Raw genomic sequence first — 57,505 nt, 5'->3', positions numbered from 1 at the left:
TTCAGCTTCGACCACCAGGGAGCCGAAGGGAAGCGAAATGGCCGCCCGGAGAGGCACCAGATAGGGTTTGCTGCCAACGGGTGCGAGCCAGACCTCCATGGATTTGTTGGCAGCGAGCTCCTGAATGGCTTTGCGCTTCGGCCGGTGACCTGAAACAGGCTCATAACGTACCCGGCAGACGATTACCTTGCCCTTGAAACGCCGGTCAGCCGTTTTTGTGGTCCGCGTGCTTTTGTAGCTCAGGTGCGCATCATATCGCTCCTTGCCATCGTAGATACGCAGAGTTCGGTTGCAGCTTTCCTTCTTCAGTCCGTTCGGTGCAGGTAGGATGGCGGCTGACAGGGGATCAAGGACGTTCTTCAGGTGACCTGCTGTTACCTTTATCCGCTCTTTCATTCGATCCTGAGGAGGATCGACTGCAACCTTTTTGACATCCCTGGAGCGTATTGTCATTGCGACCGAACCACTGTCATCCTCACTCTTGATGTCAAGTGAATAGGCTTCAGGCTGTAAATTGCGATCTCGCACACCGCCGCGCACTTCGGCTGAACCTCTGCCGTCGGAAACGAGTCGCCCGAATGCTGCTGTCTGTCCGTTTGCACTCAGCGAATAGCTTTCGTCGTTCACATTCAGCAGCAGGACGCCTGACCCGATGGGCAGCCCAAGCGCATAGAGCTTGTATTTCAAATAGAGATCCGCTCCTGCCGCCGGTGCGAGGCTTATCAGTTGGAGCGAAAAGAAAAATGCCAGCAAGCGCATAGAGCGGTCCAATCCGGTTCATCGTCGCGAACAAGATCCCGGAGAATTGTGGCACCAAACAGGACGCCGGAACATCTTGGCCCTGCTTGCAGTCTGGTCTGGATGCCAAAGCAACAAACTCACAATCGCCGTCGCCGACGGTACGCTTGTTTTCGCCAGTGAACACTGCAGGACGCAAAGGCAACAACAGAGCTTGAGTGCACCTGGGCTGGTTCGGTTCGGTGCACTGGCAAGGCGGGCAACCGCTTGCGCTGGAAAAAAACACACCTAGATGTCAATGACGTTCAAAAGGAGCCTGTGAGGATGCGAAAGTCGATTTTCATTGGGATGATCTCGGCTTTGATCCTGTTTTTGAGCCCCAATGTCCTGTTGGCTCAGTCCCAACTTCCAAACCTTGGCCGCGTGCTGGAGGCCGAAGTGCCAGCGCCCGCACTGAAAGGTAATCTGGTCGGGACAAACAGCATCCAGAAAGCCGCCATTTATCTGCCTCCCGGCTATGATCTTTCAGAGGACCGTCGTTACCCGGTCATCTATCTTCTGCATGGCATCTTTGATGATTACGGCGTCTGGGTTGAAAACTTTGAAGTCCCGAAGATCCTGGACCGATTGATTGCACGTGACGAGATCCCGGATCTGATCGTTGTGATGCCAAATGGCGGTAACAGATTTGGTGGAGGCTTTTACCGAAATTCACCCGTGACAGGAAACTGGGCTGACTACATCGCAGAAAACTTGGTGGACTTTGTTGACAATGAATTTCGTACCGTGGCGAATACCGCAGGCCGCGCGGTAGTGGGCCATTCCATGGGCGGTTACGGCGCACTGAACCTGGCGATAACACGGCCAGATGTTTTTTCGGTCATATGGGCGCTCAGCCCTTGTTGTCTTGTGCCCGAAGAAGATCTGAGTTTCGGCAACGATGCTTGGCGGCGTGCAGCGGCAGTTGAAAAAATCGAAGACCTTCAAGAGCTGCTTGAGGCCGGAGACTTTTATCCGATCGCTCTCCTGGGTATTGTGACTGCTTTCAGTCCCGATCTTCATGCCGCCCCGTTATACGGTGACTTTCCATTTGATATCGTTCGCGGCGAAATAGTGCTCGACGATGAGGCTCTCGACCGGTACCTGGATCAGTTCCCGGTTCGCCAGATAAGGAATGCCCGCGAAAGTCTCCGCAGCCTTCACGGGTTATGTATGAGTGTCGGGCTGGATGACCAGTTCCTTCACATCCCTTCAGGGACGCTAAAATTTTCACAGGAGCTGGGCAAAGAACGGGTTCCGCACAGGCTGGATGTTTATGACGGAGACCATCGCGAACTCGTCGGAGAACGTCTGGAAAGCACGGCATTCCCTTGGGTGGCTGAGCGACTGACGTCAACCAAATAGGGTTTAGGCGGAGCGTGGCTCTAAGGATTTACCGGCCCACAATCGTGCTGAAAGGGCCGGCATTTTCCCCACTATCGGCCTCAGGAGTAGCGATACACTGTTTTGCCCGCTACAACAGTGGTCAGAACCCGGCCTGAAAACCTTGCATCTTCAAAAGGTGAATTCTTTGAGCGGGATCTGATGGCGCCTTTTTCCAGCACCCAGGGCCGTTCCGGATCAAAAACCGTGACATCCGCCGGTGCGCCCTTGGTCAGTCGGCCTGTTTCAAGACCCAGTCTGTCGGCGGGGCGGCACGTCATCGTCTTTAAAAGCGTTTTCAGATCGACCTGCTCTGTATGATAGAGCCGCAGTGCCGCCGCAAGAAGGGTTTCCAGGCCAATCGCTCCATCTTCTGCTTCTGCCCACGGATGACGCTTCGTTTCCACGTCCTGGGGGTCGTGATTTGAACAGATGATATCGATGGTTCCATCCGCGACAGCTTCGATCATCGCCTGCCGGTCGTCTTCATCCCTGAGTGGCGGGGACATCTTGAAGAAGGTCCTGTAGTCGCCAATGTCGTTCTCGTTGTGGGTGAGATTGTTGATCGAAATGCCCGCAGTTATGTCCAAGCCCCGCTTTTTGCCTGTGCGAATGACATCAGCGCTGTCAGAAGTCGAAATCAGGTTCGCGTGATATTTGCCTTTCGACATGCCGACCAGGCGCAAATCCCGTTCCAGCATGATAATTTCCGCCTCGCGGGGAATGCCCGAAAGGCCTTTCCAGCTCGCATTGAGACCGGCATTCATAACACCGCCTGCCAGGTCGGGATCTTCGGTGTGATGGATAACAAGAGCGTCGAAATCGCGGGCATAGGTCATGATACGCCGCATGACCTGGGCGTTTTTGAGGGAAATGTGCCCGTTTGTAAAAGCAACGGCACCGGCTTCCTTGAGCAGACCGATTTCGGCCATTTCCTTGCCGTTGAGCCCCTTGGTTAGTGCAGCAAGCGGATGGACGTTGACGATCGCGGTGTCGCGGGCGCGTCTCAAGATGAAGTCGACCAGTGCCGGATCATCGATTACCGGATCCGTATCGGGCATGGTACAAATCGTGGTAACCCCACCCGCCGCTGCCGCCTGTGACGCGCTGGCAAGGGTTTCGCGATGCTCAGCGCCCGGTTCTCCGACAGAAACGCACATGTCAATCAGGCCGGGGCAGGCGATAGCGCCTTTGCAATCGATGATTTCGGCCCCGTAAGGTGTTCCTTGGTTGGCAGCTTCCGGCCCGGCAGCCAGGATTGTGCCGTCGGCAATGATGACCGAGCCCGGTGCGTCCAGCTCGCGTACTGGATCGATCACTCTGGCGTTGGAAAGAACCAGAGGTTTTGGTGTGTCGAGTGCCACGGTGTCTGTCCCCGGTTCAGTTGTTCGGTAAATTGGCGGCGAGTGCTTCAAGAACAGCCATGCGGACGGCCACACCCATTTCGACCTGTTCCCGGATCAGGCTTTGAGCGCCATCTGCAATGGAGGCATCGATTTCGACACCGCGGTTCATCGGTCCGGGATGCATAACCAGCGCGTCGTCACGCGCAAAGCCAAGCTTCTCTGCATCAAGGCCGTAGTAGCGATAGTACTCGCGAACAGAAGGAATGAAGGCCCCGTTCATGCGCTCGCGTTGAAGGCGCAGCATCATGACGATGTCAGCGCCCTTGAGGCCTTCGCGCATGTCGTTGAAAACCTCGACACCCATCTTGGCGATGCCTGAAGGCAGCAATGTCGACGGTGCGATTGCCCGGACCCGCGCGCCGAGAGCATTCAGCAAGATGATGTTTGAACGGGCGACACGCGAGTGGGCAATATCGCCGCAAATAGCAACGGTGAGCCGGGCGATTTTCCCCTTATGCCGCCGGATTGTCAGAGCGTCGAGAAGAGCCTGTGTCGGGTGTTCATGCGGGCCGTCTCCCGCATTGACAACAGAGCATCCAACTTTTCGCGCCAGCAAATGAACAGCGCCTGCAGCGTGATGGCGCACAACCAGGAGATCCGGATGCATCGCATTCAGCGTGGCCGCCGTATCGATCAGCGTTTCGCCTTTCTTCACCGAGGATTGAGAGACCGCCATGTTCATGACGTCTGCCCCAAGCCGCTTGCCAGCCAGCTCAAAAGAGCTTTGGGTGCGGGTTGAGTTCTCGAAGAAGAGATTGATCTGGGTTCGCCCCGCCAGCACATGCTTGCGTTTGTGGATCTGCCGGGAAACTTCAACAGCTTCTTCAGCTCTGTCCAGTAGGCCCAGAATTTCGTGGGGGTGAAGACCCTCTATGCCCAGCAAATGTCGATGGGGATAGGGGTTGTCTCGATGGGAGTCTTTCGCGGTCATCGAGACAACCCCTATATGGGGAATCGCACGCCTGTACAAGAAACAATTCGCATCGTGCCCGCTGTCCACATGTCAGCTAAGAATTTGAACAATTGGACAAATATTGAAAACGTTCCGGGTTCTTGTCTGACATGTCATGTGAAGATCAAGAGAGCGACAGGAATAGTCACGGTGGCGGCCAGTGTCTGCAACGTGATGATCTCCGCCATGAGTTTTGCATCGCCGCCAAGTTGCTTTGCCAGAAGGTAAGAATTGCTAGCGCATGGCACGGAACAGGCAATGATGACGACGGTCATCGCCGGACCCGAAACGCCGAACAACATGGCGCAACCAAAGCCCAGGAGCGGCATCAAGACCGGTCTTAGGAATGTTCCCATCGTCAGGGCCGGGCCGGGTCTTCTAAGCGAACTCAGATCGAGACCGGCGCCGACGCAAATAATGCCGATCGGCAGGGCTGCCCTGGAAAAGATTTCAAGCGTGTCGCTGACAACGAATGGCAGGCTCAAGCCGCTGAAGTTGAAGACAATACCTGCGCCGATGGAGATGATGAAAGGATTCGAATAGAGATCCCTGAGAACCTTGGCAGCGCTGGGAGCAGGGCCGCTTGCGTAGCGTGACAGCACTATGATGCTCATGATGTTCAATGGCAGGATCATGAACACCATTGCAACAGCCATCAGTGCAAGGCCGGTGTCGCCCAGAATATTGTCCGCGATTGCGAGCGCTATCATGACGTTCCATCGCAGAGTGCCTTGAAAAATCGACGTGAAGCGCGTCGCGGCTATGCCCCAGATGCGCTCGATGACCGGCTGAAGCAGTAGCAACACACCTGCCATGAAAAGGATCGCGGCAAGAAGTGCGAGGCCGAGATCCAGCGTTGGAAAACTAGCAAAATCTGCCTGTGAAATCGTCCGGAAGAGAACGGCTGGAAAGAGCGCATAGAAGGCAAGCTTCTCAACACCGCGCCATTGTTCACCCGTAATCAGGCCAATGCGTGCAAGAAGGTACCCGGAGGCAATAACAAGAATAACCGGCGTCAGCGCGGCAAGGGTCGTCAGCATAGTGTGATGGTCGCGAATTGGATAAGCCCGGCTCGCCCGATAGCGGGAAAGCCACTTAACAGACGGCAGGGCAGGTTGTCAGCTATCTAATCCCATAAATCCCAACCGGTCCAGAAATCCCTGAAGAATGAAGGCTGCGGCCATTTTATCGATTACTTCAGCTCTTTTTGCACGGCTGGAGTCGGCTTCCAGAAGCGTGCGCGTCACAGCGGCGGTGGAAAGGCGCTCGTCCCAATAGGTAATCGGAAGATCGGTTTTCTGCGAAAGGTTGCGTGCAAACGCGCGTGTCGCCTGCGCCCGCGGACCTTCGCTGCCATCCATGTTCAAAGGAAGGCCGAGCACGATACCAGCGACATCCTGACTGGCGCATAGGCTCAGCAGGTGCTCCGCATCGATAGTGAACTTTTTGCGCTTTATTGTCTCCATTGGCGTTGCGATGCCGCGGCCAAGGTCAGAAAGTGCAAGTCCGATGGTCTTGGTGCCGAGATCGAGGCCGATCAACCTGGTATTGGCAGGAAGCGTGGCCACAAAGTCTTCAAGTGAAAGCGCGGGATCATTTGCCATGCGGTGCCTTTAACAGGCCCAATGGCTCTGATCCAGCGTGAAAACGCTCTTCAAAGCCCAAAGTCTGGCCGGAGACGACATTGCCTCCGGTCATCCCATTGGGAACAAAATCGAGTGGTTCCATTGCGCAACAGGCTTTCAAAATCCGTTGACCTGACATTGTGCAATCACGTCAAAAGAAGTTTCATGCGAGTTAAGAGTAACGCTCCCGGTGCTCAATTGGAGTGCTCGGAATAGGAGCAGACAAAGAGGCGGCACAAATGAAATTGACGTGGTACGGCCATTCCGCATTCAAGGTCGAGGTCGATGGTGCATCCATCCTCATAGACCCTTTCCTGACAGGCAATCCTTCGTTCCCGGAAACACACTCGGTTGATCAGGTTTGTGAGGGTGTGAACCACGTTATTCTGACACATGGTCACGACGATCATATCGGAGACGCGGTCGAGATCCTCAAAAAGACCGGAGCGCTGTTGACGACAAACTTCGAGATTTGCATGTGGGCCGGCCGACAAGGTGTTGAGAACATCAACCCGATGAACAGTGGCGGAATGGTTGATACCGGCAAGTTCAAGGTGGCGCTGACGTCGGCTTTGCATTCCTCTTCCAAACAAGGCGACGGCGAAGCCATATATCTTGGAAATCCGCATGGCGTGATCATCGAAGCGCCTGATGAACCGGTTCTCTATCATATGGGCGATACGGATATCTTTTCCGACATGTCACTGATCAACGAGATTTACCAGCCGAAGATCGGTCTTGTGCCCATTGGTGACCGGTTCACCATGGGCGGTAAAGTGGCCGCAATGGCTTGTAAGAGATTTTTTGAATTCGACACCATTGTTCCCTGCCACTATGGCACCTTTCCGATTATTGATCAGACGGCAGAGACATTTGTTTCGGCTCTCGGGGCCGACTCAGGCAAGGTAAGGTGCATGGAGCCCGGTTCCGGGATAAGCATCTAACCGGTATTTGGAGACAAGTGAAAGTGAACATCTCTGTGAAGTCGCTGCTGGCATTGCCGGTATGTTTGTGTTTGTCGCTGGCACTTGTTGCAAATCCGGTTTTTGCGGCGGACAAATCCATTACACCGGACGGAAAGCCAGCCCCGTCACAGCCTCTGGCAAAGCCTGGCTCCAAGGCAGCGGTCGAGGCTGAAAGCGCCGCCAAGACACCGTATGAAAAGGTCCAGGAAGTGTTCTCCGGTGATCTCACGGTCGCAGGTGAGAAAGTCGCATTTCCGCAGGACAATCCATCAGTGAAGTCTTTGATCGTCACGATGGAACCGGGAGACGTGACAGGTTGGCATCAACACCATGCGCCTTTGTTCGCGTATATCCTGGAAGGCGAAATAACGGTGACCTACGAGGAAATCGGTAAGAAGGTCTATCGGGAAGGTGAGGGCATTCTCGAAGCTATGAATGTGACACATCGCAGTGAAAACACCGGAAGCGGGCCTGCGAAGATTCTGGCTGTCTTTTTGCTGGGCGATGATGGCAAAGCGACGGTCGATCAAGCCGCACCCGGTGCTAACGGGGCCAAGGTCGAGTGAGTGTTCGACGCCGGGTAGCTGTCATGTAGCTGCACCGCAGGTGGCAGCGATCGCGGGCGAGGTCGGACCAAGATAGAAGTAGTTTTCCAGCCCAAGCGCAAACACAGAAACGCCGATCAGACTGTGTTCCAGCCACACGGCCGCGAGAGATTTGTATTTCCGGTATGTCCGGTAAAAGGAAAGACCTGCGACAGCGGCAAGAACGACCGACACCCAGGTGCCGAAGATGATGTGTACCCAGCCGAAAAGGGCCGCAGATACCAGTAAGGCCGGCAGATAGGGGAGATTGAAGGCGTCCATCCGCCAGGAAACATACGCCCGGAAGGCAATTTCTTGAGGAAGAACGGAAACAAACCCGTAGAAGACCACAATCGATGCCATCATTAAGAGGCGCCGCGCGTGGAATACAAAATAGTCTGTCCGGATTGAGGACAAGAACGACAAGCGCAATTGCTCCAGTGCCAAGGAGCCATCTGGCAAAAATGCCAGGTAACGCCTTAACGCAGCCTGCCCAGTTGACCGCGAGATAACTCGTCTCGACGCCATTGGCTTTTAAGCGCCAGAAACAGTAACCGGCGACAAGGAATATTGTTGAGAATCTGAGGAATTGAACGCTCAGACCTGTCAGGACAATTGGACCGACGACAATCGCTAAAAGCTCAAGAACAAGCAGGGCCTTCCCAGTGCCGGGCTTGGTTCGGCTCACATTGCCGGAACTTTGGATCCCTTTCTGCAACGCAATACTGCCGTTTCAAGGCGTGTGCCACATCATCACCACTGGCAACGCGTGTCGTGTCTCACAAATGGTAGGACGACCGGCAGTTCTCTTATTTTAATCGCGCGACACGCACGTTTATCATAGACGATTGAGCAATGCCGGTGTGGGCCACGCATCAGCTGGCAAGCCGAGACGCTCCTGGACCGCCTGAACGGCGGCGCGGGTCCCGGAGCCGAGAATACCGTCGATCTTGCCGACATCAAAACCCATGTTCTGAAGTTTGGTTTGCAGCTGTTTCATCTGAGCGTCGTTCAGGCCCGGGTCCGAATTGCCCGCAGTATAACGCGGAGCACCGGCAAGCCGGGTTGCGAAATAGGCCGCTGTTGTCGTGTAGATGAAGGACTGGTTCCATTCCAGATAAATATTGTAGTTCGGATAGGCGAGAAACGCCGGACCTTTGCGACCTTGCGGCAGCAGGAGCGAAGCTGGCAGGTTGCTGGAGATTTGCCCCCAACGGGACTGGACACCGAGTGCTGCCCATTGCGCTCCGGTCTTGGTTTTTCCAAGCCCGGTCTCGGCCCAGTTGAGGTTCTGCGGCACCGCGACTTCCTGAAGCCAGGGTTCACCGCGTCTCCAGCGAAGATGCTGAATGAAGGCACCTGCTGTCAGGATTGCATCTTCCGCGCTCTGCTTCAGGCGCACATGACCGTCGCCATTTCCGTCCTTGCCGAATTTGATGATGTCTTCAGGCAGCATCTGGACCATGCCGATTTCACCTGCCCAGGCCCCGGTTGTGCGCTGTGGGTCCAGGTCGCCATGCTGGACCATTTCGATAGCAGCGATAAGTTGCGGCCGAAAGAGCTCGGGCCGCCGGCAATCATGTGCAAGCGTCGCGAGTGCGTTGACCGTATTGAAATCGCCCTGGACCGCGCCGAAATCGGTCTCCAATGCCCAAAATGCCGTGATGACCGGTGCCGGAGCGCCATATTCCTGCTCTGTACGCTGAAAGATAGCGGCATATTTCTTCATATTGGCCGCGCCGTTCTTCATGCGGTAGTTGGAGATGACCCTCTTGGAAAAGTCCAAAAATGTCATCTTGAAAACACCCTGCGCCCGATCTCGGGAAAGGACCTTTCTGTCGATCTGGGCACCTGCCAGTGTCTTGTCGGCCGCGTTGGCGGAAAGGCCCTTGGCGACGGCTTCCTGCTTCACGCCCGCCAGGAACTGACGGAAGTCTCCGCCACATTGCTGTGCGAGACCCGGTGCAGTTGTCAGGCAAAGTCCTGCAAGGGCAGCGAGGGCGAGTTTGGAAGTGAATTTGGCACGGCGGTTCATGAACAGTCCTGTCGTATTCTGGCGCAATGGAAACGGCGGAGCCTAAAAAATCCGCCCTAGTTGACTGTGCTTCGCAGGCAAGGTCAACAGGTCAAGCGTGCTGAAACGTGTCGCGCACAGGAATTCGGGTGCTTGAGCGGGTTACCGGCAGTTGCCGAAATCTGACCCTGCCATAATGGTGCCATCGGGTGAGCGCTTCAGGTGACCATTGACGGTCGCTGAGGAGCGGCAGTCGGAGCGTGGACCTGCCAAGCCGGACTGCGGGTAGCTGTCGGTATTCACGCCGGAAGTCTGCTGCTGGCACATCTGGTAGGCCATGTCATAAAGCGCTTCCCAACCACCGGGCATCGATCCGAGATTGTCCAACACGCCAAGTGCTCCGCCTGCGCGTGCACCACGACGCGCGCCGCTCGGGCCGCGCCATTCGCCTCCGACAACCGCTCCCGCCATGCCTCCGGAAACGGCGTCGCCCACGACGTCGCCGCTTCCCACATGCGCATTGGCATAGTCGGTGGCATAGACGACGCAGTCTGTCCCGTCAGCGAGTGCTGGTTGGCCGACATTCAGGCCGGACATGGCAAACACTGCGGCGGCAAATGCGAACGATTGGCGGTAAGCCATGATCCGTCTCCGTAGCTGCTTCAGGCCAGTTTAATCATCCACCGGAGCCATTCCAGTGTGTCAGGGACAGCCCATCAAGAAGACGTGCGATGTGCCCAAGAGAAGGATACGGGGCAGGGCTTAACAAGCCTCTACCTGAATAGGTGACTCATTCGCCCGAAGCTGTTCGTTCGATAAACTTCTTGCCGACAAAACCAGTCTGCCCATCGAAGTCGACGCCGCACCACCACGTGCCGCAGGTATTAAAACTGATTTCAGTACCGGCAGGAATTACAGCAAGGATCGTTCCGTCCTTGTCTTCCGATTTCCTGAGATTGACCGATGCGGTGATGGTCCCCTTGTTGGGATAGTCGGTGCCAGCGGTACCAGGGTCAGACGTCGTTTTGGGCGTCACGCTGGCTGTTTCCGTCAACTCAACAGGGGTCGTTCGTAAGGTTGGGTCACTCTGCAACGGTGTTTCGGGTTGAGGTGCAGGTTCTGCGAGAGATGGCGCGATAGTTGCCGTTGTACCGGCAGCAACCTGTTGTGCATTGTTCCCGGCGATAGCATCAACACCAATCGCTTTGTCACCCAAGTCGAGCGTCGGCTGCTCTGAACCTGAAGGCCTCGTGTCGTTTGTCTGCGGGTAAAGAGGCGCAACTTGCGGTGTGGTCAAGGTGCCTCGCTCTGCAAATGCCAGGCGTATGCGCTCCTTGGCGTTTTCAATTTGTGCAGTTGTTGCTCCGCTGGAATGAACGGGGGTTGCGCTGACAGGGGACGCAGCGTCGTCGGCGATGAGCCCTTCGATGGTCGGTTCGGCGGAGATCGCTTCTGTTGTCACCAGTCGGGCATCTTCCTCAACCGGTTTGTTGGCAGCAGCCATACCAATGGCAAAACCCGCGGATCCGATCACGGCAATCAGCAGCCCGCTGATCAGGAACATTTTGGATTTCGGATCCTGTAGGCCGGATTTTGCTTTTTGTTTTATGGCGTGAGGCAGAGGAACCACGGCCGGTTTCGGGGGCGTTGTTTCAGAACTGTCTCGCGGCCGGCGGAACACGCCGGGGATTTCCAGATCCGGTTCCTCATGGCCATCGAGCAGTTTCGGTTTCCGTGCTTCCTTGATGGCTGCTTCCTCAGAGGTTGCATGCATGTGCAAGATCTTTGCTGCAATTTTGCTGGCATCCAGCGGTTCGGGATCTTGAAGAGCAAGTGCAGCCGTATCGGTTGTATGGACGAGTTTGAGGTCTTTTTTGGGTGGTTTTGTTGTTACATTGTCCGGTCTGTAGCTGGTGCTGATATCGCAAGAGTTGGCAGGCGCGATTACGGAATACATTTGGCCCTCCCGGGTTTGCGCTACGGGTACGCTCAGAGCGGTGACATTGGTCCCGGTCGGTATTTTTTGCTGAACACTCTTGTGCCTGCCGTTCCTCAACATGTTCAAAACGACATCGGGCACTGACCACGACCTGAAGCATTAACCTTTGATAATGCGTCGGTTCACAGGCCGGATTGGGGCAGCACTGGGGAATTTCACGGAAAATGTGACGGGCTTGTGGTGAATGACGGGCAGGTTGGCCTTGTTTGCAAATGCCTAACGAGTCTCATTCACAATATGTCCGAGTCGAGCGTTCGGATGCGAAATGTGGGTCGCACCGGCGTTTAGAAAAATGGGCAAGTGAAAACTATGGCGCGCTGGTTATCTCAACTCTTCATCAAGTCGATGGGAATTGCAGTTGTATTGATCTATGCAACGAATGTTTCTGTCGCTCAAGAAGCCAAGGAACTGAAGGTCGGGCTCTTGGCAACCTTGTCAGGACCGGCAGCGATCTTCGGCGAACATATGCGGGACGGCTTCATGCTGGCAGTCGCGCAATCAAATGGAGCTCTTGGTGGTCTTGCGACGAACGTGCTGGTCGTTGACGACAAGCTCGATCCTGAACATGCGGTCAAGCAGGTCACCAAACTGATAGATGAAAATGGTATCGACGTTCTCGTTGGTGTCAATTTCTCAAGAGTGATGCTGGCGGTTCACGATCCCGTCGTGCGATCCAAGACGCTGTTCATTGGAACAAATTCCGGGCCCGCTCCCATCGCAGGCGGCAAGTGTAACCGCTTCTTTTTCTCCACTGCATCCCAGGACGACCAGGTTCACGAAACCATGGGGCGATACGCGAGTCTCAAGGGATATCAGCAGGTTGTGACAATAGCACCTGACTACGAAGCCGCGCGGGATGCGGTTACGGCATTCAGACGACACTTTAAGGGGCAGATTGCACGAGAGCTTTTCCCAAGACTCGGTCAGACCGATTTTGCCGAGGAATTCAACCAGATCGCTGAGATTGAACCGGATGCCATTTATGCCTTCATGCCGGGTGGCATGGGTGTCGAACTGGTCAAGCAGTTTCACACATCCGGACTGAAGGGCATTGTCCCATTTCTGTCATCGAACACGATCAATGCCATCACGCTTCCAATAACGTCGGAGATGGGTGAGGGGCTTTTTTCAGCATCTCATTGGGCCCCAAATCTCGACAATCCCGCAAACAAAAGGTTCGTCCGGGAGTTTTCCCGAAAGTACAAATATGCGCCGTCAGTCTATGCCGCGCAGGGGTATGATGCAGCCAAGCTTATCCACTTTGCACTCGAGCTGACAGGCGGGGTGAAAGAGCAGGAAGCTCTTATTTCGGCAATTAGCGCGGCCCCGTTCGAAAGTGTTCGCGGAGACTTCCGGTTCAATTCGAACCAGTTTCCAATTCAGGACTTTTATCTCGTCGAAGGTGTTCGCAGAACCAGCAGGCTCTATGAAATGGAAGCTATTGCGCGGGTATTTGACGATGTCGGCGACGCGTATGCCGGTTCTTGCCGCATGTAACTACGCTCAATTCGACGTTGCACTGCGTGAGTATTGAATTGGTCAGTCCAAAAAACGTCCGCTGCCATCTTGTATTCTGAACTGGCCAGTCCATATCAGTGTCATGAGCCACACTGCAAGCAAAACAACCATCGAGGAAAAACGGGCTTCAGGGCCTGGGCGTCCTCGTGCGTTTGATGAAGCGGCTGCGCTTGAAGCAGCGATGAACGTCTTCTGGCAGAATGGTTTCGAGTCAACCTCTCTTGATGATCTGACCGGCGCCATGGGGTTAAGCCGATCAAGTTTTTATGCTACATTCGGCAGCAAGCAGGATCTGTTTCTGAGGGCAATTGGATATTATTCCCGCAATGGGATACGCGGTCTTGCGGAAACGGCGAGAGCAGCTGAGGCGAGCGACGCAAATGTTGTTGATGCCATGATGAAGGCCTTGTCAGACCCCAAGGGTGGGCCGCGCGGGTGCCTTCTCATCAACTGCATAACAGAGCTTGCCCCACACGATGAGAAAGTTGCCGAACTCGGCCGGCGTCATCTTGAAAGCATTGAGGATCTGTTTGCCAAGGCACTCGATCCCGCGAATCCAGATGCCGTCCGTGACAAGGCCAGTGCCTATTCGTCGCTGGCCATAGGCACGCTGGCACTCAGAAAAGCCGGAATTCCTGCCGAACGGATCACCCGAACGATTCAACAGGCAAAAGAGGTGCTTTCACCTTAAGTCGACCTGAACTCTATTCCAACAAAACGTTTCGCGTATAATATTGGACTGATCGTTCCAATTTTATGCCAACCCGACCAAAGGACTGCAAAGGATAGTAAGATGTCGGACAGCAAGCTTTTCCAAGCCTCACAAGCAGGTGCAATTGAACTCAAGAACCGCGTGGTCATGGCACCGCTGACGCGGAACCGCGCCCGTGCCGAGGACGATGCCCCAACAGAATTGCAAGCTGAATATTATGGACAGCGAGCAGGGGCGGGCCTGATCATTACCGAGGCCTCTCAAATATCGCCGCAAGGCAAGGGTTATGCATGGACACCTGGCATTTACTCCACGGCCCAGGTTGATGGATGGAAAAAGGTAACCAGCGCGGTTCATGCCAAGGGTGGCAAGATTGTTCTTCAACTCTGGCATGTCGGCCGGATCTCGCATCCAGTCTTGCAGCCGGAAGGTGTTGATCCTGTTGCACCGAGCGCGATTGCCGCTCAATCGAAGACCTTCGACGGCGCGCAATTTGTGGACACGCCGACACCAAGAGCACTTGAAGCAAGTGAAATTCCGCAGATTGTCGAAGACTACCGCAAGGCAGCGGCAAATGCCCTTGATGCAGGCTTTGACGGGGTCGAAGTGCATGCGGCCAATGGCTATCTGATCGACCAGTTCCTGCGGGATGGGTCTAACAAGCGAGAGGACGCTTATGGCGGATCTATCGAGAACCGGTCTCGGTTCTTGAAGGAAGTCATGGATGCGGTCGTTGGTGTCTGGGGCGGCGAAAGGGTGGGGATCCGCCTTAGTCCGTTCTCAAACGCAAACGACATTTCCGACAGCGATCCGCAACAGACCTTCTCTCACGCGATACGTTTGCTGAACAAATACGACCTCGCCTACCTACATCTGGTCGAAGGCCAGACCGGCGGACCGCGCGATATCCCCGAAGGTGGCGATCTTGCTGCGCTATATGCGCTCTTCAACGGCGTCAGAATGGGCAACAACGGTTATGACCGCGCTACGGCAATCGAGGCGGTTGAGAGTGGCACGCTTGACCTCGTGGCGTTTGGCAGGCCGTTCATTTCCAACCCCGATCTGGTGGAGCGTCTCAAAGTCGACGCTGTGTTGAACCAGCTCGATCCCGATACACTCTACGGCGGCACTGAAAAGGGATACATCGATTATCCCTCCTTGAGTGAAGCGACAATTGCGGCCGAATAGGCATGAAAAGATTCAGGCTGTCTGACATCCACCCCTTCTGAGGCGGCCTGAAGCTTGGCCGGTGCGGCGTAATTGCCAGCACCGGCTTCTTTTTAGCCTGCGTGCTGCGCTGGCTCGCGCACATTGACCACAATAAGGGCGCACCATAAGCCAAGAGCAAGCTCTATTGCCAGGGCCGCAAGAAGTGACGCAGGCGGTATTCCGTCCATCGGCAAGCTGATCAGGCGCCCAACCGCATAAGACAGCAGAAGCACGGCCGACAGGATGAGAGCTGGTGTTACAGGTCTATCGTCTTTCAAGCCGGCGATTGCCAGGATGCATCCAGCGAGGATCGGCACTCCAGGAGCTCTGATTTCGCTCATCATGGCAGCGGACGGGTCAAGAGCGATATTGTTCAAACCATACAAAAATGAGGGCGCAAAGACTACGAGAATGCCGACGATACCTAATGTCAAAGCAGACAAGGATAGGGCGATTTTTGTTTGAATGCTGGCCATTCCAATTCTCCGGTCGTGGTTTGATCTGATTTCAAGGTGACGGTCTAAGCCTGGATTTTCCATGCTTGAAAGTGTTAAAAAGTCAGCAGATCGTCCAGAAATAGGCTCAGACACACATCCTTGTCCGATATCGTTACAGAAGAAAATCATCCCGCGCCTGTCAAAGTCGACAGGCATGATCCGTTGAATGAAGCGCTTCACCTGCTCAATCTCAGCGGGACATTTTATTGCGTACCGGAACTGACAGCGCCTTGGGGCATTGCAGTTCCGGAGCTTGCAAAGCGACTGGTTTTGATTGTCGTGACCGAAGGCAAGTGTGTCTTGGACCTCAAGAACGGAGACGTGCTTGAGTTGGGGCAGGGCCAATTGGCGCTGCTGCCTCATGGAGGGGCAGTTGACCTGCGTGATCACCCATGCAGTCCACTGACACCCCTTTTTGATATTCCTGCCAAAAGACACAGTCCAAATTTCGAGACCATGAGTTTTGGTGGTGGCGGTGTCATGACACGTATGACCTGCGGTGTGCTGAAGGTGGATCATGCAGCAGCCGAAAGGCTGATCGAGCTTTTGCCACCGGTGATCTTGCTGGACGAATTTGATTTGCTAGCAGGAAGGTGGGTTGAAGGTACACTTCAATATCTTGCAGAAGAGGCCCGGAACCCTCAGCCTGGCGGTGAAACGGTCCTCACGCGACTCACGGACATTTTGGTTGTTCAGGCCATTCGAAGTTGGTTGAAGCGCGCGCCGGATCAGCAAACCGGTTGGCTTGCAGCGCTCCGTGATGCGAAAGTCGGTAAAGCCCTGCAGATATTTCACAAAGAGCCTGAAGCCTCCTGGACGATAGAGCGTCTTGCCCAGCATGCCGGCATGTCCAGATCAGCATTCGCTGCGCGGTTCAAGGAACTGACCGGTGAAGGGGTGATGAATTATGTGACCCGATGGAGGATGCAGCTTGCTTGCAGCGAATTGAAAAACAGCGGCAGTTCGCTGGCCGGGATTGCCTCAGCTGTCGGGTACGAATCCGAGGCAGCATTTGCCCGTGCTTTTAAGCGTGTCGTTGGTCAGACGCCTGCTTCGTTCCGCAAACTCTGAAGCCTACTTTTCAGCAATCGATTGGTCGATTTCCTCCAGCGAAATCCCGCGTGTCTCAGGTGCATATGCCCAGGAAAACCAAAACCCGAACGCACAGCAAAGAGCGAACAGCGTGATTTTTTAGATTTTTGAACCCGGCCAAAAGACATTGCGTTTTTCTAAGCCGGATGCGTGCCATGAAGGGGATGGATCAACCACGCAATCATGTGTCGATTGCGCGCAATGATGAAATAGAATCCGTCAACCGTACCGGAGCGTACTCTTTTTTGAGGATCTGTCCTTTTACGAATTTTGAAAACCTGTCACACCTTCGGTCAACGACAAATGGGCATTAATCTGGATCCGATGTAGCGGGTTTCAGCCGCTGAGGCGGTAAAGATGCCCGCAATCAAGACGGATAAGTGACATGCCTCCCTATCGTTCAAGAACCTCAACCCATGGCCGCAACATGGCCGGCGCACGTGGCCTTTGGCGCGCTACAGGGATGAAGGACGACGATTTCGGCAAGCCGATCATCGCGATCGCCAATTCGTTCACTCAATTTGTGCCGGGTCATGTTCATTTGAAGGATCTTGGCCAGTTGGTGGCCCGTGAAGTGGAAAAGGCGGGTGGCGTTGCCAAGGAATTCAATACGATTGCAGTTGATGACGGCATCGCCATGGGGCATGACGGCATGCTCTATTCGCTTCCTTCACGAGAAGTGATTTCCGATGCCATTGAATACATGGTCAACGGTCACTGCGCGGACGCGATCGTCTGCATTTCCAATTGTGACAAGATCACACCAGGCATGTTGAATGCCGTCATGCGGCTGAACATTCCTGCTGTTTTTGTTTCTGGCGGGCCCATGGAGGCCGGCAAGGTTGTGCTCGAAAACGGGTTTGAGAAGGCGATCGACCTCATTGATGCAATGGTTGCATCGGCAGACGAAAACATGTCCGACGCGGACGTTTTGTCCATGGAACAAAATGCCTGTCCAACCTGTGGTTCGTGTTCGGGAATGTTCACCGCCAACTCCATGAATTGTCTGACGGAAGCGTTGGGATTGTCACTGCCCGGGAACGGTTCAACCCTTGCCACGCATGCAGATCGGGAACGCCTTTTTGTCGAGGCCGGACATTTGATTGTTGATCTTGCCAAAAGGTACTACGAACAGGACGACGAGAGCGTGCTTCCGCGCAACATCGCCAATTTCCAAGCCTTTGAAAACGCGATGAGTCTCGACATATCAATGGGGGGATCCACCAACACCATTCTGCACCTATTGGCGGCATCATATGAAGGTGAAATTGGCTTCACCATGGACGATATCGATCGCTTGTCCAGAAAGGTACCGGTGCTCTGCAAGGTCGCGCCGGCGGTTGAAAACATTCATATGGAAGATGTCCATCGGGCAGGGGGCATAATGGGGATCCTGGGCGAGCTCGATCGGGCAGGATTGCTGCACTCGGAGATTCCGACGGTTCACTCTTCAAGCATGAAAAAGTCGCTCGCCAGGTGGGACATCTGCCAGACGAACTCTGAAAGCGTGCATGAGTTTTACAAAGCTGCCCCAGGCGGTGTGCCGACCCAGACGGCCTTCAGCCAGGAACGCCGTTGGGACGATCTCGACCTTGATCGACAGTCAGGGGTCATTCGCGAGCTAGATCATGCCTACAGCACGGATGGCGGACTTGCCGTGCTTTACGGCAATATTGCTGAAGACGGCTGCGTTGTGAAAACAGCTGGTGTGGACGATAGCATCCTGAAATTTGTTGGCCCGGCCCGTATTTTTGAAAGCCAGGACAGCGCCGTTTCCGCAATTCTCACCAACAAGATTAAAGCCGGCGACGTCGTTTTGATCCGCTATGAAGGTCCGCGCGGTGGCCCTGGTATGCAGGAAATGCTTTATCCGACCAGCTATTTGAAGTCGAAAGGGCTTGGCAAGGAGTGTGCGCTGATCACGGATGGGCGTTTTTCAGGTGGTACATCAGGCCTCTCAATCGGTCATATGTCGCCGGAAGCTGCTGAGGGCGGGGCAATAGGCCTTGTGGAAGAAGGCGACACAATTGTCATCGACATTCCGAACCGCGTCTTGCGAGTTGACCTCACAGACGAAGAACTTGCGGGTCGTCGTGCTGTCATGAATGCCAAAGGTGAGGAAGCCTGGAAACCTCTTGAAAAGCGCAAGCGCAAGATCACTAAAGCGCTCAAGGCTTACGCCAAAATGACGACGAGCGCCGCCAAAGGCGCCATCCGAGAAGTGGATTGATACGACACATCAGCTGGAAAGAGACGGAAAACTTCCGCCTTTTTCAATTTCTGACCATTGTCTTCTGCCGTTGTGTGCCTCACATAAACGGCTAGCTTTTTCGTTTCTTACCCACCGGTTGCTTTCATGGATTCTCTGACACAATTTGCCCTTGGCGCGGTCGTTTCTACTGCTTGTCTGGGGAGCAAGGTGGGGCCGCGCAAGGCGGTGCTCATTGGAGGCGTGCTGGGTACGTTGCCGGATCTGGATGTTTTCATCCCCTTTGACGATCCAATCGACAGCTTTGTTTATCATCGCGGTTGGACGCATTCGATTTTTGTTCACGCACTTGCTGCGCCATTGATCGGGGAAGTCCTGCTGCGATTGTTCAAGGGATTGAGAGAAAATCGCTGGCTTGTTTGGGCCACTGTTTTTCTGTGCTTGTCGACCCACGCGGTCATCGATGCGATGACCGTCTACGGAACCAGAATTTTCTGGCCGCTTTACCCCGATCCTGTTGGGGTTGGTTCTGTGTTCATCATCGATCCAACATATTCGCTTCCGTTGCTCGCCATTGTGATTTGGGCGCTTTTCAAGAAGTCCTGGACAACACGTTTTCGAAACGGCGTAGCTGCAGCCCTGATCTTTTCGACGGGATATCTGGGGCTCTCGATGGTCGTCCAGAAATATGTTGAAGGCAAAGCCGGGCAGTTGTTTGCCGAAGTGGGCACTCCTCCTGACACGATTTATGCCATTGCCGCGCCGTTCAACATTCTTCTCTGGAAGGTTATCGGCCTCAGGGACGATCAATACCAAAACCTCTATGTTTCCCTTTTTGATGGGGATGGCGATCCGGAAATCTATGCGCATCCGCGTCACCCGGAACTCGTGGCCTGCCTTGAGGAAACACCCGCATTCAACAAACTGAAGTGGTTCAGCAGAGGCTTTTACAAAGCTGATCTGGTCGACGGCAAAGTTGTTGTGTCGGACCTGCGCATGGGATTGACACCGGGGTATGCCTTTCGCTTTGCCATCGCTGAGAAAATGGCTGACAAACTGGAACCGATCGAGCCGGAACGCGTTGTGGACCAGGCTCGCGTGGAAGAAGACGACTGGGCATGGCTGGGCGCGCGGCTACAAGGTGAGCCGCGTGAACGAACGGCGGAAGCCCGGCTCGTGAAGCCGATTGAAATGGCAGCGCAAAGCCTTTGCGGCCAGCATATCACTCCTGCTGGTTAGGTGGCGTCTTCAGAGAACTCCTTCGAGGTTTAATTTCTCTCGAACCGTGCATTTCAGTGTTGCACGTCAGCTCTCCGGCAGTGGGGCCAAGAGCGTTTGGCTCAGCAGGCTGTCCGGATCGTGGACTTCAGGTACTTGTGTACAATCGGGTGAGTGATCGCTGTCTGTGCCTTGATGCTCCTTCAAGGAAGCGCAAATCGGAATTGCCGCTTGTCTCGTACCTTGAGAGGCGGCGGTCATCACATCCAGGAGTGTTCCCTCGGTTTCGCCCAGAGCCAGGGACAAGTGCTTGGCGAACAGGGATATCGTGCGGTCGGCGCTATAATTGGCCATCTGACCCCGGCCGGATGATGTGACGAGGGCTTCCGGTCGATTCTCATGATCGACTGAATGTTCATCCAGCAGATCCAGATTAACTGCATAGGAATTGTTGGTGTCGAGGATCAGAACAACTTCACCGGCGCGAATGGCGTGTATCATTGCGGCAAAGGCCGGCGCGGACATCCAGACGCCTTCAGCAATGGCTTCGCTGGCTGTTTCGGGGGACTGATCAGCCCAGAGTTCCAAGACATGGCCGACGGCCGTGTCCGTGTCTGCCACCTCTGCGCTGCTCAAGGGAAGGTTCGCGTAGATGATCAGGCGGTCATCCGGGCCGAGATTGTTGGAAAGTTCGGTTGCTTTCAACTTCAGGGCCGATGCGCTTGCTCCTTCGTTGACGAGCAAATGCGTCCGCCCGGGACTTGCATCAAGCCGGGGCGCGAGTGCGGAAATAACTTTGTCCAAGCTGTTTTTGCACATTTCCGGAGACTGGGGGTTCCAGGGCGGGCATATGCCAATTCCGAGAATATGGTTTTGAACACCCTGGTTCTCCGCGTTCCCGGTTTCTTGTGCACTTGCGACGACGGTAGATCCGCTGGCCAAAACTACGGCACAGATTGGCATCAGAGATGACCGCAGGAATTGTGAAACTATCCGGCGGAAGGCCTCGAACATGTTTACTCCCTGGTGCCCGTTCTCGCAGTTACTGACGCTAGTGGCATCTTCCATTGAAGGTCAGCGCGCGACTGAATGTAAAGAGAATGACTTTAGCAGCCAACAGTGTCTGTTCCCGATTATAGCTTATGTTTTAAGGGATTAAACATTGAATTGGCTGGTCTCCTATCAATCGAAAAACGCCTTGGCCAAACTCTTCCTTTGAGCTGATGAACCTAGATGCTTCCTTGTCAGTTCAGGAGTTGCTTCAACCGCTCGATCACCTGCTGTGTGTCATCGGTCAAAGTTCCTGTGTCGGCGCGCCCGACCGCGTTCACCATCTGCATCATGTCTGGAATTGTATCTCGTCCGCCAAGCTTTACGGTTCGCATGATCAGTCTGCGGATCATGTCATCCTGATTGCTGCTCTGGCTAGCCATCCATTTGGCAAAAACATACAGCTCTTTGGAATCCGCTTCAGAGAGTTCAAATACTTTCCGTAACTGTTCCTCGATGCTCTTTTTTTCCGCCCTGGAAATGCCGCCATCGATTTCCGCAACCAATATTAGCAACGCAGCGCCCGTCACACGCGGATCGTCAACGCTTTCTGTGGGGTGTTGGTTCAGGAGTGCTTTGTATCCAAACCGATTGGCTGCCGCCTTGACGTCCTGAGGCGCTTCAAGGACTGCACCCGGGGTGTGTGTGGTTTGGCCGGTTCGAAAGATCCAATAAGCAATGATGGCGACAAGTGCGAGCGCTGCGAGCAGGATTTGCAAAGGAAACCTCTTTTATATGCAGTGGCAAGCAGCACACGGCGATTGGTCTAGAACCGCCGTGATGAGCATCAAGATGCCGCCGCGACGTCCTGCGCTTTTGCAGACACCAGCCGATTGACGACATTCTCAATAATCTTGTGCCCTGCATCCTGGTCAAGAGACATAATGGATTCAGGGTGGAACTGTACCGCCGCGATAGGTTCTTTTTGGTGCTCAACAGCCATGACCACCCCGTCTTCCGTTTCTGCTGTCACGCGTAGATCGGTAGGCAGTGTGTGGCGGTTGGCGAAAAGTGAATGGTAACGCCCGACTGTGACCGGGGCCTCCAGACCATCAAACAACAGCGAGTTGCCGGAAAAGCTGACCGGCGAAGGTTTGCCGTGCATCGGTGTTTCCAACTGCCCGAGCTCTGCACCGAAGTATTCTGAAAGTGCCTGTAGACCAAGGCAGACACCAAAGATTGGCAGGGCACGTGAACGAGCACGGCCGATGGTTGCTGCGCAGTCAAAGTCTTTCGGGTTTCCGGGGCCGGGAGAAAGAACAACCAGATCCGGTGCCACGTCATGGAAAACATGGTCCGCAACCGGGGTCCGGTAGGTAACAACGTCAGCACCTGTCTGGCGGAAATAGTTCGCCAAAGTATGTACGAAACTGTCCTCGTGGTCGACGAGCAGGATTTTCATGCCTTTGCCAGGTTTTGCTTCTTCTGGTTTTTCTGCCGATTTGGAAGCAAGGCCTGCTTCCCTGACCGCAGCGCGCATGGCTTCAGCCTTCAGTTCCGTCTCGGCTTCTTCATCTTCAGGGACACTGTCATAGAGCAGGGTCGCTCCGGCGCGGATCTGGGCCATGCCGTCCTTGATGCGTACTGTGCGCAGCGTCAGTCCGGTGTTCATATCACCGTTGAAGAGAACCGCTCCGATCGCGCCGCCATACCAGGCACGTGAGGACTTTTCGTGGTCCTCGATAAACTGCATGGCCCACCGTTTTGGTGCCCCGGTGACGGTAACAGCCCAGGTATGAGACAGGAACGCATCAAGGGCATCCATGTCTTCGCGAAGAATGCCTTCAATGTGGTCCACCGTATGGATGAGCCGCGAGTACATTTCGATCTGACGGCGACCGATCACCTTGACGGATCCAGGCACACACACTCGGCTCTTGTCGTTCCGGTCGACATCGGAACACATTGTGAGTTCCGCTTCGTCCTTTTCGGAATTCAGAAGTTTGCGGATCTGCGCCTCGTCTTCAATTGCGTTTTTCCCGCGTCTGATTGTGCCGGAGATCGGGCAGGTCTCCACGCGGCGCCCACCGGTTACACGCACGTACATTTCCGGTGATGCACCGACCAGATACTCGTTGTTGCCGAGATTGAAGAAAAAGGAATAAGGCGACGGGTTTATCTGCGCCAAACGTCTTGAAACGGCTGATGGCGGATTGGCGCAGGGTTCATAAAATGTCTGGCCGGGCACAGTTTCAAACAGGTCGCCGCGCCGGAAATAGTCCTTGGCCTTCTCAACAAGTTTCGAATACTCGCCCGGTTCGTGATCGCCGCGTCCAGGGTCTATGTTTGCCGGTGTATACTGGCGCTTTTCACCGGTACGTTCCAAGCCCTTGGTGCTGCGTCCGTTCACGACGAAATCATATTCCAGAACATAAGCCCGCTTGCCGTGGTGATCGACGATCAGGATTTCGTCAGGCAAAAACAGAACCACGTCACGCTGGTCATCGGGCCGTTGCAGTTTCAGGTCGATCGGCTCGAACTGAAAGGCAACGTCATAGCCGAAAGCGCCATACAAACCGAGCTGGTCGTCATCGCAGGCAAAGAGATTTTTCAACTCCCGAACAATCGAGAATGTCGATGGCTGGCGGGATCTTTCTTCTTCGTTGAACAAGCGATCCGGCGTTTTGACAGTCAGCTCGATCTTGGTGTCGCTGGACTCGAAAGTGTCAACGTCCGGATGAGATTTCAGAAGATCGCGAATGGCAGGAAGGATAACCATACCGCGCTCGTTGAGCGTTCGGATTTCAACTTTACGGTCGGCAGCTTCCATCACCAACGGCGGGTTGACCAGAGCCATGTCCCAACGGGTGTATCTGCCCGGATATTCATAGGACGAGGCCAGGACAGCTCCCAACTCAGAATCCAACCTGTCAATCCAGTCCGAAGTGCCTGTCTTATAGTCAGAAGAACGGGAGGTGCGCAGGATTGTGATCCCGCCTTTGGTTTCATAGGTCTGATCTGCCAGCGCCGGCATTGGTCTATTCCCGTGTTGGTGGCTGCCTGAAACTTCCGGCAGCCCATTAATGCACCAAGGCCGCCAGCGGTGTCCCGCGGCGGCCTTGGTGAAAATATGATCCGTTCAGAGCATGAGTGATCGTCGGCCGCCTATTTTGCGCCGCGCCACCACCAAGCTGCTTTCAGGTTCATCAACATGCAGACAGCCATAGCGGAAGGTGCAGAGGTTGGCAACGGCTTTGTTGGCCCGCCGGTATGATGAAAACAAGCTTGCTCTGAAACGTAGCCGTTTGCATGTGTGTATTGTCGCAATCTGACAAAGAGCTGGACCGGATCGTCAACCAGCCAGCGCCCAAATTCTTCAATTTTGCTCAACTGACAAACAGATCGGCAACAAAGCGAACCGTAACGAACACTCAATTCACGACTTTCCGCTATCCGATCTTGACGCCTTCTTGCAGATGCCGTTGTTGCGCTGCAATGTGTGGTGGGATGCGGCAATGAGGGGCACAATGGACAAGTATGATCTTATCGTGATCGGCAGCGGACCTGCTGGACGCAGGGCGGCGATCCAGGCGGCAAAATTTGGCCGCGACGTTATGGTCGTCGAACGCGGTCGCAGGGTCGGCGGCGTCTCTGTGCATACGGGCACAATTCCCTCCAAGACCTTGCGAGAAACTGTGCTCAATCTGACAGGTTGGAGGGAACGCGGCTTTTACGGTCGCTCCTACCGTGTGAAAGAGGATCTGACTGCCGATGATCTCCGGGCCAGACTTCACATCACGCTCGATCATGAAGTTGAAGTTCTGGAGCATCAGTTTGCCCGCAACAAAGTCGATACGATCGGCGGTGAGGCACGCTTCCTCGGGCCGCACACAATCGAGGTCACGGGCGAGGCCGGAGAAGTCCACACCTTTGAGGCCGAAAAATTCATCATCGCGGTAGGTACCAAGCCATTTCGACCGGACTACGTGCCCTTCGACGGTGAGTATGTGCTCGATAGCGACGAAATTCTTGAACTGAATGAGCTGCCGAGATCGATAGCAGTTATCGGTGCAGGTGTGATCGGTGTTGAATACGCGTCGATTTTCTCGGCCCTGGATGTGCATGTCACCCTTGTGGAACCCCGGGACACAATGCTCGATTTCCTGGACAAGGAACTCGTCGCCGACTTCACGCATCAGCTGCGTGACCGCGGTATTGCGTTGCGCTTTGGGGCGACTGTTCAAAAGATTGAAAAGCACGGCACTGCGGACTGTGAGATCACCTTGGAAGGTGGCCGCAGCATACGATCTAATGTCATTTTGTTTGCAGCCGGCCGGATGGGAGCGACACCGGCATTGTCTCTTGACACGTGTGGACTAGAAACCGACCACAGAGGCCGACTGAAAGTCGACCCGATGACATTTCAGACATCGGTACCGCATATCTTTGCTGCCGGCGATGTCATCGGCTTCCCGAGCCTTGCGTCAACGTCCATGGAGCAGGGGCGCATTGCCGCCTGTCACGCACTGGGCGAAACCGCCTACGATCCGCCGGAATACTTCCCCTATGGCATTTATGCTGTCCCGGAAATCTCGACAGTGGGCATGACTGAGGAAGAAATACGAGAGCGTGGCATTGCTTATGAGTGCGGGGTAGCACGGTTCAGGGAAACGTCTCGCGGGCACATCATGGGCCTGGATACCGGTATGTTGAAGTTGATCTTCTCGCTCAAGACCCGGCGATTGCTCGGTTGTCACATCGTCGGGGAAGGTGCAACCGAGCTTGTACACATTGGCCAGGCAGTGCTGAACCTGCGCGGTACTTTGGAATATTTCGTTGAAAACACTTTCAACTATCCAACCCTTGCCGAAGCCTACAAGATAGCCGCGCTGGATGCCTGGAACCGCATGCCTCCGCTTGAGGAGTAGGAGGCACCTCGAAAAGCGTGTGACCGTCGCAATTTCATCAATAGCTTTAGACCGGCTGGACAAATAAGCTGTACGTAATTGTACGACAACAACGATTCGATCCGGTCGCTCTTCATGGTCCGAACACTGCTTTTGAAAAATGCCGACATGCTCGTCACCATGGACGCAGAGCGCCGTGAAATTAGGGGCGCTGGCCTGTATGCAGAAGATGGCATTCTGAAAGCTGTCGGTCCGACCGAAGACCTTCCAGAAACAGCGGACAAGGTTATTGATGCGACCGGTCAAATCGTGTTGCCCGGTTTTGTGAATACACATCATCATCTCAACCAGACGCTGACGCGCAATCTTCCAGCGGCTCAAAACAACAATTTGTTTCCCTGGCTTCAGGCGCATTACCGGATTTGGGCGAAAACAGATCCGGAGGCTTCACGCACCAGTACGTTGGTCGGCCTGGCGGAGTTGGCTTTGTCGGGGTGCACGACTGTGTTCGACCACACCTATCTTTTTCAAAGCGGCAACAAAGTTGACTACCAGATTGAAGCAGCGAACGATCTTGGTGTGCGTTTCCATGCCAGCCGAGGGTCTATGTCGCTGGGGGAGAGCCAGGGCGGACTTCCGCCAGATGATTGCGTTGAGAATGAAGACGAAATCCTTGCCGACACGGTTCGGGTAATCGACAGGTATCATGATGCGTCACATGGTGCGATGACACGCATTGTTGTGGCTCCGTGTTCACCATTTTCCGTTTCTGAAAATCTATTGCGCGAAAGTGCCCGCCTTGCCAGAGACAAAGGCGTGATGTTGCACACTCACCTTTGTGAGACGCTGGATGAAGAGCGTTACACGCTCGAACGCTTCGGCAAACGTCCCGTGGAATGGATGGAGGGACTTGATTGGACCGGACCGGATGTCTGGTTCGCGCATGCCATTCACGTGGACGATGATGAAATACGGCTATTTGCGGCGACAGGGTGTGGAGCTGCTCATTGCCCTTGTTCCAATATGCGCCTTGCTTCCGGAATAGCGCCCGTCAAGAAGTACATGGCCGCCGGGGTCCGGGTTGGGCTTGGGGTCGACGGATCTGCAAGTAATGACGGATCCAATATGTTGATGGAAGTTCGCCAGGCCATGCTTCTGGCGCGGCTGCAGCTGGGCCTGATGCCACCGGAAGGGCCGCGCAAGCACGCTCTGTTACCGGTTGCACATCCCCTGCGTGAGAATGAGTGGATGACTGCGCGCGAAGCACTCGAACTTGCGACCATTGGTGGCGCTTCCGTTCTGGGGAGGAATGATATCGGCTCGTTGGAGGTTGGGAAATGCGCGGATTTCTTCACTCTGGATTTGAATTCCTTACATTTTGCCGGTGCTCTGCATGACCCGGTTGCAGCAGTCGTCTTCTGTGCTCCGCAGTCGGCAAAAACGACGGTTGTCAATGGTAGAGTTGTGGTGGAAGACGGTGCAATCGTCACCATGGACATGGTGCCCATCATCAATCAGCACAATCGCCTCAGCCTTGAGCTGGCATCAGACCTATGATCTGGGTCAGCGTATGAACAAGAATGATTGTTCGTCAAAGGTCGGCAGTGTTCAACAACGAATGTTTCTAATCGATCACTGACGGAAGAGCACTTTAGGTCGGTCAGCAGAGCCAGCAATTGTCCGGCAGGGAGGCCTTTGTAACTTCACCGCCTTGATCGATCCAGCTCAAGATGCCGTCTTTTACATTGGCGACCTTTGTAAAGCCGGCTTGACCACTCAGATATTCAGACAGCACCTGACTGCGCCGGCCAGTGCGGCAAATGAAAACGACTTCCTCCGAAGGTCCGGCAACCAGTTTTTGAAGCTCTGCTCCAAAAGCCGGGTTCACGTTGCCACTTGCATCGAAAAACGTCAGCAAATGACTTCCGGGAATGACGCCCGTTTGCTGCCACTCCTCTGGCCTGCGGATATCAATGACCGTGGTTCCAGCGGCCAGTTTGCCTTTCAGATCTTCATTGTTGAGATCGGAAAATTTCTTGGCTTTGACTTCAAGCAGTTCGATTTCAAATTTCAAAGTCGCATTTGGCGGAATGACACCGCCAGCACCTTGTGCGCCATAGCCCATTTCGGGTGGAATGATCAGCTCTCGCTTGCCGCCGACCTGCATACCTTCCACACCCTTTTCCCATCCAGGGATCACTCGCCGTTCGCCTAGGGTGAACGAAAAGGGGGTGCCTCGGTCGAGACTGGAATCGAACTTTGTACCGTCCATGAGCCAACCGGTGTAGTGTACCACCACCGTCTCTCCGACATTTGCTTCTTCGCCAGTTCCCTTCTCGATATCACGAATCTGAATTTCTTCCTGTGCCGTTGCTGGGAAGACCAGTAACATTGAGGTCAGAATACCGGCGAGCCATTTTACCATTTTCGTTTCCATTCATCCGGGAATTGAAGATCATGAAAGTCGGTGATTGGCGTCAGAATTGCAATTCAACGGTTCTTGAATTCAATTGTAGTTGCTCATCCAACTGACAGAACGTTTTTTTGCTCTGTGAGTTTGTGTCGCTGAAAGACAGGTCAGGGCGCTTTCTTTTCGTTTGCGGTCCGAATGAGTTTTTCAAGCAACCCCGAAAGCTGTTGCTGCTCTTGTTTCGTCAGACCATCTACAGCCTGATGTTGCATGTCGACATAGTCGGGTATCTTGCCTTTGATCAAGTTGAGGCCTTTTTCCGTCAGACAGACCGTAAGAGCGCGCCTGTCTTCCGGGTGAGGGCACCTTTCAACTAGGCCCCCCTTTTCCAACTTGTCTATTCGAGCGGTCATGCCGCCAGAGCTCATCATGGTGGTGCGGTAGAGTTCCGTTGGTGTCAGTTTGTATGGCGGGCCGGAGCGCACCAGGGTTGCCAGAACGTCAAACTCGCCGGTTTTGAGGCCAATATCTGCATAGGCGGGCGCGAGATAGTTTTGGCTCATGAGCTGCGCAGATTCGCTGAGTCTGCCAAGCAGCACCATCGGTGACAAGCGGTCTGCGACTTCAGGCATCTCCTTCTGCCATTGTTTTTGGGCACGCTCTGCCCTGTCGACCAAGAGGTCTGCAGGATCGCCAAACAAGTGAGAACTCGATTTTGACGGTGTGTCGGATTGAGACGTCATCAGAAGAACCTTGTCTGGCGGACTATTTTGATATCGGCACTCGAGTGAACAAAACTCATAGGCAGTGCGTTGGGCCGTATCGTCAGGTTGAAATTCTCCAGTGTTATCAGGGTGAAGTCAACAAACGTCAAGAATCTTGAAATCAAGTATCTTGAAATAAAGATAAAAAATGCTACTTCTTGTTCGTGCAGCAGACGTGTCTGCAGCGAGTGAACAAGAATGGAATTCCAGATGAAAAAGGTACTGAGACCTGAGCCGATCTCGGCCGAGCCAAATGTCGAAGAAAACGAATGGCCTTTTGGACGCTTGGGGATCAAAAGTCCCGAGCAACCTCTCGTGCTGCTATTGATCGTCGGAAGCTTTCTTGCAGTTTCGACAATCATTGCAAAGGCGGCACCAGAGTTTGGTTGGCATCCTTTGGCACTACTGCAATGGTCGATTCTTGGTGGAGCCATTGGTCTTTTCACGTTGACCAGAGTGTTTGCAACCGACAGGCCAGGTCCTGAGCACGCAGGAAATGGTGCTGCATTCTCTCAGTTGGCGCCATATCTCCTTGTAAGCGGGATATTGTTCATCATTCCGAACATGATCGCGGTGGTGGCGGCACCCAAGGTAGGCGCTGGCTTTGTATCCCTGAGTTTTGCCTTTCCTCTCGTACTGACTTACGCATTCGCCGTAGTTCTGCGGATTGAAAAATTCCAGAAGCTCAGGGGGACCGGTGTTCTGTTTGGTTTGGCTGGTGGTATTCTTCTGGCAGTGTCTGGCAAAAATCTGAGTGTCGAAGCGTCCTTTTGGTCTTTATTTGCGTTGACTATTCCGATCTTTCTGGCAACCGGTAACATTTACAGAACGCTGAAGTGGCCTGCCGGGGCCAAACCGGTCGACCTTGCGCTCGGCATGATGGCGGTCGGTTTTGTTGCGCTGGCGGTTTTCAACCTCTTTTTCGGCGTTCCATTTACACTTGGAAGCTGGAGTGAGAATGCAGGTGTGCTACTGGCAGCCCAGGCCGCCATCTTTTCGCTTCAATACGGGCTTTATTTCCGGCTACAGCAGACCGCAGGACCTGTCTATCTCAGCCAGATCGGATCTGTTGCAGCCGTTGTAGGACTCGGTCTTGGATTTCTCGTCTTTGGAGAAATTCCGAACGCCGAAAAGCTGGCTGCTGTAGTCGCCGTTGGAGTTGGGATTGTGCTTGTCACAATTGGTCGAAACAGACACTGAAAAGCCACAACTGTTGCGTTGTGGCCGCAATTGTCAAAGCAGGATAGAAGCGCCATCTAGGTTGACAGGTGCTTCTATCCTCAGATACCAGCAGCCCCCTTCCACCAGCCAAGAGCCGCGGTAAATGCTTTTTGATATCAACAAAACGAACTACAAGTTCCGGGAAGAATTCAACGAATTCCCCGACATCGAAAAGCATACATTCGAGTTCACGAAATGCATCTGTGGCAGCAGTGAATCCATCGTGATCTCAACTGTTTCCAGGCATCGAAATTTCCTGCCGATCGTGGCTTGCTCCAGATGCGGTACGTTGCGCGCGAACCCCTATTTCACACGCGAAACAGCGGCTTATTACTATGGCCAGGTTTATGGAGACGTAAAGCGCAGCGACAAGAGGCCCGAGCAGCTTTTCAATGATCAGAACGACAGAACCATTGTACCCTTTTTTGCAGACCTGATGCCGGAATTCGAAACTGTCCTCGATTTTGGTGGCGGGGCAGGCGGCCGCACTGTCGGTTTCCTTGAAAAGGGCAAGGTGGTTTCACTGCATGAGGTAGAGGGAAAGTATAGCCAATTTGCCTATGACAATGGCATTCTTCCGTATGACAAGGCGAACCAATACGATCTCGTAGTTGTCTCACACGTGATTGAACATATGATCGACCCGGTTGTTGAGATGAAGGAAATCATTCAGGACTGCTGTAGGCCCGGTGGTCTGCTATACGTTGCGACGCCCATCATCGACCGGCAGCGCGCGCGCCAATGGTTGCAGCACTTCCACATAGCGCACAAATACTATTTCACGCACGATTCCTTTATAGGTTTGATGGCGGGTCTCGGCTGTGAACTCGTCAAACACAACAGCAGTGATGGCTACCTGTTCAAAGTCGGTAGTAAGATCGACCAGGATCTCATCGAGAAACACTTCAGCGACAGTTCCAAGAACGTACAGGAAGCCATCGAAAAGGAACTACGGCCGACAAAATCCAAGATCATGCAGTTGCTGCGGTTCTGGCGGCCTCAACCCCACAACCAGGCGGCACCTCGAACACCTGAACTGTCTCCGTGAACCGCTTTGCGGATTGGAGTGTCGAAAGTGTCGGAAAAGATGTAGGGCGCGACCGCCGGCGGCAGATCCTCATAGAGTTCGCTGATATTGGACATGCCACCTCCGAGAACAAATACATCCGGATCCAGTAAATTGGCGGACATGGCAAGGCTCCGCGCCAGGCGACTGACATAGTCGGCATAGACAACGCACGCGGTCTCGTCACCCTGGCGCTTCAAATCCATGATTTCGTGACCCTTGAGGCCTTTCCCGGATTTTTCCTTGTAATCGAGTTGAAAACCGGTTCCCGAACACCAGCGGTCTATAACGCCCTTATGCCCGATCCAGCTATCCGGCCCCGGGAACTCGTCTGGTTTCAGCCAGGGAACCGTGATGCCACCCCATTCACCGCCAATACCGTTTGCGCCGCGATGGGCTGTTCGGTCAATGGCGATACCAGAGCCACAGCCTGTTCCGATGATAATGGCGTGCACAACATGTGCTCCTGCGCCGGCGCCATCGGTTGCCTCGGAAACAGCGAGGCAATTGGCGTCGTTCTGAATGCGGACTTTTCGTCCGAGATGGCGCTCAAGATCCTTGTCCAGCGGCATGCCGTTCATCCAGGTAGAGTTGGCGTTCTTTACCAGACCCGTCTTTGGAGAGAGTGAACCAGGTATGCCAAGACCAAGAGTGCCCGTCTGGCCGGTTTCACCCTCGGCTGCATCAACCAAAAATTTTACAGCGTCAAGGCACCCCTGATAGTCATCGCGAGGTGTGTCGACACGCTTGCGGAATATCTCGTCGCCTTCATTGGAAAGGGCGATGATTTCGATTTTTGTGCCACCCCAGTCGATCCCAAGCCGCATGTCAATCCGTCCGTTTCGGTAGTTCGAAAGCGGCCATTTAGCCAACTTTCATTTCATTTTTCTATTTGCCGTTGCTCTTATGCTTGAACACCGGCTTAGCTGTTTCCGATATGCATTGGTGGAATGCGTCACCAAAAAACCGGAATTGATGCGTGCACTGACATCGCTGGAAGTTCCATTTGTCAATTCCAGTCATTTGAGTGGCTTGTTGGTTGCAAATGTCTCATGACGCGGTTCATGCTCTTCGTCTGAAAGGGACTGCATTTTTGTCTCGTTGCATCGGTTTGATGGATGGATTGCCGGTCCAGCGTGGAGATTGCGAATGCAAAATCTTGAAGTTGGATCCTAAATGACAGGGATCAGGTTGTGTTTTCAAGGCTTTGGTTCAATAAAAGCTCGGTTTTGTGCCGGTTTTGTAGTGGATGACACGCGCGGGATTGAATGTCTGGCTTTGGAAACAAGATAAGGCAACTTTTGAGTAGCCAGGCGATCCGCCAAAAGGTCCGACCAAAAAAACGCATCGGGACGAGTGGGTTTCAAGGTGCGACGGGACCGCGATGGGCTGAACCTGCCAGTAGTCTTTTTGAAAAAGAAAAATCTGCTCAGGATCGCAAACAGGGATCAAAGCAAAAACATCGACCTTTTGTTACGCCTTACTATGTCTGGGGGACGTTGGCCCTTTTAACCGCCGGATTCGCGGTCGGCGCGCTGTTTTTGAGTTCCAGCGATCGCCAGCTCATTGAACTGAATGAACATGCGCTAGCGTTCGGCGATCCGCTCCAGCCGTTTGACCCAGACATGAGGTCTGTTTTGCTCAACAGATCTCCAGAACTAGCCGCGGAATTGAAAAGAAGTTTTCTCGGCAAGCCGGATGCCCTCTGTGCGGAATTGAAGGCGCTGGGCCTAGAAAATCCAGGCTGGAAAAAAGCTCCGTTTCAGCGGGGGCGATGGCAATGCGCATCCGACCTCGTTCCCTTGACCACACCCAGCGTGGATTTCGGATCAACGACACTATTTTTCCTTTTGCGAGGCCCCTCTGAGGAGCAGATCGACTATCTGCGCCTCAAACTCGTAGTCGAAGATCCAAAACAGAAGCAAATAGGTCTGAATGCGGTCTGGTTGGTGATTGATGCTCTGTCCAGTCGCTACGGATGGACCGTGCCCCGCGCTTTCAGGCAAGCGATAGCAGACTTCGGCCAGATAGAGACGACACATCGCGGAGTTCAGCTTTCTGTCGCGCCGGAAGACCCGAACCTCACAGGCGATCCCATGGCCGATCAGCGTCTGAACATAATTATGAATTTCGGTGAGCCGGATCTGATCCGGCCCGCCGATCGCTTTGAGCAGGCTCCGCCATTGGAAAGCGGCTGGAGCGTCAGGGGCCCGGACGATCCGGAAGCGGAATGAATTCTTCCGCATCGCCCGGCACTGTGTCGAAACGCCCAAGCCGCCAATCTTCTTTTGCCTGTTCAATTCTTTCCTTGGACGACGAGACGAAGTTCCACCAGATGTAGCGGCGTCCATCCATGGGCTCTCCACCAAGAACGACAAATCGGGCAGGGACATTCGAATTGTTTTCAACTACGAGATGGTCACCAGCTTTGAAAACAAGAAGCTGTGCCGGGTCGAAGGTTTGACCGGTGATCGAAATCTGCCCGGCGACAGTATAAATTCCGCGTTCTTCCCATCCGGCATCGAGCGGAATTTTGGCACCCGGTTCCAACGAAATGTCGGCGTAGAACATGTCTGATGCGGTCTTTACGGGTGCCTTGTGACCATAGAGCTCTCCTGCAATCAGCTTTACAGAAGCTCCCTTATCCGCGAACTCCGGCTGTTCGGTGCTGCCAAAGTGCTGAAAGTCGGGATCGCTTTCTTCTGAATTCTTTGGCAAGGCCACCCAGCTTTGCAATCCAAACAAAGGACGCTTTTGCTGAAGTCGTTCCGGACGCTCACGTTCTGAATGCACGATACCCTTGCCGGCGCTCATCCAATTCAATGCGCCCGGAGAAATGGCGATCTCCGTCCCCAGGCTGTCGCGATGATACATTTCGCCTTCGAATAGGTAAGTCACTGTCGCCAAACCGATATGCGGATGAGGACGAACATCAATACCGCCACCCACAAGAAGTTCTGCCGGCCCCATCTGATCGAAGAAGATAAAGGGGCCGACCATACGGCGTTTGGCTGAAGGCAGGGCACGTCGAACAGAGAAGCCGCCTAGGTCCGATGTCCGGGGAACGATGATGGTGTCAATCGGATCGCAGCTTGCGCTATCACCGGGAATGGGGTCAGGGCAGTTCAACCAGCTCATATTCCTCTCCTCAGGTCTGGAAAATTTGTCTGAGGCTTAGATAGGGTTGCGACGGCAAAAGTGTCCATTGAACAGTCTGTTTCGCAGTTTCAATCTCCGGCGCAATGTGTATAACCACTGGCTCTCCAGAGCTCAGCAGGTGCACGCATGAAACGCGTCATGATTGTCGGTGGACCCGGTTCGGGCAAAAGTACTCTTGCCCGGCTGTTGGGTGAAAAGACCGGACTTCCTGTCTTCCACATGGATCACATTCATTGGAAACCAGGATGGATAGAGCGCTCACGAGAGGAGAAAGATGTTCTGTCTCATCAGGTGCATGCGGCTGATACATGGATCTTCGAAGGCGGTCATTCCAGAACGTATTCGGAACGGGTGGCGCGCGCAGATACATTCATCTGGCTGGATGTGCCCGTCGGCTTAAGACTGTTCAGGGTACTGAAGCGCTCTGTCATCTATTTTGGCCGCAGCCGACCGGACCTGCCCGAAGGCTGCCCCGAACAGTTCAACGCCCAAACCGCAGAGTTCTTGCAGTACATTTGGCGCACTCGAAAAACTGCGCGCGCCAAACTGGAAGCTGTCTACAATCGACCGCCTACTAATCTGAAAGTCATCAGATTGACTTCGTTGCCAGAAACCAACGCGTTCTTGGAGAAAATTGAAACAACCGAGTGAGCTTGCTGTTTGCTGGCCCAATCTGCATATCGGCGCTAAGCAAAGGTCTGTTCAATCCAGCTCTTCGACGCTATTGAGAAAAGTCCCAGTCACTTAGGCAATTTCCATGAAGCTCGATCCATTTTATCTCATTGTCGACAGTTCCAGTTGGATCGCCCGTTTGGTTCCATTGGGCGTGAAACTTGTTCAGCTCAGGATCAAGTGCGAAGACCAGGACCTACTGCGGTCTGAAATTGCTCGCTCCAAGGCGGTATGCGCCGAACATGGATGTCAATTGATCGTCAACGACCATTGGCGACTTGCGATCGAAGAGGGCTGTGACTTCGTACATCTCGGGCAGGAGGATCTGGCGGCTGCTGATCTCATTGCCATTCGCAATGCCGGATTGCGTCTCGGGGTGTCCACTCATGACGGCGCAGAGCTCGACACTGCGCTTGCGGTTAAGCCCGATTACATCGCCCTGGGTCCCGTTTTTCCAACTGCCACGAAAGAGTTGAAATGGGCACCTCAGGGCTTAGAGAAAATTGCCGGCTGGAAGCGCCAGATCGGTGGTCTACCATTGGTAGCTATTGGTGGCATTTCGCTTGAGCGTTTGCCCGGTGTCTTTGAAAAGGGTGCCGATAGTGCAGCGGTGATCACCGATATTACGAGAAGCCCGGATCCGGAAACCCGTGCACGCGATTGGATTGCTGGAACAGCAAGCTGGCGGACCTAAGGTTTGCCGCGCAACCCGCCTCGTGGCTATCCGAAAATATTTTTATCGCGGGCGACCTGATCGCGCAAAAAACTCTGGACGGCTGCGATATGGCGCAATGGCCGTGAACTCTCGTGAGTGACCATCCAGTATGCTCGGCGGAGCTTCAGTTCTGGTAAAACCGGTACCAAACCAGGGTCTGCACGTGCGATAAAGTCGTGCAGTATACCAATGCCCGCTCCTGCCTTAACCGCTTCGGTTTGCCCGAGCGCTGAAGCGATTTCAAAACGAGATGTCCAGTCGCCGGAGAATTCAGAGCCGTAGTTAAGCGACGGTGTGTAGAGCAGGTCTTCCACATATCCGATTAAATCGTGAGCGATCAAATCGGCAGGCGAGCAGGGGAGTTTGTTGATCTTTGCGTAAGCCTGCGACGCATAAAGGCCCAATGCGTAGTCGACCAGTTTGCTCGCGACGAGACGGCCGGTTTCCGGTCTGTCAATCGTAACGGCGATATCAGCTTCTCTTCTTGAAAGTGAAAATGAACGTGGCACGGGAACCAGTTGAATGGTCAGACCGGGATGCTTTTCTGTGAGTTTGCCAAGGCGAGGAGCAAGAAAGGCAACGCCGAACCCGTCCGGCGCCCCGATGCGGACTGTGCCGTTGATCTCAGGAGTGTTGTTTTCAATGTCGGCCTGCGCTGACAAAGCTTCAGCTTCCATCCGTTCAGCTTTTTCAAAGAAGCGGCTGCCGGCATCGGTCAGTGCACAGCCGGATGTCGAACGGTCGAACATGCGGACACCGAGACTTTCTTCAAGAGCGGACAGTCGGCGTGCCACTGTTGCGTGGTTCAATCCAAGCCGGCGTGCGGCAGCGAGAATTTGACCTGTACGGGCAACGCTGAGGAATATGCGAATGTCGTCCCAATTCATGTGTCACTAGGTCCTTGCCGGTTCTGTGGTCTGGCAGCGAAGTGATGCAAACAAAACTTTGCAACGTGCCGACTTTCCTCTCGGTGCCGATGAACGCTTGGGTATTGAAGGCGGCACGAGCTTCGTGATGACAATCAATGTTCGATGGGCCTATCCTCTCCAACGTGTGGTCGAGAAAATACGGCTGAACGGCGTAACTATAATTTTCGCACAACAGATACGCTAAACTGGATCTTGTTTGTTGCAAAAATAAAAGTCAAAAGAAACCTAAGCGCCGGTTCCTTGGAATGCCACCGGCACCATTCAGGCCAATTTGGGAGAAACGCAAATGGAAAAGATCGGTCATTTTATCGGCGGCAAGCGGGTCGAAGGAACCTCGGGCCGATACGCGGATGTCTACAATCCCGCGACCGGTGAAGTTCAGGCCCAGGTGGCGCTCGCAAGCCAAGACGAAATGGACGCGGCGATAGCCAATGCTGCCGCAGCTCAACCGGCATGGGCGGCGACCAATCCGCAGCGCCGCGCTCGCGTCATGATGAAATTTGTCGATCTGCTCAATCGTGACATGGACAAGCTCGCAGAAGCATTGTCGCGTGAACATGGCAAGACCTTACCCGATGCAAAGGGTGATGTCATTCGCGGACTCGAAGTTGCGGAATTCTGCATTGGTGCACCCCACCTCTTGAAAGGCGAATTTACCGAAGGCGCAGGGCCGGGCATCGACATGTATTCCATGCGTCAGCCGCTGGGTGTTGTTGCCGGTATCACTCCTTTCAACTTTCCCGCCATGATCCCAATGTGGAAATTCTGTCCTGCGCTCGCATGCGGCAATGCTTTCATATTGAAGCCTTCCGAACGAGACCCATCCGTTCCGATCATGCTGGCCGAACTGATGATTGAAGCAGGATTGCCTGAGGGCGTTTTGAATGTTGTCAATGGCGATAAGTCTGCCGTTGACGCAATCCTGGATGATGAGACGATCCAGGCCGTCGGCTTTGTGGGGTCCACGCCTATCGCTCAATACGTTTATTCACGCGCAACCGCAGCAGGCAAACGTGCCCAGTGCTTCGGCGGAGCGAAAAACCACATGATCATAATGCCGGACGCCGATCTCGACCAGGCTGCTGACGCACTTGTCGGTGCTGGCTACGGTGCGGCAGGAGAGCGCTGCATGGCGGTCTCGGTTGCTGTACCAGTCGGGGAAAGCACTGCCAACGCCTTGATCGAAAAACTGGCGCCAAAGGTTGAAGCGCTCAAGATTGGACCGTACACCGCCGGTGACGACGTTGATTTTGGTCCGCTTGTCACCAAGGAAGCTCTGACGCGTGTCAAGGGTCTGGTGGATCAGGGTGTCAAGGAAGGTGCAAACCTCGTCGTTGATGGACGCGGCTTCTCCATGCAGGGCTATGAAGACGGTTTCTTCATGGGCGGCTGCCTGTTCGACAATGTCACCAGGGACATGGATATCTACAAGACCGAAATCTTCGGACCGGTCCTTTCAGTTGTGCGTGCTGAATCTTATGAAGAAGCGCTCGACCTGCCGCTCAGCCATGAATACGGCAACGGCACCGCGATCTTCACTCGTGATGGTGATACCGCGCGCGATTTTGCATCACGCATCAATATCGGCATGGTTGGCATCAACGTGCCGATCCCGGTGCCGCTTGCCTACCACACGTTTGGCGGTTGGAAGAAATCCGGGTTTGGCGATCTGAACCAGCATGGTCCGGACGGGTTCAAGTTTTACACCCGCACGAAAACGGTCACCTCTCGCTGGCCGTCAGGTCTGAAGGATGGTGCGGAGTTTGTTATTCCCACCATGAAATAGGCGTATCCATATCAGACAGAACCAGACCACCCCCGAGTTTCGGGGGTGGTTTTTCTTTGCCACGAACAGGCGTCAGGCAGCTTCAGACAGGGTGTCGACCGTACGGTCGAGGCGAAAGTGAGCCATAGATACCAGTCCGTCCATTTCCGCCATGATGGCGGCAAAACCGGGCTCTTTGACAATCTGTTCTGCAGCCGCTTTGGCGGCTTCCAGGTCGCGCCACATGACGACATCCGCAAAGAGGTTTTGTTCATCATGAGCTTCGTAGGCAGACCACGAAATGAAACCGTCATACTGTTTCACGACGTCTTGTGCCACGCGTCTGGCTGCTCGTGCCTTTTCGGGATCTTTGATTTTGAAAACAACGAGTTCGAGGCAAGGTTCTGACATTTCAGGTCTCCGTCGTATGATAGGGAGGTTCAACACGCCTCTACATGACACAGGCCTCCTGACACCCTGGCGTCAGGATGTTTCAGGATTGGAAAAAAACCATGTCCGCAGTTGGAGAAAGAGCATGTGGTATTCCGTCAAAAGTACCTTTACCTATGAGGTCAAAACCGGCGGGCAGATGTTGTCCTGAGCCAGAATTGCACTAGTCCTAAGATCGGTCGGTCAAATGATGGCCAATGAATAAGGCATTGGATGGGGAGGCTGTAATAAACTCGGAGATCAAACCCGGTATCGGACAATCGACAACTCAGGAAAACAACCTCCTGCGGAGAGCGGGGCTTTTGCTGGTGCTGTCCGATGCGCTCTGGATTGTGCAGGCCGGTCTGATCGCGAGTGCGCTCGCTTCAGCATTGTCTTCTCTCAGCGTTGCAAACGGGCGGGAGGTTCAGCTTGCCTTCAGTTATCTCACGCTCATGGTCTTGATGGTTGGGTTGGTTGCGATTGTTCGCGTCTTGCTTCAGGTCACAGCACAAAAAAGGTCTCGCTTCGCCGCACGCCAAATCAAGAGCCGGACACGGAACGAATTGCTAAACGTTGCGGTTTCACGCTCTCCGGCATTGCCGTTTCCCACTTCAGGGGCCTTTGCGGTTCATATTGGCGAACAGGTTGATCTGCTCGGACCTTATTACCAAAACTATGTTCCACAGGTGATGCGGTTGAAAATCGTGCCTGTGGCAATCGTTCTTGTGACGCTATGGTTCAGTTGGTTGGCCGCATTGATCCTGATTGTCAGCGGCCCGATGATTCCGATTTTCATGGCACTGATAGGCTCTCGCGCAAAGGCGGCAAGTGCCGACAGGCAAGAAGAACTAACCCGGTTGAGTGGTACTTTGCTCGATCGTATCAAAGGCATGGAAACGCTCAGACTTTTCGGTGCCGTTGATCGAACGCGGGAAGATATTCGCCGGGCAGGTGATGCGTTCCGACTTGGCACGATGTGCGTCCTGAAAATCGCTTTTCTGTCGTCGACTGTTCTGGAGCTGTTTTCGGCGCTCGGGATTGCGTTTTGTGCGGTCTATGTGGGCTTTTCTTTGCTGGGCGAGTTTCAAGTAGGCACATGGGGGGCTCCGTTGAGCTATGCTCAGGGCCTTTTTGTGTTGTTGTTGGCGCCGGAGTTTTTTGCGCCGCTCAGAGCATTTGCCGTCGCGTATCATGACCGGGCCGCAGGCTTGGCGGCGCAGCAAAAGCTGGCTGGCCTTATCGATGAAACTGGCGAAAATGTTGCGTGTTCTACGGCAAGATCATTGAAAAAGCGGCGGCCCGACCAGTTCTTTTTTTCGCCGCCAACTGTTCGCTTTGTAGAGGTTTCGGTGATCCACTCCGACCACCCGATATTCGTGGATCTGAACCTAGAAATTCTCGCAGGCGAGACACTTTTTCTCACAGGTGACAGCGGAAGCGGGAAAACGACCCTGCTTGATTGCGTTCTGGGTTTTCATCAACCCGCCAAGGGAGAAATTCGGATTGGGGACCATCGCCTTGCAGACGCCGTAGTTCCGTTGCGCGAAAGTGTGATGTGGCTAAGCCAGTCACCCCGTCTGTTCCACGGTTCCTTGAAGGCCAATCTGATCAAAGGCATCCGGAACAGAGAGGGGGTCAGTGACGAAGAAATCCATGCTGCCTTGCGTCTGGCCGGAGCAGGAGAGTTGGTCAAGCGACTGCCGCATGGTTTGGCGACCCAACTCGGAGAGGATGGGTTCGGCCTGTCTGTTGGTGAAATTCGGCGCGTTGCGCTTGCAAGGGCGGCAATGCGCAAGGATGCAGTATTGCTCTTGGCCGACGAGCCGACGGCTGGACTTGACCCGCAAACCGCGGCCGATGTCATCAACGGACTGGCAACACTTTCAAAAGAACGCACCAGCTTGATCGCGACGCATGATCCAACGGTGCTTCGTTTGCCGGGCAGGAAGGTTGATGTTGCAAAGTTGTGTTGTCGAGCTGAGTTGGCCGCAACATGAAAACGGTCTGGCAGATAATCCTTGAGCAATACAGATACAGCCGGTTTCATTTTGCTGTCGGAATTCTGGTCGCTCTGTTGCCGGCTCTTGCGGGAGCTTTGCTGCTCGGGGTCTCAGGTTGGTTCATCACTGCAGCAGCAATCGCAGGAACAACCGGAGCGTTCCTCAACATCTTTGTTCCAAGTGCCATCATTCGCGCGCTTGCGATCATCAGAACTGCGGGCAGATATGGCGAGCGCGTTCTGACACACGATGCGACATTCCGGTTTTTGACCGGTTTGCGAGATCGTGTCTTTTCAGCAATCGCTCATAGCAACGAACGCGGTCAACGTTCAGGTTTGGTGCTCAACAGGCTTACTCTGGATATCGCCGCTCTGGATACGGTTTATTTGCGTCTTGTCGTTCCATTGCTGGTTGCCGCCATTTTGGCACTGTTGTTGGCCCTCATCTGGTGGACGCTTTCGTTTCAGCTCTTTCTGGTCGGTTCTGTCTTTCTGTCGAGTTGGGCAGTGCTCGCTTGGATTTCTTTTGCTAAGGCTGATCGCAAAAATGCGCGCCGGGAGGATGCTGCCTCTGATGCCATTGGACTGCGTGCTGCAGACTTGATTGCAGGGCGGCGGGATCTTGCAATTTATGGTGGTTTGAACGAGGCAGCGCGCGGAGTATCCATCGCTGACGATCGTCAAGCCAAGGCGCATGAAGCTCTTGAAGAGCGTTCAACTTGGCTTACAGCGGCTTCAACCTTGATTGGACAGCTGTTCCTGGCGGCCGTGTTGATGGCCGCCGTGCTAGGCGCAGCATCAGGTGGATTCGGAATTGCGACAGCCGTTGGACTGGTTCTCGTCGTCATGGCGCTTCCGGAGATCTTCTCGATGATGCTCCCGGGCCTTGCCGGTCTGCCGCGAATTGCCTTGGCTGCCAGGAGAACCGTCAATCGGGTATGGGCAGGAAATGCGGTTCAGTCGGTTGACCAAGTGCAGGAAATCGACGCGGCGCTGGAGGTTGGTACTGACGCAATTGCCTTCGAAAAGGTCTCCTTTCGGTATCCGGGTGCTACGGGCAACGTCATTGATGACGTTTCCTTCCAAATACGCCCGGGAGAGGTAGTCGCGCTCTCTGGCCGAAGCGGATGCGGCAAGAGCACCGTCGCTGCTCTTGCTTCACGATTGGTGACACCGGACCGCGGGCGAATATGCCTGGCAGGCCGCTCGCTCGATAGTCTTCCTGAAGAAACGCTGCGCCAGTCCGTCACAGTTCTGTCCCAGCGAGCCTATCTTTTCAATGACACGGTTGCAGCAAACTTGCGTATCGCAGCGCCTCTTGCCAGCGACGGGGAACTTTGGGCTGCGCTTGAGAAGGCCGCACTGGGTGAACGTATGTCCCGAAATGCCGAGGGTCTTCAGGCAATTCTGGGCGAAGGAGGTGTTGGCCTTTCCGGCGGCGAGCAACGAAGGCTCGCACTGGCACGGGCGTTTCTGACCCGCCCTGATTTGTTCATTCTCGACGAGATGACCGAGGGACTGGACGAAGGAACATCCAAGGAAGTGCTGGATCGCTTCAATTCTCACCGCGGCTCAGCAGCCGTTCTGATTGTTGCACATAAAAAATGCGAACTTGATTTGGCGGATCGCATTGTCAACCTGCGTGCACTTCAGGCCGCATCGGGCGAAGAGGTGAGATAATTCTTTCCAAAAATCAAAGGATTATCTTCCGCTTTTCTGCTATTTCAGGTTGTTGTTTACGATCTGTCGCATTGACCTTGCAAGATGGCCGGGGCACGATTGCTTCATGTGAAGACTCATTTGACAAGTCGGTTCTTTGACGGGATTGGCAGGCGCGATTTCATTCGTCTTCGACAGGGAAGCCTTGCCGCACCGGCTTGTGACGTGAGTTTTCATCCTAAGCTTCGTGCTCGGGCCGCTAAGGCCCGATAAGGGGGAATACGATGGAACTAAGCGTCGTTGACCTGTCCCGGCTTCAGTTTGCCATGACAGCGCTCTACCACTTCTTGTTCGTTCCTTTGACGATTGGCCTATCCATCCTGCTCGCAACTATGGAAACGGTCTATGTCATGACCGGGCGCGAGATCTGGAAACGCATGGTCAAGTTCTGGGGAACGCTCTTCGGAATCAATTTTGTGCTTGGTGTTGCAACCGGCCTGACAATGGAATTCCAGTTTGGAATGAACTGGGCCTATTTCAGTCAGTATGTTGGAGATGTTTTCGGCGCACCGCTCGCAATTGAAGGGCTGATGGCTTTCTTCATGGAGGCGACATTCGTCGGCCTGTTCTTCTTTGGCTGGGACAGGCTCTCCAAGCGCCAACACCTTGCCGCCACGTGGGCAGTCGCTTTTGGGACGAACTTTTCGGCGCTTTGGATCTTGATCGCCAACGGCTGGATGCAACATCCGGTCGGTGCGATCTTCAATCCAGATACCATGCGCATGGAGGTCAGCAGTTTCTTCGACGTGCTGTTCAACCCCGTTGCACAAGCCAAGTTCGTTCACACGGTTTCGGCCGGCTATGTGACCGCTGCCATGTTCATGATCGGCATTTCATGCTGGTACATGCTCAAAGGACGGCACCTGCAGATCGCCAAACGCTCATTGGCCATTGCCTCTGCCTTCGGCTTTGCCTCCGCATTGTCTGTCGTCGTCCTGGGTGACGAGAGCGGCTATGAGGCCAATCTGAACCAGCAGATGAAACTCGCCACCATTGAGGCCATGTGGGAAACAGAGCCGGCTCCCGCAGCATTCAATGTGATTGCCTGGCCTGACATGGAAAAGCGGGAGAATATTTTCGCGATCGAAGTGCCTTATGTGATGGGTCTGATTGCGACGCGTTCGCTCGACACTGTCATTCCAGGTATCAACGATCTGGTGGATCGGTCCAAGGACCGGATACGGCAAGGAGCGATCGCCTGGGATGCGCTCCAGAAGATCCGGGAAAACCCGGCTGAGGCGAGCGAAGAACTGCGCGAAACCTTCAGTCAAAACGCAAACTCCCTTGGTTATGCCTATTTGCTCCTTCCTTTCACGGACAATCCGATGGAGGCAACAACGGAGCAGGTTGACGCTGCTGCCTGGTCGACGGTGCCGAACGTGCTGCCGATGTTCTATGCCTTCCGGATAATGGTTGCTTGCGGCTTTTTCTTCATCTTGCTGACGACCGTGTTCTTCTACTATTCGTCCTCCGGAAAACTGGATACGCTGCGTGAGAAACGCCGCTGGCTGCTTCATGTTGCCGTATGGTCGATCCCGCTACCCTGGATCGCGTGCGAAATGGGCTGGTTTGTAGCCGAATATGGCCGCCAACCCTGGATCATCGAAAGTATGCTGCCGACGTCCGCAGCTGTTTCCAATCTCTCTGTAACCGAGGTCCTTCTCACTTTGGCGGGGTTTGTCCTCCTCTACACGACACTTCTGGTGATCGAGGTCAGCCTGATGATCAAATACATCAAGATTGGACCGGAAGACGGGGAGGAAGCTGTGGCCCCGCCGCCATCCATGCAGCCGGTTCCATCTTCAGCCACCGTCCCTGCGGAGTAAGACACGATGATCCTCTACGAATTGATCGATTACTCAGTGTTGAAAATGATCTGGTGGCTGCTTCTCGGTATTCTGCTGATCGGCTTTGCCGTCACTGATGGCTTTGACATGGGTGTCGGAGCGCTGCTGCCGTTTGTAGCTGAAACTGACATTGAACGGCGTGTTGTGATCAACACCATCGGCCCGACCTGGGAAGGTAATCAGGTCTGGTTCATTCTGGGAGGTGGCGCGATCTTTGCGGCCTGGCCGCCACTCTATGCGATCAGCTTCTCAGGTTTTTACCTGGCGATGTTCATCGTGCTTGCAGCCATGATCCTCAGGCCTGTCGCTTTCAAATACCGGTCGAAAAGGCCGGATCCATCCTGGCGCACTGCCTGGGATTGGGCACTATTCACCGGCTCCTTTGTGCCCGCACTGGTCTTCGGCGTTGCAGTCGGCAACGTGTTGCTCGGTGTTCCCTTCAGTCTCGATTCCGACCTGCGGATGACTTATGAAGGGTCGTTCTTTGGCCTGTTTTCACCATTCTCGCTTCTTTGTGGTTTGTTGTCTGTCGCAATGCTTGTGATGCACGGTTCGGTTTGGCTTGTCATGCGTGCCTCGGGCGATATCGCGGCACGGGCTCGGCGGTTCGGCACGCTTGCATCTGCTCTGGGCATCGTTCTGTTCGCGATCGGTGGTTATCTGGTTGCCAGCGGCTATGTCGAAGGCTTCAGGATTACCTCGGAAGTTGACCCGAATATGCAGGCCAACCCACTGGCCAAACAGGCTGTCACCGAAAGTGGCGCATGGATGATCAATTATGCGGCTCACCCCATCCTCTGGCTTGCACCAGGACTCGGGTTTGTTGGAATGCTGGGCACAATGTTGCTCCTGCAGACCCGGCTCGAAATGACGATCTTTTTGTTTTCCAAGTCCGCGGTCTTCGGGATCATTTCCACCGTTGGCGTGTCCATGTTCCCCTTCATTCTGCCGTCTTCGGTTCAGCCCGAAGCCAGCCTGACGGTCTGGGACGCATCGTCAACGCATCGAACGCTGTTCAATATGTTGGTCGTGACCTTGATCTTCCTGCCGATAATTCTCGTTTACACGGCCTGGGTCTACAAGGTCCTGTGGGGCAAGGTGGATGAGGAAACCATCGAGCGCGACAATCACACGGCATACTGAGGAGATGAACTGATGTGGTATTTTGCCTGGATCCTTGGGATGCCGTTAGCGTGTTGCCTGGCAATCCTGAACGCCATGTGGTTGGAACTGCGCAGTGAAGACGAGCGTCGGCGGCTGGAAGACACAAGACGATAGACAAAGAAAAGCCCCGGATCTCTCAATCCGGGGCTTTCCACAAGCAGACAATAGCCAGTTCCGATCTATGCGGCTTTGACTTTGTCAGTGCGCAATGATTCAAGAATGTTTTGCGGGGAAGACAGGCCGTAGGGGTCGCTTTCACAATTATCGGAGAAACCTTCTTCTTCAAACCATTGTTCGACAACACCATCATTGACAACAGCGCCATAACGCCAGGAACGCATTCCAAAGCCGAGATTGTCTTTGGCGACAAGCATGCCCATCTTGCGCGTGAACTCTCCCGATCCATCAGGAATGACTTTGACGCTGTTCACGCCCTGCGCCTTGGCCCAGGCATTCATAACGAACGCGTCGTTCACTGAAACACAGTAGATTTCGTCGACACCTTCGGCTTGGAAGTCGGCGTAGAGTTTCTCGAAATCCGGGAGCTGAAATGTAGAGCAGGTTGGCGTGAACGCACCCGGCAGAGAAAACAGGACAACCCTTTTGCCCTTGAAATAGTCATCGCTGGTTTTGTCTTCCCAACGGAAGGGGTTCGGACCATCGATTGAAACGTCGCGGACACGGGTGCGAAAAGTAACGTAGGGAACTTTTTTGCCGAGCATTGAAGGACTCCTGAATGAATTCAAAAAACCGGAAGACGCCGGATTTCCGCAGGGAGGAAGCCACTTCACTCCAGGAGGAGGAAGGAGAAAGCGACAACGCGGTCCTGCCAGCGTCTAGCAAAGGCGGGTATCGCAATTGCTGCGTTGCGGCAAGGCATGAAGGTGCATTAGCAGCGGTCAAAGCTGTGGAAACAGGGTATGATGAACTCCGGTAAGAATATGAATTATTGGCTGAAAAGTTTTCTGACTGCATGAGTTCATATCCCCTGGATGCCCACGCATGGTCTCGAGTGATAAAGCAATTTGTGCGGTGCAAAGGTCTTGCTGTTAATTGTCGAACACAAAATCAGCCGGGCAATTGACGAACTGCGACGTCGGTTTCTGACGAAACTGCATGAGCCTGAACCGGGCGTGGTTTATGGAGCTACCGGTTTAAGGAAAATAGGAATTGGCAGCGTGCTCTAACTTTATGGCAAGGGGGCCGATTTTCGTCTGGGGGGTATCGTGGCTGCGAAGTCAAATGCTTCTATACATGACCAATTCAGCCGACTAATCTGCACCCGGTCTGGGCGCCGCTTCAGATGCGACAATTGGGTACGCTGTTGGACGGAAGTTGTTGGAACGGACTTTTGATGCAAGGGATCTTCAATACCGTCCGATGGATTTGCATGGTGCTCACAGCGGTTGTTTTTCTGGGACAATTGCTGATCGTTCTAATGCGCTATCTCCTGGGTTTCGGCTTTTTGGAGATACAAGATGCTGTCAACTATGCCTTTGCCTCTCTGGTGGCCCTGTCTGTGATCGTCGCGTTTGACGGGGGAAATCACGTGCGTGTCGATGTCTTTCGTCAAAAATGGAACGACACAATCAATCGACGCATAGACTGGTTGGGAGATCTTCTTCTTGCGCTTCCGGTTTTCGGCATCATGCTTTGGGCGGCATTTCCACTCGTGAAGAGCTCGTGGGTCATCCTGGAAGGCTCTCCGGAGACAGGTGGACTCCCGGGACTGTTCCTGGTCAAGACCTGTTTGCTGATCTTGCCGGCCCTGGTGATCCTCCATTGCCTTCAACGGCTGATCGGTGTTGTCCGGCAGGCCTTCAAATGAGCATGGATGTTGTCTGGTTGCTGGTAATGGCCATGGCCGTCTTCGGCTGCATTCTCTCCGGTGTCCCGGTACTTCTGGCAATCGCCGGAGCACCCACCCTTGTTGCATTGCTCGCGGCAAGTTTTGGCCACTTCGATCTCGTCTTTTTTCAAGCTGCGCCGCAGCGTGTCTTCGGGGTCATGTCCAATCCTCTGCTGCTGGCCGTGCCGCTTTTCGTGTTTATGGGCCTCTTGTTGGAGAAATCGCGGCAGGCCGAGAAGATGCTCAAAAGCCTGACAGACGCTTTGGGCGGCAATCAGGGATCGCTTGCCCTTGCTGTCATTTTGGTGAGCGCCTTGATCGCGGCGTCAACGGGCATCATCGGCGCTACCATCGTCATGCTGGGAACGATAACGCTCCCGGCGCTTCTTTCGTCAGGCATCAACAAGCACATGAGCGCCGGGCTGATCTGCGCCAGCGGCACGTTGGGCCAGATCATTCCACCCTCAATCGTCCTCATTTTGCTGGGTGACCAGATATCCAACGCCTATTTCGAGGCACAACAGGAAGCCGGAAATTTTGCCCCGGATCCGGTCACGGTCGGGGATCTGTTCGCCGGTGCGTTGTTGCCCGGACTACTGCTTGTCCTGCTTTATGCCGCCTATGTGCTTTTTCGCCTGCGCGGTGCTCCTGCGGCGGACCGGTTGGATGCAGACGAGAACAAGGTCTCGGTTCTTGAGCTGATTGGGAGCATTGCTCCGACCCTCGGATTGATCGTCGCTGTTCTGGGCAGCATTCTCCTCGGTGTTGCAACACCGACTGAGGCAGCATCGGTCGGGGTGGCAGGTGCTGTCCTGATTGCCGCTTCGGGCCGGGGAGGTTCTGGCGCACGTCTGGCGATTGCGTGCGCGATACTGGCTGTATTGCTCTTGGTTCTGCGCAGGGCAGGGGTCTTCGGGCTTGAATTTGCCGGCGGCAAGATCGTTTGGTCGGGCATGACAATCGTTTCCGTCTCCTTGATGCTGACGGCTTTCTGTTTGTTGTTGGCGGCTGCAAATTCGCTGCTGAAAAAAGACGTTCTGATACCTGCGCTGCGCGAAACGGTATCGATTACGGGGATGATCTTCGGCATTGTGATCGCTGCCAGCATTTTGTCGCTTGTCTTTCGCGGTTTTGACGGAGATGAGCATGTCGCCGAAGTTTTGCAGGCGCTGCCTGGCGGCGCTTATGGAATGCTCGTTTTGACGCTTCTGGTCATCTTTCTGCTGGGATTTATCCTGGAATTTGTCGAAATCATCTTCATTGTGGTGCCAATCGTCGGGCCGATCATCCTGCAATCGGACATAAGTCCAGTCTGGTTTGCAGTGCTGATTGCGCTCAACTTGCAAACATCCTTCTTGACGCCGCCCTTTGGTTTTGCGCTCTTTTACTTTCGATCTGTGGCCCCGGCGGAAATCCGAACGTCCGACATTTACGTTGCGGTCATCCCGTTTGTCGCAATTCAATTGCTGGCGCTTGCCGTGGTCATTGCGTTTCCGGTGCTTGCCACCTGGTTGCCCGCTGTTTTGTTTTGAGGAGAAGTTGAAATGAAAAGACGCGATTTCCTGAAAGTCGGCGCAGTTGCTGCGCCCGCAACCATGCTGGCCGCCCCGGCAATTGCGCAGGGCAAGGTCGAGTGGAAACTCCCGACCTCCTTTCCTGCAAAGGCCCCCGGTGTTGGTACCAATGTGACGTCTTTCGCTGAACGCGTCGCTGCAATGTCAGATGGTCAGCTCACCTTGAAGGTTTTTTCCGGCGGCGAATTGGTGCCGCCGTTCGGTGTTGAGGACGCGGTGGAGCAGGGGACCGCTGAAATCGGCCATTCAACGCCTTATTATGCGGCCTCCAAAAACTCCGCCTTGCACTTCTTCTCCGCGGTGCCTTTCGGTATGACCGCAGTGGAAACCACTGCATGGCTGCGTTACGGCGGCGGTCAGGATCTTTGGGACAGCATCTACTCTGAGCGTGGTCTGAAACCGTTCTATTCCGGCAGTTCCGGCGTACAGGCCGCAGGCTGGTTCAAGAACCCGGTGGAAAGCCTCGACGATCTCGCAGGTCTCAACATGCGCATCGCCGGTCTCGGCGGTGAAGCCATGCGCAAGCTTGGTGTCAATGCGGTGCTCTTGCCGCCTCCGGAAATCTTTCCGTCTTTCCAGTCGGGAGCCATTGATGCGGCAGAATGGGTCGGGCCCATGCTCGATCAGGCCTTTGGTCTGCAGAAAGTTGCGAAGTATTGTTACGTTCCGGCTTTCCACGAACCCTCTGCTGCATTGGAAATCGTGGTCAACAAAGATGCCTATGACGGTCTGCCGGCACATCTGCAGGCAGTAATTGCCAACGCGGCAGAGGCTGTCTCGGTCGAAACCACGGCTCAGTTTGACTATTTCAACGCTGTCGCCATGAAGAAACTGAAGGACGAAGGTGTGACCTTTGCCGCATTCCCAGACGATGTGATGGCAGCGCTTAAACCGGCTGTTTCGGAAGTCATGGCTGAAAATGCCGCGGCCAACCCGAAATTTGCCGAAGTGCAAAAAAGCTATGATGCGTTCCTTGCGCTCGCGAAGGACTACGCAATCGAAGTCAAGGCTGCGACCTTTACTCAAAGAGTTTGATTAACTCGTTCCTGAAGGCAGCGATCCCGCGATATTGACGCGTGGGATCGCTTACCCAGGATACAGAATTCAGTTTGTTTTTGAATTCACTACAGCTCGACAGAAGGGTCAATCAGGCCCTCGCGCAGGGCATAGGCAATCAGCTGCGCGACAGAATGTACATCAAGTTTCTTCATGAGATTGGTGCGATGGCGGTCGACTGTTTTAGCGCTGATGCCAAGTGTTTCAGCAATTTCCTTGTTGGACCGGCCGGAGACAATCAGATTGAGAGTCTGTCTTTCGCGATCAGACAGTATCGGCACATCCGAAGCATCTTCGAGCATGGTTTCAAAACGCGCTGCAATGTGGCGATGCCCGCGCAAGATATTCGGCAGTCTGCGGATCAACTCATCATGGTCTTCGCTTTTTGAGAAAAGACCATCAACTCCACTGGCGACCAATTCGCCAATCTTGCCGATGGACGAAACGCCGGTCAACACGACGACCTTTGTCTCCGGCGACCATCTTCTTGCCTCCACCAGAACCTCCAACCCGCCTGCATGGGGCATCTGGACGTCCAGAATGAGCAACGTAGGACGGTGCTGGCGTAGGGCAGCAATTGCCTGCAGTCCGTCGCTGGCTTCAGCCACGACTTCTATGCCGTCCGGTTCGACTGTACCCGGGGTTTCCAAAGCGCTCCGCAATCCGGCGCGGACAATTGCATGATCATCAGCAATTACGACATGAAAGCGGGACTGCGACAATGTATGCTCGACCAAAAAGGTGAAGGGGACGGCGTGAGAGCAGTCATAGCATATTTCCTTGTCTGCTTGAGTGTTGTTTTCGCAACCGTTGCAGCGTCAGCTGCACCGCAAACACTACAACTCAAACACAACCGGCCTGTCGAAAATGTCGGTGAATCCATGGGCTTTGCGGAAGACAGGAAGCAGGCGCTTGCTGAGCTTGCAGCCCAATTTAAAGATAGCGGTTTGTCGGACAGCTTCGAAGGAGTTGCAGCGAAGGTCGTTCCTTATCAGGGGATCTGGGGACTGCTTGCCATAAAGGGCCCTGAACCTGTCCCTGCTCAGACCCATTCCGGATGGTTCCTGGCGTCCGATATCTACGGCCTGATTGCACTCGACGTATTCCTCATCAGGTCGGATGGTACAGTCGAACAACTTCTCAATCACGACATACGCCGCGCGTTCAATCCTGACGACTACAGCATGTCTCGCCTTCGCAGCGCATCGATTGTGCTCGGTTCTGGCGAAGAAGCGATTGTCGCCACGCGAATGGTTCACGGCGCAATTGAAGAAGTCGATTTCGCCTTGGAGCCGCCAGCCGTACATCAGGAAAATGCATTCGCGAGTGGACTGAAACTAGCCGGCTTTTATGCCTTTCTCGGCTCTTGCCTGATATTCTTTTTCGCCTTCAGCATCGCGATGAAAAGCATCGTGGAGTTTTCCTATGCGCTGCTCTTGATGCTGGGGCTCGGATTTGTCTCCTATCTGGATAATTTTCCTTTCCGTTGGCTCTATCCCGATCTGCCTGACATTCATTTGTCGGTCGGGCTTGTACTTCTGCTTCTGGTGATCGCGCAGGGCTATTTTTGCGCAGGGCTGTCTCTGCAGCGGTATGCAAGCCGGCAGCGTTTTCATATGCAGTTGTTCTGGGCTGGTGCGGGAGCACTGGGTGCGATTGTTCTTGTCTTCTTCCTGCCTGCCGAATTCATGGCCCCGTTCAGCTACGTTCTCCTTGCCGGCATGCTGCTTGCTCAGGTCTATGCCGTTTTTCAGTGGGATGCATTCAACGGTGCGCGCAAGCGGGTGGTTCGCTGGGTCACGGCCATTACAATAACGGGTTTCACCCTGGTGATTGTTCTGGCGATTTTCCGCATGGGTATCGAGGAAATCTCCATTCCCTGGTTCATCAAGGGTGTTTACGCGACACTGGCATTTGGCGTCATGGCGGGTCTTTCCACCGGGCTCGTCGAATTGCGGCGCGAACATGCAAGAGCGCTGAACAGGGAAATTGAAGCGGTGCGCAAGGAGGCGGATGTCGCCAGGGAACTTCTGAGAGCCGAGCAGAATTATTCGCGTGTTCGCGAGTTGGCTGAGAAGCGTCAGCTCCAATTGGCGACAATGTCACACGATATCAAGCAACCCTTGAGCGCGCTTCGTATGACCGTGGAGGCAATGACGCGCGACGAGACAGGTGCAACGCGCGCGCGCTTGCACGAGGCTTTCGACTATATCCAGAACCTTGCCTTGGAGCATCTTGAAGATGCTCGCCCGGATATGGCGGATGAGAGCACGGATAACGACCTCGATCGGGATCAGTCCGATCCGCAACCATACGGAATTTCGTTAATCCTCGAGACCGTTGGTCAGATGTTTCGGGATGAGGCCACTTCAAAGGACCTCAACCTCGTAATCGTCGAATCCAGCGTCCAGATTTCAGTTCAACCATTGGCGTTGATGCGCATTGCCTCGAACCTGGTGTCGAACGCAATCAAGTATACCGAAAAGGGCAAGGTGCTTGCCGGTGTCAGACGTCGGGGTGATAACGTCCTGCTGCAGGTCATCGACACGGGCCCCGGCATGAGCGAGGCCGAACTGACACAATTCAGAAAGGCCTGGAAATCGGGAAAGGACAGCGAAGGCCATGGCCTGGGTCTTGCCATATGCATGGACCTGGCCTCGCAAAATGGACTTGTGCTTGATGTTTCATCCGAACCGGGGCGTGGAACACTCTTTTCACTGAGAATTCCAACAGCGTTCTCAGGCTGACAGTGGAATTGTGCAGCAACCGCACAAGAAGTCGCCAGCATCTGGGGCGTTTGTGATCGTGGTGCGCTTGAGCTTTGTCGGCGCGAAATCCAAATGCGTTGGGCACGAATGGGGGATCTACCCCATACCGGGTAGTTCTCGCCGATCTTAGCTTTCTGACAACGGAAACGCTGTCAGGAGCTGAGACAATGGCCCAATTGCAACCTACCCCGGAAGTGACGTTCGCCATGCTTGGCGAGGCGACGGCCCTAATGGCTGAAAGCGCCTTGCACAAGGACCGCACCATTGCCGAAGTCGGAGGCCTCATCTTGCCGCCGCTCATGCTTGGTCAGGTTCGCATCTGGCGGCGCGGCGGATTGCCCGTTGCGCTCGCAACCTGGGCCTGGCTCGACGAAAAAACGGAACGGGCTGTTCTTCACGAAAACCACGTCCCAGACCCTGAGGAATGGAACAACGGTTCCAACCCGGTGGTGATCGATTTCATCGCGCCCTTTGGCGACGGTTTTGCGACCGCGCGAGATCTGAAACGGACCGTATTTCCCGAACGTGCGCTTCGTTCGGTCCGGCGTGATGCAAAAGGCCGCGTTCTGCGCATCGTCCAGCATCCCGGACTGGATCAAAACGGCCGTTCTGTAAAAGCCCGCGCCTTTGCGGCGTGATCCATTCATTTCTCTATTTTAAGGAACTTTCAAAATGGGCTCTTCTTCAAAAAGCATTCATCAGACATACAAATTGTACGGTCTTTACGGCAACAAGGACGGCGGCTCCGGCAATGACAAGCTTTATGGATACTCAGCTATCCGCAACAAGCTTTATGGCGGTTCCGGCAATGACTACATCGAAGGCTGGGCGCCACTGAATTATCTCTATGGCGGTTCCGGAACCGACAAGATCAAGGCCTACGGCGCAACAAATTACCTTTATGGCGGAAGCGGCACCGACAAGCTTTATGGCTATGGCGGCTACAATGGCATGTATGGCGGAACCGGTACGGATTATCTCTACGGTTATGGCGCTAAGAACGTCATGCGCGGCGAATCCGGCACGGACTATATGTACGGCCGCGGCATCTGGAACGATATGGACGGGGGCAGCTACAACGACCGTCTTTATGCATATGGCGCAACCAACATCATGAAAGGCGGCTCTGGCCACGACGGCCTCTACGGTTACGGCGCTTCTAACAAGATGTATGGCGGAACCGGCAATGACACCATGAAGGGTTACGGAGCCTCCAACGTGATGAAAGGGGAGGACGGCAACGACCATATGGAAGGCCGTGGCGCTTCCAATGTCATGTATGGCGGCGCTCATGATGACAAGATGTACGGTTACGGTGCTTCGAACGTCATGCACGGCGACAGCGGCGATGACCACATGGAAGGCCATGGTCTTTCAAATGTGATGCACGGCGGAACCGGCAACGACGACATGTTTGGCTATGGCGCTTCCAATGTCATGAACGGAAATGACGGTGAAGACCATATGGAAGGCCGCGGTGCATCGAATGAAATGCGCGGAGGCAATCACGACGATGACATGTACGGTTACGGCGCTTCGAACATCATGCACGGCGACAGCGGCGATGACCACATTGAAGGCCACGGTCTTTCAAATGTGATGCACGGTGGAACCGGCAACGACGACATGTTTGGCTATGGGGCTTCCAATGTCATGAACGGAAATGACGGCGAAGATCATATGGAAGGCCGAGGCGCATCGAACATCATGCGCGGAGGCAATCACGACGATGAGATGTTTGGTTATGGCGCCTCCAATGTGATGCATGGTGACGCTGGCAATGATCATATGGAAGGTCATGGCGCCTCGAATGTCATGCATGGCGGCGACGGTGCTGACGTGATGGAGGGCAAAGGCCTTTCCAATGTCATGCGCGGCGGTGACGGTAACGATGAAGTCTATGGTCGCGGTGCATCCAACGTCATGCACGGTGAAGATGGCGAAGACCATATGGAAGGTCGCGGTGCTTCGAATGTCATGTATGGCGGAGCGGATGATGACGCCATCTATGGATATGGTGTCTCCAACGTCATTCATGGCGATGACGGCAATGATTTGATCGAAGCCGTGGGAGGCGCAACCGTTGCCAATGGCGGCACCGGGAACGACACAATCAAGGCTGCCGGTGGTGTCAACGTTCTTCACGGTGATGACGGCAACGATACAATTACCGCGATCGGTGGTGTGAATGTCGTTCACGGCGGTGCCGGTGAAGATGACTTGTTCGCGCTTGGCGGCGTCAACACAATGTTTGGTGGAGCCGGTGATGACAAGCTGAAAGCGCTCGGTGCGGCGAACATCCAGTTTGGTGGCGAAGGTGAAGACCTTTTGGCTGCAGCTGGTGCCGGCAATCTGCAGTTCGGCGATGGCGGCAATGACAAGATGTTCGGTCTTGGAACAAATGTTGGACAGTTTGGCGGTGACGGCGAAGATATCCTTGTCGGTGTAGCAGGCCTGAACCTGCAACACGGGGGTGCCGGCGATGATGCTCTGTTTGCGGTTGGCGGTGCGAATATCCAGATCGGCGGTTCCGGCCATGACTTCTTGATGGCTGGCGGCGCGAACAACATTCAGTTTGGAGACCATTTGTGGAGCGCGATCCCCTCAGATCTCGGATTTGACGATGGCAAGTTCGCTGAAGTTATCGAGAATTTCGATGAACATTTCGAAACAGAAGGTGGCGGCATCAACGTTCTGATCGGCGGTGGTACCAACAATCTCCAATTCGGCGGATCCGGCAAGGATTTTGCCTTTGGCGCCGGCGCCATGACGACGCAGGTCATGGGTCAAGGCAATGATGTCATGATCGGCGGCGGTGTTGGTGTTCTTCAATATGCCGATGCTGGCAATGATATCATCGTTGGTGGCGGTCAGGGCGTGGCACAGTTCGGTGGCGACGGGTCAGATGTCATGGTGGCGGCAGCCACTGTTATTGCACCACAATTTAAGGGGGCTGTCTCTTTCCAGTATGGCGGCGCAGGAACCGACATAATGCTTGGCGTGTCCCTGGGTGACGAAGCTGCGGCGACACTCGAATTCAGCAACGACAAGGATGCGAACGGCAACCGCAAGGCCAGCGTGACCGGTGCCTTGCCGGACGAGTTGGTCGTGACCGCACAGCTTGGTGGCGACGGAGCAGATTTGATGATCGCAGGTGGTCCCGGCACGATAGTCCATGGCGGCGACGACAACGATATCGCCTTTGCGACAGCCGATACCAACTCCCTGGTAATGGGAGGTGCCGGCGACGATTTGATCCTCACAGGCGAGAGCCTCGATGATCTGATTGACTCCCTGGAGTTGAACGAAGAAGTCAATGATGGCGACCCTGTCGAGATTGCAGCCATTAGTGCCGGCAACTTGTATTCCGGTGGTTCTGGTTCGGACGTTATTCTCGATGTGGTCGATTTCACAAAGATCATGATCCACGACATGCTTTCTGATGTGCCGCTGGTTCAGGATTTCCGGTCCGCACTCACAAGCACGGTAAGCGCTATAAAGGACATCACAGAACCGGTTTCAGGCGTGCTCGACGTGGCTGCCGCCTTTAGCCCGGAATTTGGTGTTAACGGCTTCGGTTCTTATGAAGTCAAAGCCAATGTCACCTTGGGCGGTGCTGGCGATGACGTTCTTGGCGGCACGGGTTTCCTTTCAGGTGAAGCTGGAGACGATGTCTATGCGATTTGGGCAGATGGCGAAGCAAAGATTGCCGAACGCGCAACCGATGGTGTCCAGTCCTTCCTGGAATCCTTCGGTGTCGACATTCCGCAAATCGATGAAATCAGCCAGGCACCTGATGGCAATGACGTCATCGAATTGCGCAGCTTCACACTCCTGGGATTTGAAGAGGATACGTTCAGCTTCACGAAAACTGCCGACAAACTGGCAATCCATGTTGAGGACAAGACGGTTGCCACTGTCTATGGCATGGACGATGACACGACCGCCGTTGAGTGGTTGAAAGTTGTTCAGGGAGCTGACAGTTTCGCCTTTGACCTGAAGGCGATCTACGATCAGCCGGACTGGGACGATGGTGTTTCTGTAAGCGCCGAAAGCGTTTCCATCGGTTCTGATGTGTTTGCATCTGCAGACATCATGAACCTCCTTGACGGAGCTGCCGACACTCTCGGTTCCTTCGGGGGTGCTGAAGGTGATGCTGTTGCGTCTGACCTGACAACTGCACTTGCTCATGGCACAAGCGCGGTCCAGGTATCAGTTCCGGACACGGATTTTATCTGATTCATATTGGCAGTGAACACACAAACAGGGACGGTCAATCGATCGTCCCTGTTTGTTTGTGCCCGGATAGTTCCGTCACCAACAGTTCAGGTTATGCTTC

50 protein-coding genes (2 of these 50 only partly in view) are annotated in these 57,505 nt (G+C 54.3%); 28 read left to right on the top strand and 22 right to left on the bottom strand.

All coding sequences use genetic code 11. The features are described from left to right. Positions 1-759: the 5' portion of a DUF3108 domain-containing protein gene (locus Q0835_RS00530; protein WP_298957773.1), read on the bottom strand. The gene continues 21 nt to the left of window position 1, outside the view; 759 of the gene's 780 nt are visible here — the first part of the coding sequence; its start codon is at positions 757-759; its stop codon lies beyond the left edge, outside the window. A gap of 303 nt (positions 760-1,062) precedes the next feature. Between Q0835_RS00530 and Q0835_RS00525 the strand changes: the two genes are divergently transcribed. Continuing rightward, positions 1,063-2,142 (top strand): alpha/beta fold hydrolase, encoded by a 1,080-nt coding sequence (locus Q0835_RS00525; protein WP_298957771.1) that lies wholly within the window; start codon positions 1,063-1,065, stop codon positions 2,140-2,142. 80 nt (positions 2,143-2,222) lie between these two features. Here the strand turns inward: Q0835_RS00525 and Q0835_RS00520 are convergent, their stop codons facing one another. The 4 genes from Q0835_RS00520 to ruvX form a co-directional block, all read right to left on the bottom strand. Further along, complete coding sequence (locus Q0835_RS00520) at positions 2,223-3,524, bottom strand: dihydroorotase (RefSeq protein WP_298814269.1); 1,302 nt, start codon at positions 3,522-3,524, stop codon at positions 2,223-2,225. A gap of 16 nt (positions 3,525-3,540) precedes the next feature. Beyond that, entirely contained in the window at positions 3,541-4,497 is a 957-nt protein-coding gene (locus tag Q0835_RS00515; RefSeq protein ID WP_298814268.1) for an aspartate carbamoyltransferase catalytic subunit, read from the bottom strand. Between the two features lie 134 nt (positions 4,498-4,631). Then, on the bottom strand, positions 4,632-5,558 hold the full coding sequence (locus Q0835_RS00510; RefSeq protein ID WP_298957769.1) for an AEC family transporter: 927 nt from the start codon (positions 5,556-5,558) through the stop codon (positions 4,632-4,634). 78 nt (positions 5,559-5,636) lie between these two features. Further along, on the bottom strand, positions 5,637-6,122 hold the full coding sequence (gene ruvX, locus Q0835_RS00505; RefSeq protein ID WP_298957767.1) for a Holliday junction resolvase RuvX: 486 nt from the start codon (positions 6,120-6,122) through the stop codon (positions 5,637-5,639). 260 nt (positions 6,123-6,382) lie between these two features. Between ruvX and Q0835_RS00500 the strand changes: the two genes are divergently transcribed. Beyond that, entirely contained in the window at positions 6,383-7,087 is a 705-nt protein-coding gene (locus tag Q0835_RS00500; RefSeq protein WP_298957765.1) for a metal-dependent hydrolase, read from the top strand. A 23-nt stretch (positions 7,088-7,110) separates the two neighbouring features. Next, a complete protein-coding gene (locus Q0835_RS00495; protein WP_298957764.1) occupies positions 7,111-7,674 on the top strand; it encodes a cupin domain-containing protein in 564 nt (187 codons plus the stop codon). Between the two features lie 21 nt (positions 7,675-7,695). Here the strand turns inward: Q0835_RS00495 and Q0835_RS00490 are convergent, their stop codons facing one another. From Q0835_RS00490 to Q0835_RS00475, 4 genes are all read right to left on the bottom strand, one after another. Beyond that, positions 7,696-8,058, bottom strand: a complete 363-nt coding sequence (locus tag Q0835_RS00490; RefSeq protein WP_298957762.1) for a CPBP family intramembrane glutamic endopeptidase — start codon at positions 8,056-8,058, stop codon at positions 7,696-7,698. A gap of 472 nt (positions 8,059-8,530) precedes the next feature. After that, positions 8,531-9,727, bottom strand: a complete 1,197-nt coding sequence (locus tag Q0835_RS00485) for a lytic murein transglycosylase (protein ID WP_298957761.1) — start codon at positions 9,725-9,727, stop codon at positions 8,531-8,533. A gap of 141 nt (positions 9,728-9,868) precedes the next feature. Continuing rightward, complete coding sequence (locus Q0835_RS00480) at positions 9,869-10,348, bottom strand: hypothetical protein (RefSeq protein ID WP_298957760.1); 480 nt, start codon at positions 10,346-10,348, stop codon at positions 9,869-9,871. 148 nt (positions 10,349-10,496) lie between these two features. Then, entirely contained in the window at positions 10,497-11,663 is a 1,167-nt protein-coding gene (locus Q0835_RS00475; protein ID WP_298957759.1) for an SH3 domain-containing protein, read from the bottom strand. A 351-nt stretch (positions 11,664-12,014) separates the two neighbouring features. On the opposite strand from Q0835_RS00475, the gene Q0835_RS00470 reads away from it, so the two are divergent. From Q0835_RS00470 to Q0835_RS00460, 3 genes are all read left to right on the top strand, one after another. Beyond that, positions 12,015-13,202 carry an ABC transporter substrate-binding protein gene (locus Q0835_RS00470; protein ID WP_298957758.1) on the top strand — a complete coding sequence of 396 codons (1,188 nt, stop codon included), beginning with the start codon at positions 12,015-12,017 and terminating at the stop codon, positions 13,200-13,202. 103 nt (positions 13,203-13,305) lie between these two features. Then, on the top strand, positions 13,306-13,914 hold the full coding sequence (locus tag Q0835_RS00465; protein ID WP_298814255.1) for a TetR/AcrR family transcriptional regulator: 609 nt from the start codon (positions 13,306-13,308) through the stop codon (positions 13,912-13,914). Between the two features lie 102 nt (positions 13,915-14,016). Continuing rightward, on the top strand, positions 14,017-15,123 hold the full coding sequence (locus tag Q0835_RS00460) for an alkene reductase (protein WP_298814254.1): 1,107 nt from the start codon (positions 14,017-14,019) through the stop codon (positions 15,121-15,123). A gap of 92 nt (positions 15,124-15,215) precedes the next feature. Here the strand turns inward: Q0835_RS00460 and Q0835_RS00455 are convergent, their stop codons facing one another. Next, on the bottom strand, positions 15,216-15,620 hold the full coding sequence (locus tag Q0835_RS00455) for a DUF4345 domain-containing protein (protein ID WP_298957757.1): 405 nt from the start codon (positions 15,618-15,620) through the stop codon (positions 15,216-15,218). A 120-nt stretch (positions 15,621-15,740) separates the two neighbouring features. Here Q0835_RS00455 and Q0835_RS00450 point away from each other — a divergent pair, with 120 nt between their 5' ends. The 3 genes from Q0835_RS00450 to Q0835_RS00440 all read left to right on the top strand — a co-directional run bounded on the left by Q0835_RS00450 (position 15,741) and on the right by Q0835_RS00440 (position 20,181). Continuing rightward, complete coding sequence (locus tag Q0835_RS00450) at positions 15,741-16,712, top strand: AraC family transcriptional regulator (protein WP_298957756.1); 972 nt, start codon at positions 15,741-15,743, stop codon at positions 16,710-16,712. Between the two features lie 406 nt (positions 16,713-17,118). Continuing rightward, a complete protein-coding gene (gene ilvD / locus Q0835_RS00445) occupies positions 17,119-18,963 on the top strand; it encodes a dihydroxy-acid dehydratase (RefSeq protein ID WP_298957755.1) in 1,845 nt (614 codons plus the stop codon). A gap of 126 nt (positions 18,964-19,089) precedes the next feature. Continuing rightward, positions 19,090-20,181 (top strand): metal-dependent hydrolase, encoded by a 1,092-nt coding sequence (locus Q0835_RS00440; protein WP_298957753.1) that lies wholly within the window; start codon positions 19,090-19,092, stop codon positions 20,179-20,181. A 66-nt stretch (positions 20,182-20,247) separates the two neighbouring features. Here Q0835_RS00440 and Q0835_RS00435 read toward each other — a convergent pair whose 3' ends face one another. The 3 genes from Q0835_RS00435 to Q0835_RS00425 form a co-directional block, all read right to left on the bottom strand. Continuing rightward, positions 20,248-21,174, bottom strand: coding sequence for a hypothetical protein (locus Q0835_RS00435; protein WP_298957751.1), 927 nt, complete (start codon positions 21,172-21,174; stop codon positions 20,248-20,250). A gap of 230 nt (positions 21,175-21,404) precedes the next feature. Further along, positions 21,405-21,929, bottom strand: coding sequence for a TerB family tellurite resistance protein (locus Q0835_RS00430; protein ID WP_298814247.1), 525 nt, complete (start codon positions 21,927-21,929; stop codon positions 21,405-21,407). A gap of 68 nt (positions 21,930-21,997) precedes the next feature. After that, positions 21,998-24,184, bottom strand: coding sequence for an anthranilate synthase component I (locus Q0835_RS00425; RefSeq protein ID WP_298957749.1), 2,187 nt, complete (start codon positions 24,182-24,184; stop codon positions 21,998-22,000). A gap of 493 nt (positions 24,185-24,677) precedes the next feature. On the opposite strand from Q0835_RS00425, the gene sthA reads away from it, so the two are divergent. Further along, on the top strand, positions 24,678-26,078 hold the full coding sequence (gene sthA / locus Q0835_RS00420) for a Si-specific NAD(P)(+) transhydrogenase (RefSeq protein WP_298814245.1): 1,401 nt from the start codon (positions 24,678-24,680) through the stop codon (positions 26,076-26,078). A 114-nt stretch (positions 26,079-26,192) separates the two neighbouring features. Beyond that, positions 26,193-27,614, top strand: coding sequence for an 8-oxoguanine deaminase (locus tag Q0835_RS00415; RefSeq protein ID WP_298957747.1), 1,422 nt, complete (start codon positions 26,193-26,195; stop codon positions 27,612-27,614). A 103-nt stretch (positions 27,615-27,717) separates the two neighbouring features. Here Q0835_RS00415 and Q0835_RS00410 read toward each other — a convergent pair whose 3' ends face one another. Together Q0835_RS00410 and Q0835_RS00405 are read right to left on the bottom strand one after the other, a co-directional pair. Further along, positions 27,718-28,482 (bottom strand): FKBP-type peptidyl-prolyl cis-trans isomerase, encoded by a 765-nt coding sequence (locus tag Q0835_RS00410; RefSeq protein WP_298957745.1) that lies wholly within the window; start codon positions 28,480-28,482, stop codon positions 27,718-27,720. Between the two features lie 152 nt (positions 28,483-28,634). After that, complete coding sequence (locus Q0835_RS00405; protein ID WP_298814242.1) at positions 28,635-29,210, bottom strand: MarR family winged helix-turn-helix transcriptional regulator; 576 nt, start codon at positions 29,208-29,210, stop codon at positions 28,635-28,637. Positions 29,211-29,441: 231 nt separating this feature from the next. Here Q0835_RS00405 and Q0835_RS00400 point away from each other — a divergent pair, with 231 nt between their 5' ends. Then, positions 29,442-30,431, top strand: coding sequence for a DMT family transporter (locus Q0835_RS00400; RefSeq protein ID WP_298957744.1), 990 nt, complete (start codon positions 29,442-29,444; stop codon positions 30,429-30,431). A 124-nt stretch (positions 30,432-30,555) separates the two neighbouring features. Then, positions 30,556-31,500: a methyltransferase domain-containing protein gene (locus Q0835_RS00395; RefSeq protein WP_298957742.1), complete on the top strand. Its 945-nt coding sequence runs from the start codon at positions 30,556-30,558 to the stop codon at positions 31,498-31,500. On the opposite strand, the gene Q0835_RS00390 is transcribed toward Q0835_RS00395, so the two are convergent. Continuing rightward, positions 31,452-32,345, bottom strand: coding sequence for an ROK family protein (locus tag Q0835_RS00390; RefSeq protein WP_298958579.1), 894 nt, complete (start codon positions 32,343-32,345; stop codon positions 31,452-31,454). The two genes, Q0835_RS00395 and Q0835_RS00390, sit on opposite strands and share 49 nt — an antisense overlap. 714 nt (positions 32,346-33,059) lie before the next feature. Here Q0835_RS00390 and Q0835_RS00385 point away from each other — a divergent pair. After that, complete coding sequence (locus tag Q0835_RS00385; protein WP_298957740.1) at positions 33,060-33,752, top strand: DUF6030 family protein; 693 nt, start codon at positions 33,060-33,062, stop codon at positions 33,750-33,752. Here the strand turns inward: Q0835_RS00385 and Q0835_RS00380 are convergent. Next, complete coding sequence (locus Q0835_RS00380; RefSeq protein ID WP_298814236.1) at positions 33,721-34,656, bottom strand: pirin family protein; 936 nt, start codon at positions 34,654-34,656, stop codon at positions 33,721-33,723. The two genes, Q0835_RS00385 and Q0835_RS00380, sit on opposite strands and share 32 nt — an antisense overlap. Positions 34,657-34,803: 147 nt before the next feature. Here Q0835_RS00380 and Q0835_RS00375 point away from each other — a divergent pair, with 147 nt between their 5' ends. Then, on the top strand, positions 34,804-35,328 hold the full coding sequence (locus tag Q0835_RS00375; RefSeq protein ID WP_298957738.1) for an AAA family ATPase: 525 nt from the start codon (positions 34,804-34,806) through the stop codon (positions 35,326-35,328). 106 nt (positions 35,329-35,434) lie between these two features. Further along, a complete protein-coding gene (locus Q0835_RS00370) occupies positions 35,435-36,043 on the top strand; it encodes a thiamine phosphate synthase (RefSeq protein ID WP_298957736.1) in 609 nt (202 codons plus the stop codon). 26 nt (positions 36,044-36,069) lie between these two features. Here Q0835_RS00370 and Q0835_RS00365 read toward each other — a convergent pair whose 3' ends face one another. Continuing rightward, a complete protein-coding gene (locus Q0835_RS00365) occupies positions 36,070-36,951 on the bottom strand; it encodes a LysR family transcriptional regulator (protein ID WP_298957734.1) in 882 nt (293 codons plus the stop codon). Between the two features lie 328 nt (positions 36,952-37,279). On the opposite strand from Q0835_RS00365, the gene Q0835_RS00360 reads away from it, so the two are divergent. Continuing rightward, positions 37,280-38,779 (top strand): CoA-acylating methylmalonate-semialdehyde dehydrogenase, encoded by a 1,500-nt coding sequence (locus Q0835_RS00360; protein ID WP_298957732.1) that lies wholly within the window; start codon positions 37,280-37,282, stop codon positions 38,777-38,779. Positions 38,780-38,851: 72 nt separating this feature from the next. Here the strand turns inward: Q0835_RS00360 and Q0835_RS00355 are convergent, their stop codons facing one another. Continuing rightward, complete coding sequence (locus tag Q0835_RS00355; RefSeq protein ID WP_298957730.1) at positions 38,852-39,169, bottom strand: hypothetical protein; 318 nt, start codon at positions 39,167-39,169, stop codon at positions 38,852-38,854. Between the two features lie 236 nt (positions 39,170-39,405). Between Q0835_RS00355 and cydD the strand changes: the two genes are divergently transcribed. The 5 genes from cydD (at position 39,406) to cydX (ending at position 46,033) form a co-directional block, all read left to right on the top strand. Next, entirely contained in the window at positions 39,406-41,187 is a 1,782-nt protein-coding gene (gene cydD, locus Q0835_RS00350; RefSeq protein ID WP_298957728.1) for a thiol reductant ABC exporter subunit CydD, read from the top strand. Beyond that, positions 41,184-42,869 (top strand): thiol reductant ABC exporter subunit CydC, encoded by a 1,686-nt coding sequence (gene cydC, locus Q0835_RS00345; RefSeq protein ID WP_298957726.1) that lies wholly within the window; start codon positions 41,184-41,186, stop codon positions 42,867-42,869. The genes cydD and cydC overlap by 4 nt, the downstream gene beginning before the upstream one ends. Positions 42,870-43,132: 263 nt before the next feature. Beyond that, positions 43,133-44,734: a cytochrome ubiquinol oxidase subunit I gene (locus Q0835_RS00340; protein WP_298814220.1), complete on the top strand. Its 1,602-nt coding sequence runs from the start codon at positions 43,133-43,135 to the stop codon at positions 44,732-44,734. Between the two features lie 6 nt (positions 44,735-44,740). After that, on the top strand, positions 44,741-45,898 hold the full coding sequence (cydB, locus tag Q0835_RS00335) for a cytochrome d ubiquinol oxidase subunit II (protein ID WP_298814218.1): 1,158 nt from the start codon (positions 44,741-44,743) through the stop codon (positions 45,896-45,898). A 12-nt stretch (positions 45,899-45,910) separates the two neighbouring features. Then, on the top strand, positions 45,911-46,033 hold the full coding sequence (cydX, locus tag Q0835_RS00330) for a cytochrome bd-I oxidase subunit CydX (RefSeq protein ID WP_298957725.1): 123 nt from the start codon (positions 45,911-45,913) through the stop codon (positions 46,031-46,033). 65 nt (positions 46,034-46,098) lie between these two features. Here cydX and Q0835_RS00325 read toward each other — a convergent pair whose 3' ends face one another. Continuing rightward, positions 46,099-46,641, bottom strand: a complete 543-nt coding sequence (locus tag Q0835_RS00325; protein WP_298957723.1) for a peroxiredoxin — start codon at positions 46,639-46,641, stop codon at positions 46,099-46,101. Positions 46,642-47,309: 668 nt separating this feature from the next. Here Q0835_RS00325 and Q0835_RS00320 point away from each other — a divergent pair. The 3 genes from Q0835_RS00320 to dctP are packed head-to-tail and all read left to right on the top strand — an operon-like array spanning position 47,310 to position 50,377. Next, complete coding sequence (locus Q0835_RS00320) at positions 47,310-47,747, top strand: TRAP transporter small permease subunit (protein WP_298957721.1); 438 nt, start codon at positions 47,310-47,312, stop codon at positions 47,745-47,747. Next, positions 47,744-49,300 carry a TRAP transporter large permease subunit gene (locus tag Q0835_RS00315; RefSeq protein WP_298957719.1) on the top strand — a complete coding sequence of 519 codons (1,557 nt, stop codon included), beginning with the start codon at positions 47,744-47,746 and terminating at the stop codon, positions 49,298-49,300. The genes Q0835_RS00320 and Q0835_RS00315 overlap by 4 nt, the downstream gene beginning before the upstream one ends. 12 nt (positions 49,301-49,312) lie before the next feature. Next, entirely contained in the window at positions 49,313-50,377 is a 1,065-nt protein-coding gene (gene dctP / locus Q0835_RS00310) for a TRAP transporter substrate-binding protein DctP (protein WP_298814208.1), read from the top strand. An 89-nt stretch (positions 50,378-50,466) separates the two neighbouring features. Here the strand turns inward: dctP and Q0835_RS00305 are convergent, their stop codons facing one another. Beyond that, a complete protein-coding gene (locus Q0835_RS00305) occupies positions 50,467-51,120 on the bottom strand; it encodes a response regulator transcription factor (protein ID WP_298957718.1) in 654 nt (217 codons plus the stop codon). Between the two features lie 3 nt (positions 51,121-51,123). On the opposite strand from Q0835_RS00305, the gene Q0835_RS00300 reads away from it, so the two are divergent. The 3 genes from Q0835_RS00300 to Q0835_RS00290 all read left to right on the top strand — a co-directional run bounded on the left by Q0835_RS00300 (position 51,124) and on the right by Q0835_RS00290 (position 57,405). Continuing rightward, positions 51,124-53,145, top strand: coding sequence for a sensor histidine kinase (locus Q0835_RS00300; RefSeq protein ID WP_298957716.1), 2,022 nt, complete (start codon positions 51,124-51,126; stop codon positions 53,143-53,145). A gap of 188 nt (positions 53,146-53,333) precedes the next feature. Next, entirely contained in the window at positions 53,334-53,804 is a 471-nt protein-coding gene (locus Q0835_RS00295; RefSeq protein ID WP_265681413.1) for a toxin-activating lysine-acyltransferase, read from the top strand. 34 nt (positions 53,805-53,838) lie between these two features. Next, complete coding sequence (locus Q0835_RS00290; RefSeq protein WP_298957713.1) at positions 53,839-57,405, top strand: calcium-binding protein; 3,567 nt, start codon at positions 53,839-53,841, stop codon at positions 57,403-57,405. A 91-nt stretch (positions 57,406-57,496) separates the two neighbouring features. Here the strand turns inward: Q0835_RS00290 and Q0835_RS00285 are convergent, their stop codons facing one another. Further along, positions 57,497-57,505, bottom strand: the 3' portion of a protein-coding gene (locus Q0835_RS00285) for a DMT family transporter (RefSeq protein ID WP_298814199.1). 873 nt of this gene lie beyond the right edge of the window; the window shows 9 of its 882 coding nt (coding positions 874-882); the start codon falls outside the window, past its right edge; it ends in the stop codon at positions 57,497-57,499.

The organism is uncultured Roseibium sp. (assembly GCF_947499295.1).
GTDB lineage: Bacteria > Pseudomonadota > Alphaproteobacteria > Rhizobiales > Stappiaceae > Roseibium.
This window is presented reverse-complemented; position numbering and strand designations above follow the sequence as displayed.

What these genes read in the sequence shown, in the direction of transcription:
- Q0835_RS00295 (WP_265681413.1), top strand. Translation starts at nt 53,334, where the DNA reads ATGGCCCAATTGCAACCTACCCCGGAAGTGACGTTCGCCATGCTTGGC.
- Q0835_RS00510 (WP_298957769.1), bottom strand. Translation starts at nt 5,558, where the DNA reads ATGCTGACGACCCTTGCCGCGCTGACGCCGGTTATTCTTGTTATTGCC.
- Q0835_RS00480 (WP_298957760.1), bottom strand. Translation starts at nt 10,348, where the DNA reads ATGGCTTACCGCCAATCGTTCGCATTTGCCGCCGCAGTGTTTGCCATG.
- Q0835_RS00485 (WP_298957761.1), bottom strand. Translation starts at nt 9,727, where the DNA reads ATGAACCGCCGTGCCAAATTCACTTCCAAACTCGCCCTCGCTGCCCTT.
- Q0835_RS00515 (WP_298814268.1), bottom strand. Translation starts at nt 4,497, where the DNA reads ATGACCGCGAAAGACTCCCATCGAGACAACCCCTATCCCCATCGACAT.
- Q0835_RS00290 (WP_298957713.1), top strand. Translation starts at nt 53,839, where the DNA reads ATGGGCTCTTCTTCAAAAAGCATTCATCAGACATACAAATTGTACGGT.
- cydC (WP_298957726.1), top strand. Translation starts at nt 41,184, where the DNA reads ATGAAAACGGTCTGGCAGATAATCCTTGAGCAATACAGATACAGCCGG.
- Q0835_RS00315 (WP_298957719.1), top strand. Translation starts at nt 47,744, where the DNA reads ATGAGCATGGATGTTGTCTGGTTGCTGGTAATGGCCATGGCCGTCTTC.
- Q0835_RS00395 (WP_298957742.1), top strand. Translation starts at nt 30,556, where the DNA reads ATGCTTTTTGATATCAACAAAACGAACTACAAGTTCCGGGAAGAATTC.
- sthA (WP_298814245.1), top strand. Translation starts at nt 24,678, where the DNA reads ATGGACAAGTATGATCTTATCGTGATCGGCAGCGGACCTGCTGGACGC.
- Q0835_RS00525 (WP_298957771.1), top strand. Translation starts at nt 1,063, where the DNA reads ATGCGAAAGTCGATTTTCATTGGGATGATCTCGGCTTTGATCCTGTTT.
- ilvD (WP_298957755.1), top strand. Translation starts at nt 17,119, where the DNA reads ATGCCTCCCTATCGTTCAAGAACCTCAACCCATGGCCGCAACATGGCC.
- Q0835_RS00380 (WP_298814236.1), bottom strand. Translation starts at nt 34,656, where the DNA reads ATGAGCTGGTTGAACTGCCCTGACCCCATTCCCGGTGATAGCGCAAGC.
- Q0835_RS00465 (WP_298814255.1), top strand. Translation starts at nt 13,306, where the DNA reads ATGAGCCACACTGCAAGCAAAACAACCATCGAGGAAAAACGGGCTTCA.
- cydD (WP_298957728.1), top strand. Translation starts at nt 39,406, where the DNA reads ATGAATAAGGCATTGGATGGGGAGGCTGTAATAAACTCGGAGATCAAA.
- Q0835_RS00390 (WP_298958579.1), bottom strand. Translation starts at nt 32,345, where the DNA reads ATGCGGCTTGGGATCGACTGGGGTGGCACAAAAATCGAAATCATCGCC.
- Q0835_RS00340 (WP_298814220.1), top strand. Translation starts at nt 43,133, where the DNA reads ATGGAACTAAGCGTCGTTGACCTGTCCCGGCTTCAGTTTGCCATGACA.
- cydB (WP_298814218.1), top strand. Translation starts at nt 44,741, where the DNA reads ATGATCCTCTACGAATTGATCGATTACTCAGTGTTGAAAATGATCTGG.
- Q0835_RS00435 (WP_298957751.1), bottom strand. Translation starts at nt 21,174, where the DNA reads ATGTTCGAGGCCTTCCGCCGGATAGTTTCACAATTCCTGCGGTCATCT.
- cydX (WP_298957725.1), top strand. Translation starts at nt 45,911, where the DNA reads ATGTGGTATTTTGCCTGGATCCTTGGGATGCCGTTAGCGTGTTGCCTG.
- Q0835_RS00405 (WP_298814242.1), bottom strand. Translation starts at nt 29,210, where the DNA reads ATGACGTCTCAATCCGACACACCGTCAAAATCGAGTTCTCACTTGTTT.
- Q0835_RS00355 (WP_298957730.1), bottom strand. Translation starts at nt 39,169, where the DNA reads ATGTCAGAACCTTGCCTCGAACTCGTTGTTTTCAAAATCAAAGATCCC.
- Q0835_RS00415 (WP_298957747.1), top strand. Translation starts at nt 26,193, where the DNA reads ATGGTCCGAACACTGCTTTTGAAAAATGCCGACATGCTCGTCACCATG.
- Q0835_RS00455 (WP_298957757.1), bottom strand. Translation starts at nt 15,620, where the DNA reads ATGGCCAGCATTCAAACAAAAATCGCCCTATCCTTGTCTGCTTTGACA.
- Q0835_RS00460 (WP_298814254.1), top strand. Translation starts at nt 14,017, where the DNA reads ATGTCGGACAGCAAGCTTTTCCAAGCCTCACAAGCAGGTGCAATTGAA.
- Q0835_RS00300 (WP_298957716.1), top strand. Translation starts at nt 51,124, where the DNA reads ATGCTCGACCAAAAAGGTGAAGGGGACGGCGTGAGAGCAGTCATAGCA.
- dctP (WP_298814208.1), top strand. Translation starts at nt 49,313, where the DNA reads ATGAAAAGACGCGATTTCCTGAAAGTCGGCGCAGTTGCTGCGCCCGCA.
- ruvX (WP_298957767.1), bottom strand. Translation starts at nt 6,122, where the DNA reads ATGGCAAATGATCCCGCGCTTTCACTTGAAGACTTTGTGGCCACGCTT.
- Q0835_RS00475 (WP_298957759.1), bottom strand. Translation starts at nt 11,663, where the DNA reads ATGTATTCCGTAATCGCGCCTGCCAACTCTTGCGATATCAGCACCAGC.
- Q0835_RS00325 (WP_298957723.1), bottom strand. Translation starts at nt 46,641, where the DNA reads ATGCTCGGCAAAAAAGTTCCCTACGTTACTTTTCGCACCCGTGTCCGC.
- Q0835_RS00490 (WP_298957762.1), bottom strand. Translation starts at nt 8,058, where the DNA reads ATGATGGCATCGATTGTGGTCTTCTACGGGTTTGTTTCCGTTCTTCCT.
- Q0835_RS00365 (WP_298957734.1), bottom strand. Translation starts at nt 36,951, where the DNA reads ATGAATTGGGACGACATTCGCATATTCCTCAGCGTTGCCCGTACAGGT.
- Q0835_RS00400 (WP_298957744.1), top strand. Translation starts at nt 29,442, where the DNA reads ATGAAAAAGGTACTGAGACCTGAGCCGATCTCGGCCGAGCCAAATGTC.
- Q0835_RS00440 (WP_298957753.1), top strand. Translation starts at nt 19,090, where the DNA reads ATGGATTCTCTGACACAATTTGCCCTTGGCGCGGTCGTTTCTACTGCT.
- Q0835_RS00410 (WP_298957745.1), bottom strand. Translation starts at nt 28,482, where the DNA reads ATGGTAAAATGGCTCGCCGGTATTCTGACCTCAATGTTACTGGTCTTC.
- Q0835_RS00320 (WP_298957721.1), top strand. Translation starts at nt 47,310, where the DNA reads ATGGTGCTCACAGCGGTTGTTTTTCTGGGACAATTGCTGATCGTTCTA.
- Q0835_RS00470 (WP_298957758.1), top strand. Translation starts at nt 12,015, where the DNA reads ATGGCGCGCTGGTTATCTCAACTCTTCATCAAGTCGATGGGAATTGCA.
- Q0835_RS00425 (WP_298957749.1), bottom strand. Translation starts at nt 24,184, where the DNA reads ATGCCGGCGCTGGCAGATCAGACCTATGAAACCAAAGGCGGGATCACA.
- Q0835_RS00370 (WP_298957736.1), top strand. Translation starts at nt 35,435, where the DNA reads ATGAAGCTCGATCCATTTTATCTCATTGTCGACAGTTCCAGTTGGATC.
- Q0835_RS00375 (WP_298957738.1), top strand. Translation starts at nt 34,804, where the DNA reads ATGAAACGCGTCATGATTGTCGGTGGACCCGGTTCGGGCAAAAGTACT.
- Q0835_RS00360 (WP_298957732.1), top strand. Translation starts at nt 37,280, where the DNA reads ATGGAAAAGATCGGTCATTTTATCGGCGGCAAGCGGGTCGAAGGAACC.
- Q0835_RS00500 (WP_298957765.1), top strand. Translation starts at nt 6,383, where the DNA reads ATGAAATTGACGTGGTACGGCCATTCCGCATTCAAGGTCGAGGTCGAT.